The sequence below is a fragment of the Streptomyces sp. NRRL S-87 genome, from assembly GCF_000719335.1.
GTDB lineage: Bacteria > Actinomycetota > Actinomycetes > Streptomycetales > Streptomycetaceae > Streptomyces.
Genome location: NZ_JOGB01000014.1, coordinates 114,677 through 171,550, shown reverse-complemented (window position 1 = coordinate 171,550; position 56,874 = coordinate 114,677). Strand labels below are relative to the sequence as shown.

Here is a 56,874-nt window from a genome sequence, read left to right as displayed (position 1 = left end):
CGTCGATGATTTCCTGCGGGAACTTCGGGCTGTGCTGTTCGCCCATGGGGACGGCTCCGTTTCGTGGGACGCGTCGTGAACGACCGTTAACCGATGACGGTCCCTTCATATCACCCGACTGAGCGTCCGCTCAGCCGGGTGGACGGCATCGGAGGCCTTCCCCGCGTCAGCCGGCGGTCGCGGGCTCGAAGCGGATGACGACCGACTTGCTCGCCGGGGTGTTGCTGGTGTCGGCGGTGGAGTCGAGCGGCACGAGCACGTTGGTCTCCGGGTAGTACGCCGCCGCGCACCCGCGCGCGGTGGGGTAGTGCACGACGCGGAAGCCGGGCGCGCGCCGCTCGACGCCGTCCTTCCATTCCGAGACCAGGTCGGTGTACGCGCCGTCGGCGAGCCCGTGCGCGGCCGCGTCCTCGGGGTGGACGAGGACCACGCGGCGGCCGCCCTTGATGCCGCGGTAGCGGTCGTCGAGCCCGTAGATGGTGGTGTTGTACTGGTCGTGCGAGCGCAGGGTCTGCAGCAGCAGCCGGCCCTCGGGCACGCGCGGGTACTCCACGGGGGCGGCGGTGAAGTTCGCCTTGCCGGTCGTGGTGGGGAAGCGGCGCTCGTCGCGGGGGGCGTGCGGGAGGGTGAAGCCGCCGGGGCGGGCGGCGCGGGCGTTGTAGTCCTCGAAGCCGGGCACCACGCGGGAGATCCGGTCGCGGATGGTGCCGTAGTCCTTCTCGAACTCCTCCCACGGCGTGGTCGAGGCCTCGCCGAGCACGGCGCGGGCCATGCGGGCCACGATCGCGGGCTCGGAGAGCAGGTGGGGGCTCGCCGGCGTGAGGTTGCCGCGGGAGGCGTGGACCATGCCCATGGAGTCCTCGACCGTGACGAACTGCTTCCCGGCCGCCTGGACGTCCTTGTCGGTGCGGCCGAGGGTGGGCAGGATCAGGGCGCGCCGGCCGGTCACCGCGTGGGAGCGGTTGAGCTTGGTGGACACGTGCACCGTCAGTGCGGCCCTGCGCATGGCGGCCTCGGTGACGTCGGTGTCGGGGGTGGCGCCGACGAAGTTGCCGCCCATGCCGAAGAAGACCTTGGCCTCGCCGTCGCGCAGCGCCTCGATGGCGCGCACCACGTCGTAGCCGTGGTGGCGGGGCGAGGTGATGCCGAACTCCTTGTCGAGGGCGTCGAGGAAGGCGGGGGCGGGGCGCTCGAAGATGCCCATGGTGCGGTCGCCCTGCACGTTGGAGTGGCCGCGCACGGGGCACACGCCGGCGCCGGGACGGCCGATGTTGCCGCGCAGCAGCAGGAGGTTGACCACCTCGCGGATGGTGGCGACGGCGTGCTTGTGCTGGGTCAGGCCCATCGCCCAGCAGACGATGGTGCGCTCCGAGGCCAGGACCATGGCCAGGGCCTGCTCGATCTCGGCGCGGGTCAGGCCGGTGGCGGTGAGGGTCTCGGGCCAGTCGGCGTCCCCGGCCGCGGCGGCGAGCGCCTCGTAGCCGTGCGTGTGCTCGGCGACGAACTCCTCGTCGACGGCGCCGGCCTCGATGACCAGCTTGTTGAGGAGGCGGAAGAGGGCCTGGTCGCCGCCGATGCGGATCTGGAGGAAGAGGTCGGTGAGGGCGGCGCCCTTGATCATGCCGAGCGGGGTCTGCGGGTTCTTGAAGCGCTCCAGGCCGGCCTCGGGCAGCGGGTTCACCGAGATGATCTTCGCGCCGGAGGCCTTGGCCTGCTCCAGTGCGGAGAGCATGCGGGGGTGGTTGGTGCCCGGGTTCTGGCCGGCGACGATGATCAGGTCGGCCCGGTGGAGGTCTTCGAGGGAGACGCTGCCCTTGCCGATGCCGATCGTCTCGACCAGGGCCGAGCCGGAGGACTCGTGGCACATGTTCGAGCAGTCGGGCAGGTTGTTGGTGCCGAACTCCCGGGCGAAGAGCTGGTAGAGGAACGCGGCCTCGTTGCTGGTGCGGCCCGAGGTGTAGAACAGCGCCTCGTCGGGGGAGGACAGGGCGCGCAGCTCCTCCGCGATGATCGCGAAGGCCCGCTCCCAGGTGACGGCCTCGTAGCGGTCGGCGCCCTCGGGCAGGTACATGGGCTGGGTGATGCGGCCCTGCTGGCCGAGCCAGTAGCCCGAGCGCCTCTCCAGGTCGGCGAGCGGGTGGGCGGCGAAGAAGTCCGGGGTGACCCGCCGCAGCGTGGCCTCCTCGGCGACGGCCTTGGCGCCGTTCTCGCAGAACTCGGCGGTGTGCCGCTTCTCGCCCTCGGGCCAGGCGCAGCCGGGGCAGTCGAAGCCGTCCTTCTGGTTGACCTTGAGGAGGGTGCGGGTGGTGCGGACCAGCCCCATCTGCTCCTGGGCGATCTTCAGGGTGTGGCCGATGGCGGGCAGGCCGGCGGCGGCGTGCTTGGGGGGCGCGACCTGCGGCGCGTCCTGGACCGGATCACCTGCGGGCGGCTTGGTCGCCATGGCGCTCCCCTTTGAGCATGTGTTCGTGCGGTGGTCCCTCGATGGTGTCATGGCGGGCGCCGGCCGCGGACCGCCGGGCGCCGGCCGCGGACGGGCGGGCCGCGAGGACCGCCGCGGACGGGATTGTCGGTGGGGCCCACTAGGCTCGGGGGCGTGGCAGAGACAGCATCGAAGAAGACCGACCAGAAGACAGCGGAGAACCGTCCGCGCCTGATGCTCATGGACGGGCACTCCCTGGCGTACCGGGCGTTCTTCGCGCTGCCCGCGGAGAACTTCACGACCGCGACGGGCCAGCCGACCAACGCCATCTACGGCTTCGCGTCGATGCTGGCGAACACCCTGCGCGACGAGGCGCCCACGCACTTCGCGGTGGCCTTCGACGTGTCCCGCAAGACCTGGCGCTCGAAGGAGTTCCCCGAGTACAAGGCGAACCGCTCCTCGACGCCCGACGAGTTCAAGGGCCAGGTCGAGCTGATCGGCGAGCTGCTGGACGCGATGGCCGTGCCGCGGTTCGCGGTGGACGGCTTCGAGGCCGACGACGTGATCGCCACGCTGGCCACGCAGGCCGAGGCCGCGGGCTTCGACGTCCTGATCGTCACCGGTGACCGGGACTCGTTCCAGCTGGTCACCCCGCGGACCACCGTGCTGTACCCGACCAAGGGCGTCTCCGAGCTGACCCGTTTCACCCCGGAGAAGGTCGAGGAGAAGTACGGACTCACGCCGCAGCAGTACCCGGACTTCGCGGCGCTGCGCGGCGACCCGTCCGACAACCTGCCGGGCATCCCGGGCGTGGGCGAGAAGACGGCCGCGAAGTGGATCAACCAGTTCGGGTCCTTCGCCGAGCTCGTCGAGCGGGCCGAGGAGGTCAAGGGCAAGGCGGGGCAGAACTTCCGCGACCACCTGGAGTCCGTCAAGCTCAACCGCGTGCTGACCGAGATGGTCCGCGACGTGGCGCTCGACCGCGCCCCCGGGGACCTGGAGCGCCGCCCGTACGACCGCAAGGCCGTCACCGGCGTGCTCGACGTACTGGAGATCCGCAACGCCTCGCTGCGCGAGCGGCTGCTGGCCGTCGACCCGGGCGCGGACCAGGAGGAGGCTCCGGCCCCGGCCGCCGGCGTGGAGCTGGACGTCAGCGTGCTGGGCGCCGGCGAGCTCGCGCCGTGGCTGGCCGAGCACGCTCGGGGCCCGCTGGGCGTGGCCACCGTCGACGCGTGGGCGCTGGGCACCGGCAGCGTCTCCGAGATCGCGCTCGCCGCGGCCGGGGGCGCGGCCGCCTGGTTCGACCCGTCGGTCCTGGACGAGGGCGACGAGCAGGCGTTCGCCGTCTGGCTGGCCGACCCGGCCCGGCCGAAGGTCATGCACAACGCCAAGGGCGCGATGCGGGTCATGCCCGAGCACGGCTGGACCGTCGCGGGCGTCTCCATGGACACCGCGCTCGCCGCCTACCTCGTCAAGCCCGGCCGGCGCTCCTTCGCGCTGGACGTCCTGGCGGTCGAGTACCTGGGCCGCGAACTGCAGCCGCCGGCGGCGGACGGCCAGCTGGCCTTCGGCACCGACGAGGACGAGACGGCCGAGGCCGAGGCGCTGTGCGCGCAGGCCCGCGCGGTCCTCGACCTGGGCGACGCGTTCGCCGCCAAGCTCCAGGAGGTCGGCGCCGCCGAGCTGCTGCACGACGTGGAGCTGCCCACCTCCGAGCTGCTCGCCCGCATGGAGCGGCACGGCATCGCCGCCGACCGCGACCACCTGGAGGCGATGGAGCGGCAGTTCGCCGACGCCGTGCAGCAGGCCGTCAAGGAGGCCCACGCCACGGTCGGCCACGAGTTCAACCTCGGCTCGCCCAAGCAGCTCCAGGAGGTCTTCTTCGGCGAGCTGGGCCTGCCCAAGACGAAGAAGACCAAGACCGGCTACACCACGGACGCCGACGCCCTGGCCTGGCTCGCCCAGCAGACCGACCACGAACTCCCCGTGATCATGCTGCGGCACCGCGAGCAGGCGCGGCTGCGCTCCACCGTCGAGGGCCTGATCAAGACGGTCGCCGCCGACGGCCGGGTCCACACCACCTTCAGCCAGACCGTGGCCGCCACCGGTCGCCTGTCGTCGACCGACCCGAACCTGCAGAACGTGCCGGTGCGCACCGACGAGGGCCGGGCCATCCGCCGCGGCTTCGTCGTCGGCGAGGGCTTCGAGTCCCTGATGACGGCCGACTACAGCCAGATCGAACTGCGCGTCATGGCCCACCTGTCGGAGGACGAGGGCCTGATCGAGGCCTTCCTCTCCGGCGAGGACCTGCACACCACGGTCGCCTCCCAGGTGTTCGGCGTCGAGCGGTCCGCCGTGGACGCCGAGATGCGCCGCAAGATCAAGGCCATGTCGTACGGCCTGGCCTACGGCCTGTCCGCCTTCGGCCTCTCGCAGCAGCTGAACATCGACCCGGCCGAGGCGCGGGGTTTGATGGACACCTTCTTCGAGCGCTTCGGCGGGGTACGGGACTACCTCCAGCGGGTCGTCGACGAGGCCCGGGCCACCGGGTACACGGCGACCATGCTGGGCCGCCGCCGCTACCTGCCCGACCTCAACAGCGACAACCGCCAGCGTCGCGAGGCCGCCGAGCGGATGGCGCTCAACGCCCCGATCCAGGGCACCGCGGCCGACATCGTGAAGCTGGCGATGGTGCGGGTCGACCGGGCGCTGGCGGGGGCCGGGCTGACGTCCCGGATGCTGCTCCAGGTGCACGACGAAATCGTGCTGGAGATCGCCCCGGGCGAGGCGGCCGAGGTCGAGGCGATCGTCCGCCGCGAGATGGCCGCGGCGGTCGAGCTGCGGGCGCCGCTCGACGTCTCGGTGGGCGTGGGCCCGGACTGGGAGTCCGCCGCCCACTGACCCCGTCCCCGGCCGCGCCCCCTGCCGCCGTCCCCGGCCCCCGCCACCTCGGGGGCGCCGCCCCGCCTCCCCCGCGCCTCAAGCGCGGGCGGGGCGGGAATCGCCGGCACCGAGAAGGGCCGGCATATCCGGCCCGCGCCGCGCAGGAAGCGCTGCACGGTCGGCAGCGGCACGGCGGCCGCGAACCGTTTGAGCGCACCCGGTGCGCAGCGCCCGGGTTTCCCGGGCGGAGCCCGGGGGCGGCGTCCGTGGTCGCAAGCCCCGGTTGCGGGAAGGGGCGGGGAGGGGACACCGCCCCGCAGGGCCCACCGGCTCGCGGCCGGATGACGCCCGGGCGGCGGCGTCAGCGGCGCGACGGCACCGGCGCGACCGACGGGGCCCCCGCCGAGGCAGCCGCCCCGGGGCCGCGCCGGCGCCGCAGCCGGACGACGACGGCGTACAGGGGAAGCGCAACCCCCAGCCCGGCCCCCGCCCCGAAGCACACCGTCGGCACGAGGTCGAGCGGACTCCCGACCCCGTCGAAGAACGTGAAGTACCGCACCACCCGCTGCGCGACCCCGCCGGCCACCGCCGCCCCGAGCAGGGTGAGCGCCACCCCCCGCTCGCCGCGGGTCAGTACCGGCACCGCGGCCGGCGCCGGCCCACCCGGCAGCCGGCGCACCGCCCGTACCAGGAACCAGCCGAGGGCGAGCAGCGCCACCGCCGAGCTTCCGTACTGCAGCCACCACCACCCCGGCATACCGGCGACCGGCTCCAGCAGCGCCGGCACCGCGTCCGTGCCCCGCCGCCCGGGGTGTGTGAAGCCGTCCCACACCACGTGCGTCAGCGCGCCCAGCACCGCCGAGACCCAGAACCGGCAGGCCAGCGGCAGCCGAGCCGTCCCCCGCCAGTCCGCCCCGCGGGCCAGCGCGTACGCACGGCCCCGCCAGGCCCGCGGCAGCAGCGCCACCAGCGGCTCGCGCAGCAGCAGCCAGCAGGCCACCAGCCCCGCCGAGAGGAGCACGTCCACGCCGACCACCCCGACCACCGAGTGCGTGACGGCACCGAACTCCATGCCGCCGGGCACCACGCTCGCGGCGAAGTACGTCACGTCCGGTGCGAAGGACCCCGCGACCAGTGCCGACGCCAGCAGCGGCCCGCGTGCGGTCCCCGTGCGCCGGATCCCCGGCAGTACGGCCGCGGCATGGCTGAGCGTGAACGGCATGAGGGCCCCTCCCGGATGATCACCTTCGTCCAGTATGCGACGCCCCGGCCCGCCCCGCGGTTTCGCACCGGCCGCCCCCGACGCCGCAGCCCCGCGTACGGGTTCTCATCTGCCGCCCGCGTTGCTACGGTGCCCCAACCCTGACGGTGCATCAGATCCGGAGGCCCTGCCATGCGCGCACTCGCCGCCGCCGCGATCGGCCTGGCCGCCGCGCTGGCCCTGGCCTTCGGCGTGACCGCCGCCGGCCAGCCCGAGGGGCGGACCTCGCCCAAGCCGCTGCTCACCACCGCGCCCACGGCGCCCGGACAGGAGTAAGGGGAGGCGACCGCCGCCATGAGACGCCGAGCCAGCCTGGTGCTCCTCGCCCTCGCCGTGTTCTGTGCCGCCCTGGCCCCGCTCATGCGCTGGTACATGTACCCGCGGCTGGCGAAGATCCCGGCGAACCAGTACCAGGAGACCGTCCTGGAGGCGGCGCCCGCCACCCTCCTCGACTACGGCACGCTGCAGCCCAGGAAGGTCCCCAAGATCACCATCGTGCAGACGCTCAAGGGCAACGTGGAGCGCTCCCGCGAGATCGAGGCCAGCGCCGGCCGCGACGTCGTCGTCTGGGACTCCCTCGCGTACGTGATCGGCCCCGACGGGAAGATGGTCTCCCAGGTCCCCGAGCGGTACGTGTTCGACGCCCACACCCAGGACCCGGTGCACGCCACCGGCGAGTCGGTCGACGGCGACCCGGTCCGGCGCGAGGGGGTGGAGTTCAAGTTCCCCTTCTTCACCGAGCCCCGCGACTACCTCTACTTCGACGCCCAGACCCGGACCTCCGCGCCCATCCACTACGTCGGCCCCCGCACGTTCCACGGCCTGGACGTCTACTACTTCGAGCAGACCGTTCCGTGGACCAAGGTGCCGTTCCCCAAGAAGATGCCGATCGAGGGCATCGACCCGGCCACCATCGAGTCAGGCCTGGGCACCTCCCGCTGGTACACCACCAAGCGGATGTTCTGGGTCGAGCCCGTCACCGGCGCGCCCGTCAACGGCGAGGAGATCCACAGCGAGGAGCTGCGCGGCGGCCAGCTCGCCGCCAACGCCCCCGGCCAGCGCCTCGTCGTCTTCCAGGGCCACGTCAAGATGCGCGCGGACTACCTGGAGCACACCGTCGACCTGGTCGCGGCGAACCGCACCAAGGTCCTCGTCCTGCACACGTACGCCCCGATCGGCCTCGCGGTGTGGGGCGGGCTGCTGTGCGCACTGGCCCTGTGGCTGGAGGCGCGCACCCGGCGCGGCCGCACGGACGCGCCGCCCCGGGAACCGGTCGCGGTCGCCGCCTGACCGGGCGTCAGGAGCGCCTGAGGCGGGCGTTGGTGTGCCGGGTCGGCTCGGCCGTGGCCGGGTCCTCCGGCCAGGGGTGCTTGGGGTAGCGGCCGCGCAGCTCCGCCCGTACGGCCTTGTACCCCTCCCGCCAGAACGACGCCAGGTCGGCGGTGACCGCCGCCGGCCGCCCGGCCGGCGACAGCAGGTGCACGAGCACCGGTACGCCCGCCACCGTCGGCGTCTGCGCCAGCCCGAACAGCTCCTGCAGCTTCACGGCCAGCACGGGTTGGTCGGCCGAGTAGTCCACCGCGATCCGCGAGCCGCTCGGCACCTGGATGCGCTCGGGGGCCAGCGCATCGAGCCGGCCCGCCTCGCCGGAGGCCCACGGCAGCAGCCGCGCCAGCGCCGCACCGGCGTCGATCCGGGCCAGGTCGGCCCGCCGCCGCGCCCGCGACAGCTCCGGCTCCAGCCACTCCCCGGCCCGCTCCACCAGCGCCCCGTCCGACACGTCCGGCCAGGGCTCGCCCAGGGTCCGGTGCAGGAAACCCAGACGCTGGCGCAGTGCGGCCGCTTCCTTGGTCCAGCGCAGCAGGGCCCCCGGGCCCTCCGCCCGCAGCCCCTCCAGGAGCGCCCCGCGCACCAGCGCCGGGTCGGGTGCGCGCAGTGGTCGCACGGCCATCTCGATCGCCCCGAGCCGGGCCACCTCGCGGGCGACGACGTCCCCGTCGGCCCAGTGCACCTCCTCGCCCTCGGACCACAGGTGCTCCGCGGCCCGGCGCGCCGTCGCCCCGTCGAGTACGCCCGCCAGCCGGACCCGGGCGTCCGCGGAGGTCGCGGCCCGGTCGGCGACCGCCACCGCGAGCCACTCGCTGCCGCCCAGCCGCGACCCCTCGGCCAGCGCGGCCCGCGTGCCCGACGCCATCAGGTACCCCCGGTGGGCACTGCCCCGGGCCACCCGTTCGGGGAACGCCAGCGCCGCCACGAGCCCCGCGACGTGGTCGTCCGAGGGTGCCGCGGCCCCGGCCGGCGGGCCCGAACGGGGCGCCGCGGGGGCGTCCCGCCCGGCCGACGCCGCCGCGGCGGCCAGCCGTCCGGCCTCGGCCCGCCAGCGGGCCGCATACGCGTCGTTCCCGCCCCGGGCCGCCCGCCAGGCGCCCACCACGTCGTCCCCGTACTCCCGCGGCGGCTCCTCGCTCAGCAGTGCGACCACCTCGGCCACCCGCCGAGCCCCGCCCCCGGCGGCCGTGACCCCGTCGAGCAGCGCGCGCCCCAGGCGCGGGTGGAGGCCCAGCCGGGCCAGCGCCGTACCCCGCGGTGTCACGCGCCCGGCCGGGTCGATCGCCCCGACCGCGGACAGCACCGCGCGCGCCGCGGCCATGGCCCCGGCGGGCGGCGCGTCCAGCAGCGCGAGCCCCGTCGCGTCCGGATCGCCCCAGCAGGCGGCGTGCAGCGCGAACGGCGCCAGGTCCGCCAGCTTGATCTCCGGCGCCGGGAACAGCGGCAGCCGCCCGTGCTCCGCCTCCGCCCAGCACCGGTACACCGCGCCCGGCGCCTCGCGCCCCGCGCGTCCGGCCCGCTGCCGGGCGGCCGCCTGCGAGGCCCGTACGGTCGTCAGCGCGCCCAGCCCGCGCGAGTGGTCCATCCGCGGCTCGCGGGCCAGGCCCGCGTCCACCACGACCCGCACCCCCGGCACGGTGAGGGACGACTCCGCCACCGCGGTCGCGAGGATCACCCGCCGGCCGGCACCCGGGGACAGCACCGCGTCCTGGACCGCCGCCGGCGCCCGACCGTGCACCTGGAGCAGCTCCGCGTCCACCCCGCCCAGCAGCCCGGCCACCCGCGCGATCTCCCCGACGCCGGGCAGGAAGCACAGCACGTCCCCGGACCGTTCCGAGAGCGCCCGCCGCACCACGGACGCCACGTGCGCCAGCAGCGCCGGGTCGACCCGCATCCCGTGCGGCGGCCGCACCGGGCGGGCCGGCGGCGCCCACACCACCTCGACCGGGTACGAGACCCCGGCGGCCGCCACCACCGGCGCGTCGTCCAGCAGCCGCGCCCAGCCCGCCGCGTCCGTCGTGGCCGACGCGGCCACCAGCCGCAGCTCCGGCCGCAGGGCCGCCCGGACGTCCAGCAGGAACGCGGCGACGGTGTCGGCGTCCAGGTGGCGCTCGTGGCACTCGTCCAGGACGACGACGTCCACCCCGGACAGCTCCTGGTCGCGCTGGAGGCGTTGCAGCAGGACGCCGGTGGTGACCACCTCCACCACCGTCGACGGGCCGGCCACCCGCTCGCCGCGCACCGTGAAGCCCACCGATTCCCCGACCCGCTCGCCCAGCAGCCAGGCCATCCGCCGGGCGGCCGCGCGGGCCGCGATCCGGCGCGGCTCGGCGACGACCACGCGCCGCGCCGGGCCGCCGCCGACCAGACCGGCCAGCACCAGCGGGACCAGGGTGGTCTTTCCGGTGCCGGGCGGCGCGCACAGCACCGCCGTGCCGTGGTCGTCCAGGGCCCTGGTCAGGGCCGGCAGCGCCTCCCGGACCGGGAGCGCGTCCAGGGCCTGCGTACGCATGGGTCAGTCCTCACACCGCATCGGTCGGCCCGCGCGCCGCGTCCGCGGCGCGCGGGTGGTCGGTCGGTCCCGGGCGCTGCGGCCGCCGCCGACCGCCCGGTCCGGTCCCTCGTCGAGACCCGCTCCGGTCATCGTGGCGACCGGGTCCGGTCCCCGTTCAGTCCTCGCGCTCGCACACGAAGATCGCCGTGCCCGGGATCAGGTTCCCGCGCAGCGGGGACCAGCCGCCCCACTCCTGGGCGTTCCAGGCGGGCCACTCCGGCTCCACCAGGTCCACCAGCCGGAACCCGCCCGCGACGATCTCGCGCACCCGGTCCCCCAGGGTGCGGTGGTGCTCGACGTACACCGCGCGGCCCTGCTCGTCCTGCTCGACGTACGGCGTCCGGTCGAAGTAGGAGGCGGACACCGAGAGCCCCTCGGGGCCCGGCTCGTCGGGGAAGGCCCAGCGGATGGGGTGGGTGACCGAGAAGACCCAGCGTCCGCCCGGCCGCAGCACCCGCCGCACCTCGCGGAAGACCTTCACCGGGTCCGCGACGAACGGCACCGCCCCGTAGGCGGAGCAGGCCAGGTCGAAGGAGCCGTCCCGGAACGGCAGCGCGCCGGCGTCGGCCTCCACCAGGGGCACGGCCCCGCCGTCGATGCGCAGGGCGTGCTGGAGCTGGCGGTGCGAGAGGTCCAGGGCCACCGGGCGGGCACCCCGGGCGGCCAGCCATCGGGAGCACTGGGCCGCGCCGGCGCCGATCTCCAGGACGTCCAGGCCCTCCAGGGCTGCCGCCGGGCCCAGCAGGCCGGCGTCGGCCTCGTCCAGGCCCTCGGGACCCCAGACGAAGCGGTCGTCGCCGAGGAAGGCGCCGTGGTCGCTCTGGTACTCGTCCGCGTTGCGGTCCCACCAGCCGCGGCTGGCGCGGCTGCTCTCGGCCTCGCCCGCCTCGCGGCGGGTGGCCTCGGCGTCGTCCCCGTCCCCGTCCTCGTCCTGGCCCGCGGCGTCGTCCTCGTGGCCGAGGGCGTGGCCGTGGTCGTGACGGTGGTCGTGGCGGTGGCCGGCCGGGGGAGCGTCCTCGTGTCCGTCGCCGTACCCGCGGTACGCGGCCGCCGGGTCCTCGTTCACGCGCTCGGCGGCGTCATCCTCTTGGTTCATCGGGCCCGTCGTCGTAGTCTTCGCAGAGTCTTCGCGGCAGGTTCTGGGGCCTGCCCGCAGGGAAGTTGTGCCGGAAGTACGGTGATGCGCCCGCGGTGTCCGCCTTCGCGCATTGACCCTGTCCGGCCGTCCCCGTATGCTACAAGTTGCGCTGCGAGCCTGCGCTCCTCAGACCTAGCAGGCTGCGCTCGCATCTGTTGCAACCCCTCGGTTCTCGAGGCTCCTCCCCGTGACGAACGGTTCGGGGCCTCCTTGGCTGTCCGGCTTACGCAGACGCGACAAAGGCTCCCGGCGTAGCAGTACCTACGACTTCATGTCCGTACCGGAGCCCTTTCCCACATGACGAGCAGCACCGAGACCACCGCCACCACCCCGCAGGTTGCGGTCAACGACATCGGTAACGAGGAAGCCTTCCTCGCCGCGATCGACGAGACGATCAAGTACTTCAACGACGGCGACATCGTCGACGGCGTCATCGTGAAGGTCGACCGGGACGAGGTCCTGCTCGACATCGGTTACAAGACCGAAGGTGTCATCCCGAGCCGCGAGCTCTCGATCAAGCACGACGTCGACCCGAACGAGGTCGTCAAGGTCGGCGACGAGATCGAGGCCCTGGTTCTCCAGAAGGAGGACAAGGAAGGCCGCCTGATCCTCTCGAAGAAGCGCGCCCAGTACGAGCGTGCCTGGGGCACCATCGAGAAGATCAAGGAAGAGGACGGCATCGTCACCGGTACCGTCATCGAGGTCGTCAAGGGTGGTCTCATCCTCGACATCGGCCTCCGCGGCTTCCTCCCGGCCTCCCTGGTCGAGATGCGCCGTGTCCGCGACCTCCAGCCCTACGTGGGCAAGGAGCTCGAGGCGAAGATCATCGAGCTGGACAAGAACCGCAACAACGTGGTCCTGTCCCGCCGCGCCTGGCTCGAGCAGACCCAGTCCGAGGTTCGCCAGACGTTCCTCACCACCCTGCAGAAGGGTCAGGTCCGCTCCGGCGTCGTCTCCTCGATCGTCAACTTCGGTGCCTTCGTGGACCTGGGTGGCGTCGACGGTCTGGTCCACGTTTCCGAGCTGTCCTGGAAGCACATCGACCACCCGTCCGAGGTCGTCGAGGTCGGCCAGGAGGTCACCGTCGAGGTCCTCGACGTCGACATGGACCGCGAGCGCGTCTCCCTGTCGCTGAAGGCGACCCAGGAGGACCCGTGGCAGCAGTTCGCCCGTACCCACCAGATCGGCCAGGTCGTTCCGGGTAAGGTCACGAAGCTGGTTCCGTTCGGTGCGTTCGTCCGCGTGGACGAGGGCATCGAGGGCCTGGTCCACATCTCCGAGCTGGCCGAGCGCCACGTGGAGATCCCGGAGCAGGTCGTCCAGGTCAACGACGAGATCTTCGTCAAGGTCATCGACATCGACCTCGAGCGTCGCCGCATCTCGCTGTCGCTGAAGCAGGCCAACGAGTCCTTCGGCGCCGACCCGATGGCCGTCGAGTTCGACCCGACCCTGTACGGCATGGCCGCGTCGTACGACGACCAGGGCAACTACATCTACCCCGAGGGCTTCGACCCCGAGACCAACGACTGGCTCGAGGGCTACGAGAAGCAGCGCGAGACCTGGGAGACCCAGTACGCCGAGGCCCAGGCCCGCTTCGAGCAGCACCAGGCGCAGGTCGTCAAGAGCCGCGAGGCCGACGCCGCCGCCGCTGCCGAGGGTGGCGAGGCCCCGGCCGCCGCTGCCGGTGGCGTCTCCGGTGGTTCGTACTCCTCGGAGTCGGACGACACGGCCGGCGCCCTGGCGTCGGACGAGGCCCTGGCCGCGCTCCGCGAGAAGCTGGCCGGCGGCCAGAGCTGATCACGGAGCAGCGTCCCGGTCGACGGCCCCGGTCCCTGACCGCAGGTTGCTGACCGAAAGCTGAACGGCTGAAACGGTAAGGCCCGTCCCCTACGGGGGGCGGGCCTTACCGCGTTCTGGGGCTGCGGCGCGCCATCGCGTTTCGGCGGCCGGGCCGTTCGGGGAATGGCGCCGCCCCCGGGAACGTTCTTCCTAGCGAACGCACGAGGGAGGAGCGGGGATCGTGCTTGATCCGCAGGGTTTGTACGAGTGGGACGCCAAGGGGCTCGCCGTGGTCGACCTGGCACTGGCCCAGGACTCGGCCGGGCTGGTGATGCTCTACCACTTCGAGGGCTACATCGACGCCGGTGAGACCGGCGAGCAGATCGTGGAGCGGCTGCTCGACACGCTGCCGCACCAGGTCGTCGCCCGGTTCGACAGCGACCGCCTGGTCGACTATCGCGCGCGCCGTCCGCTGCTCACCTTCAAGCGAGACCACTGGACCGACTTCGACGCGCCCGCGCTCGAGGTCCGGCTCGTCCAGGACGCCACCGGTGCCCCCTTCCTGCTGCTCTCCGGCCCCGAGCCGGACGTCGAGTGGGAGCGGTTCGCCAAGGCCGTGCAGCAGATCGTGGAGCGGCTGGGCGTCCGGCTCTCCGTCAACTTCCACGGCATCCCCATGGGCGTGCCGCACACCCGCCCCGTGGGCCTGACCCCGCACGGCAACCGCACCGACCTCATGCCGGGCCACAGCAGCCCGTTCGACGAGGCCCAGGTGCCGGGCAGCGCCGAGTCCCTGGTCGAGTACCGACTCGCCCAGGCCGGGCACGACGTCCTCGGCGTGGCCGCGCACGTCCCGCACTACATCGCCCGCTCCCCGTACCCCGACGCCGCCCTCACCGCCCTGGAGGCGATCACGGCCGCGACCGGGCTGGTACTGCCGGGCGTCGCGCACGCACTGCGCACCGAGGCGCACCGCACCCAGACGGAGATCGACCGGCAGATCCGGGAGGGTGACGACGAGCTGGTCGCACTGGTCCAGGGCCTGGAGCACCAGTACGACGCCGTCGCCGGAGCCGAGAGCCGCGGCAACATGATCGCCGAGCCGGCCGAGATCCCGTCCGCGGAGGAGCTCGGGCGCGAGTTCGAGCGCTTCCTGGCCGAGCGCGAGGGTGACGCGTAGGGCGTAGGTGCGCGGGTGCGCGGGTGCGGGGGTGCGCGGGTGTGGTGTGCGGGTGTGCCGGTGCACAGGTGTACGGGGCCGGGGCGGGGCCGGGGCGGCAGGGCTTAAGCTGCGCTCCATGCTGAAAGTGGGCCTGACGGGCGGAATCGGTGCCGGCAAGAGCGAGGTCTCGCGGCTGCTGGCCGGGTACGGAGCGGTGGTCGTCGACGCGGACCGCATCGCGCGGGAGGTCGTCGAGCCCGGCACGCCCGGTCTGGCGGCCGTGGTGGCCGCCTTCGGGGAGTCCGTACTGGCCCCGGACGGGACGCTGGACCGGCCGAAGCTCGGCGCCATCGTCTTCGCCGACCAGGAGAAGCTGCGCACCCTGAACGGCATCGTGCACCCGCTGGTCGGGGCCCGCTCCGCCGAGCTGGAGGCCGCCGCGGGCCCGGACGCCATCGTCGTGCACGACGTACCGCTGCTGACCGAGAACGGACTGGCACCGCTGTACGACCTCGTCGTGGTGGTGGACGCGGCCCCCGAGACGCAGCTGGCCCGGCTGATCGCGCACCGGGGCATGGCCGAGGACGAAGCGAAGGCCCGCATGGCCGCGCAGGCCACGCGGGAGCAGCGGCTGGCCGTGGCCGACGTCGTCATCGACAACGACGGGCCGCTGGCGGCGCTGGAGCCCCGGGTCCGCGAGGTGTGGGCGGAGCTGACCGACCGGGCCGCCGCGGCCGCCGGGGGCTGAGCGGCCGGCTCGTTGCGCGTGCGCGGTTTCCCGGGGCCCGGGCCTTGGAATACGCCTGGGTGCCGGGACGTTGGACGGCTCGCAGACGGAAGGACTGGTGACTGACCGTGTCGGAGAACGCGCCGCGCAGCCCCGAGACCCACCTCATCGACTACCGCGCCGCGGAGCGCCTGCTGGAAGCGGGCGACCCCAGGGGAGCGGTGAAACTGCTCGACGCCGTCATCGACGCCCACCCGGAGACCACCGGCCCCCGGCTGCTGCGTGCCCGCGCCTTCTTCGCCGCGGCCCAACTGCGCCCCGCGGAGCTGGAGTTCGAGCTGGTGCTGGAACGGGAGCCGGACAACGCCTACGCGCACTTCGGGCTCGCCCGCACCTACGAGCGGGCCGGTCGCCCCGCCCGGGCCCGTCGGCACTTCCGACTGGCGGCCGCACTCGACCCCAAGCCGGAGTACCTGAGGGCGGCGCGCTTCGAGGAGTGAGCGGTGTAGCGGGGCGGCGGCTGCTGGGGAGTGGGATGGGTGCGGCGGCCGCTGGGGACTGGATGGGCTTGGGTTTGCTTCGGCTTGGGTTTGGGTCTCCGCTTGGGTTTGGGTCTCCGCTTGGCCTTGGGTGTGGGGGTGGGGGTGTGCGTTGGGTTCTGAGGGCTGAGGGCTGAGGGCTGAGGGCTGAGGGCTGAGGGCTGAGCTGAGGGCCGGGACCGGGCGTCAGGGCCTGTCCTGGGGCCTGTCCCGGGGGCGTCCGTCGCCGTGGTCGGGCTCGTAGGGCGGGACGTCCCGGCCGGGCTGCCAATGCGGGCCCTGACGCAGGTGGCGCACGATCATCGTCAGGTCCACCGCCACGATCAGCAGCAGCGCTCCGCAGGCCGCCGCCCAGCCGGGCCGGCCGACGACCACGAACGCGGCCGTCCCCAGCCCGGCCCAGACCAGCCCCCACACGCTCAGCCAGAACCGCATCCGCAGCGCGCTGCGGGCGTTGACCGGCTCGTTCCCGCTCCTCATCGCCATCGCCTCACCTCTGACGCTCCTACCCAGGAACGCCCGGGTCAAGGCGGTCAAGGCTCGTGGCGGTGACTGGGCCGTCAGGGGTTGAGTTTGTTGACGGCCGTCACGACGGTCTTCTTGAAGGCCTTCACCGGTGCCTGGGCCAGGGTTCCCATCTCGGCCCAGCGCACCACGGTGACCGTGCTGCCGTCGCGGCCGATCCCGAAGAGGTTGACGCCCGGCTCGGACTCGGGGATCGAGGTGTGGACGCCGTACACGTGCGCGCCCTCCTCGACGGCGACCTTGCCGTAGTCCTGCCAGCTCGCGGTACCGCCGGGCGTCTTGCGCAGCCAGTCGGCGGCGCAGGCGGCCACCTCCCGCTCCAGCGCGGCGGCGAGCCGGGCCGCGGACGTGCCGGAGGCCGCGCGGACCGAGACCTGTACGGCGCCCGTGTCGTACTCGGTGCCGAACGTGCGGTGCCAGACGCCGGTGGCCGGCAGTGCGCGGTCCAGGCAGAACGGCACCGGGTCCGGGATCCCGCGGGTGACCCGGCCCGTGTACCAGGGCGAGGATGGGTGGGGCGGGAGGTCGCGGCCGGTCAGGAACCCGGGTGCGGTGGTGGCGGCGGCGACGGTGGTGGTGGGAACGGTGGCGAGGGCGGCCGGTGCGGCCAGGCCCGCGCCGAGGGCGGTCGCGGTGGTCACCGCGGCGATGGCGATGGAGCGCTTGAGCACAGTGGTTCTCCCCGTTTTCAGGCTGTGTTGGTGTTCCGGGGACAGAGTTCCCACCATGCGGGGTGTCGGGCGAAGGAATTGGCCCCATCCGGGACACTGGAACGGCAGAACGTACTCCCACCTGGGGAAACATGCCTGGGGTGGAACGGTGTCGCGGGACGGGGGAGCCATGGGCGGGAGTGGGCGGGCGGCGGAGACGGCGGATTTCGCGCGCCTGATGCGGGAGTTGAAGGAGCGATCGGGGCTGAGCTACGGGGCGCTCGCCCGCACCCTGCACACCAGTACGTCGACCCTGCACCGGTACTGCAGCGGGGAGGCGGTGCCGTCCGAGTTCGCGGCCGTGGACCGCTTCGCGCGGGCTTGCCGGGTGTCCCAGGGCGAGGCGCTTGACCTGCACCGGGCCTGGCTGCTGGCGGACGCCCGCCGCCGGGCCGCCCAGCGGGAGGAGGGGGTGGCGGGGCGTGATGAGACTGGTGCTGGTGCTGGTGCTGGTGCTGGTGCTGGTGCTGGTGCTGGTGCTGGGGATGGGGATGGGGATGGGCGTGGCGGGGATGCTGGTTCTGGTTCTGGGGTGGGTGCCGCTTCTGGTTCCGGGGTGGGTGCCGCCGAAGGCGTCCCGGTCGGTGATGAGTCGCTGGTTCCGGTCGTCCTCGTGGGGGAGCCGGGGGGGCGGCCGGCCTGGTACCGCAGGCCCCGGACCGCTGCTCTGGTGGCCGCAGCCACTGCGGCAGGTGCCGCGGTGGTCGTGGCCCTGGCCGTGAGCGGGCCCGACGCCACCGGGCGTCTGGCGGGCAGTCCCGTGGCCCCGGCCGTCACCAGCCGCCCCGGCGGCCTTCCCGCGAGCCCCGGGGCCGGCGGACACGGGGCATCCCCCAGCCCGTCCGGCGCGAGCGTTCCGGCCGGCTCGGGCGACCCCACGGCACCCGGCACGAAGTCGGTGGCCCCACCGGCCGCGACGGGCTCGCCCACCGGGGCCCCGAGCCCCACGACCCCGGTCCGACCCGGGGCGGGGGAGCCGCTGGCGCTGTCCGTGCGCTCGCACGTCTGGCAGAACGCCTGCGACCACACGTACTTGAGCGAGCGCGGCCCGCAGGCCGTACCCGCGCCGCCGGTCGAGCAGGACGCCCCCGCCTGGGCGGCGGCGCAGCGCGCCGTGCACGCCCGGCAGCAGATCGTCGAGGTGACGGCGACCGGCAAGGGAGCGGGGCCGGTGGTGCTCCAGGCGGTGCAGGTCCGGGTGGTGGCCCGCCGGGCCCCGCTGAAGTGGAACGTGTACGCGATGTCCCCGGGGTGCGGTGGCGCCCTGACGCCCGCCACGTACGCGGTGAACCTGGACGCACCGCGCCCGCTGGCCCGCCCGGTGGAGGGCAGCGACGCGGGGGAGCCCGTACCGGCGCCGACGCTGCCGCTGCGGGTGTCGGCGCAGGAGCCGGCCGTGCTGCGGGTGGAGGCCACGACGACCGGGTGCGACTGCGACTGGTACCTGGAGCTGCGCTGGGCCGCGGGCGAGCGCTCGGGCACCGCTCGAATCGGTGCCGACGGCGGGCCCTTCCGCACGAGCGCGGCGGTGGGACGCCCCACCTACGGCTATGCGTACGAGCTGGGTCGCTGGTCGCGGGGCTGAGGGTCCGGCCGGCTGAAGGCCGGGAGCTGAAGCTGACCGGGCACCGCCAGGGATGTGTGGCCCGGGTCGGGTGGCTTTGGGGATCGGGGCGGTGAAGGGGCAGGTCAGGGGGAGTGTCAGGGGGCGCGCCTAGACTCGCTTGGAGATCGGAATGCTGGTTCGGTCGGGCCTGTCCGGCCCGGTGTGGAGGGAGGCGCCCCGTGAGCATCGACGTCCGTCGTGCGGCGGCGGTGTTCCTGCCTGCCGCCCTGCCCCGTGAGGGGCGCCTCGCCTTCTGGCATCCGGGGGACGGGGTGCCGAGCGGCTCGCCGGGGGAGTCCGGGGGTGGGGAGCTGCGCACCCTCACGGTCGTGGGACCGCACGGTGCGGGGGTGCGCAGTCGGTCGGTGGCCGCGCTGGTGCTGCCGGTGGTGGATGCGCTGCCGCTGCTCGTCCGGGCGCGGCAGGACCCTGTCGCCCATCCGGCGGCCCGTTGTTGGGGGGCGGCGGCGCTGCAGGCGTTGGGGCTGACCGCCCGGGGGCGGCTGCTGCCCGGTCTCACCGCCGAGGACCTCGATGCCTGGCGGGCGGGGCCCCTGGACGCCGATGACGTGGCGCACCTGCGGGCGGTGGCCGCCGCGATGCCGTACGAGGCGTACGCGACGCCGCTGCCGGGGAGGCGGCCGCTGCGGCTGCCCGAGCCGGAGGCGCTCGTGCGGGCGTTCCTCGATGCGGTGGCCGACGGTCTGCCCCGGACTCCCGCGGCCGCGCACGCGCTCGGTGCGCCCTTCGCGGCCCGGGAGCCGCAGCACGTGCCCGGGATGCGGGACTGGGCGGCGCAGGTGGCGGCGGGGGCCGATGCGGGGGTGGGGATCTCGCTGCGGCTCGATCTGCCGGCGCGCGGCATCTTCGACGGCTCGGACGAGGGGACCGCCGGCGCGGCGGACGGGGGGAGGGTGTCCAGGCGTGCGGGGGCGGCGGTGCTGCAGGTGCACAGTCTGGCCGATCCGACGCTGGTCACGGACGCGGGGGAGCTGTGGGCGGGGCGGGCGGCGGACGGTTTCGGGCCGCGGGCGCGGGTCGACGCGGTGTTGGCCGTGCGGCGGGCCGCGCGGGTGTGGGCGCCGCTGCTGCGGCTGCTGGAGCAGCCCGTGCCGGACGTGCTCGCCCTGTCGGACCCGGAGCTGGAGGACCTGCTCGGGTCGGCCGCGACCCGGCTGGCGGGGGCGGGCGTGGTCGTGCACTGGCCGCGCGAGCTGGCGCGGACGCTCGCGGCGACGGCCGTGGTCCGGCCGGCCCCCGGGTCCGCCGCGGACGGCACGTCCTTCTTCGACGCCGGGTCGCTCTTCTCGTTCGAATGGGAGATCGCCCTCGGCGGGGACCGGCTCACCCCGTCCGAGCTGGACGCCCTCGCGCAGGCGCACCGGCCGGTGGTGCGGCTGCGCGACCAGTGGGTGCGGGTGGACCCGGCGCTCGTACGCAAGGCCCGCAGGCGGCAGTTGGGGCTGCTCGACCCCGTCGACGCGCTGGCGACGGTGCTGAGTGGTACGGCGGAGGTGGACGGCGAGCCGGTCGAGGCGGTGCCGGTGGGTGCGCTGGCCGCGTTGCGGGGGAGGCTGACCGGTGAGCCGGAGCCGCTGCCGGAGCCCGCCGGGCTCGCGGCCACCCTGCGCGGGTACCAGCGGCGCGGGCTGGCCTGGCTGGACCTGATGACCTCGCTCGGGCTGGGCGGTTGTCTGGCCGACGACATGGGGCTGGGCAAGACCGTCACGCTCATCGCCCTCCACCTGCACCGGGCGCGCCCGGAACCGACGCTGGTGGTGTGCCCGGCCTCGCTGCTGGGCAACTGGCAGCGGGAGATCGAGCGGTTCGCGCCGGGCGTGCCCGTCATGCGCTACCACGGCAGCTCCCGGACCCTCGGCGCCCCGGTCTTCGAGCCGCTGCCCGAAGCCGGTGTGCCGGCCGCCCGTACCGGTGGCTTCGTGCTCACCACCTACGCCACGATGCGCGCGAGCGCGCATCTGCTGGCCGAGCGGGACTGGGGGCTGGTGGTGGCCGACGAGGCGCAGCACCTGAAGAACCCGCGCTCGGCCACCGCCCGGGCGCTGCGGACGATCCCCGCTCCGGCCCGGGTGGCACTGACCGGCACTCCGGTGGAGAACAACCTCTCCGAGCTGTGGGCACTGCTGGACTGGACCACCCCGGGGCTGCTCGGTCCCCTGACCGCCTTCCGCGCCCGGCATGCGCGGGCGGCCGAGCAGGAGGCCAATCCGGGATACGAGGAGGCCGTCGCGCGCCTGGCCCGGATGGTGCGCCCGTTCCTGCTGCGCCGCAAGAAGTCCGATCCCGGCATCGCGCCCGAGCTGCCGCCCAAGACCGAGACCGACCATCCGGTCGCCCTCACCCGCGAGCAGGTCGCGCTCTACCGGGCGGCGGTGGACGAGACGATGGCGCTCATCGAGGCGAGCGAGGGCATCGCCCGGCGCGGTCTGGTGATGAAGCTGCTGGCCTCGCTCAAGCAGATATGCAACCACCCCGCCCAGTACCTCAAGGAGGCGTCGCCCCGGACCGCGCACCGCTCGGGCAAGCTGGCCCTGCTGGACGAGCTGCTGGACACGATCCTCGCGGAGGGCGCCTCGGTGCTGGTCTTCACCCAGTACGTGTCGATGGCGCGGATCCTGGAACAGCACCTCGAAGCCCGTGGCGTGGCCTGCCAGTTGTTGCACGGGGGGACCCCGGTGGCCCGTCGCGAGGAGTTGGTGGACCGCTTCCAGTCGGGGGAGGTGCCGGTGTTCCTGCTGTCGCTGAAGGCCGCGGGGACGGGCCTGAACCTGACCCGGGCGGGCCATGTCGTCCACTACGACCGGTGGTGGAACCCGGCCGTCGAGGAGCAGGCCACCGACCGGGCGTACCGCATCGGGCAGACGCAGCCGGTGCAGGTGCACCGGCTCGTCGCCGAGGGCACCGTCGAGGACCGGATCGCCGAGCTCCTCGCCGCCAAGCGGGCCCTGGCCGACGCCGTACTGGGCTCCGGTGAGGCGGCGCTGACCGAGCTGACCGACGCCGAGCTGGCCGATCTCGTCTCCCTGCGCAGGCCGTCGTGATCACCGCGCGGGAGGACCGCCGTCGTACGTTCGACGCCCTGCCGCCCGGGGTGGCGCCCGAGAGCTGGTGGGGGCGGGCCTGGGTGCGGGTGCTGGAGGCGCGCTCGGACGGGGCGCGGCTGGCGCGCGGTCGGGCGTACGCCGAGGAGGGGCGGCTGGAGGCGGTCACGGTGACGCCCGGCCGGGCGGTGGCCTACGTGCGGGGCAGCCGGCCGCGCCCGTACCGGACGTCGGTCGCGCTCGGTACGTTCACGGACGAGGCCTGGGACGAACTGCTCGAGGCCGTGGCGGCGGATCCGGCCCAGCTGGCGGCGCTCCTGGAGCGGGAGGTGCCGCAGGCGCTGGCCGAGGCGCTGCTGCCGGGGCGCGGGGACCTGATCCCCACGTGCTCCTGCCCGGACTTCGGCCGGCCGCCGTGCAAGCACGCGGCCGCGCTCTGCTACCGGCTGGCGCGCCTGGTGGACCACGATCCGTTCGTGCTCCTGCTGCTGCGCGGCCGCGGGGAGCGGGAGCTGCTCGACGAGCTGTCCCGGCGCAGCGCCGCGCACGCGGCCCGTGAGCGGCCCGCAGCCGCGTCCGAGCTCCCCGGCGTCCTGGCGCGCGCGGCCCTGGCGCCGCGTTCCCTGCCGCCGCTGCCCGCCCCGCCGGCCCCGCCGGCGGCCCCCGGGCATCCGCCGGCCTGCCCCGACGATCCCGCCGCCCCCGATCCGCTGGCCCTGGACCAGCTGGCCACCGATGCGGCCGCGCGGGCGTACGGGCTGCTCACCACCGGGCAGGACCCGGTCGGCGGGCTGGGCCTGTGGCAGGACGCGGCCCGGCTGGCCTCCGCCCACCCCACGTCGGGGCTCACCGGCGCGGCCCGGGCCCTCTACCGGGACCTGGCCCGGGCGACGGGCCGCTCGACGACCGAGCTGGCGCGGGCCGCCGCGGCCTGGCGGCAGGGCGGTGCGCCCGCCCTGGAGGTCCTCGACGAGCCGTGGGACCCGCCCGCGGGCCCCTTCGACCGGGCCCGCCCGGCGCTGCGCGCCGCCGGCCTGGAGGGCTTCCGGCCGCACCGCAACCACCTCAGCGGGCCCATCCGTCAGCTGCGCTTCGGTCGCGACGGCAGGTGGTACCCCTACGAGTCCTCCGCCGCCGCCCCCGACGACTGGTGGCCGGCCGGGGCCCCGTCCACCGATCCCGTCGAGGCCCTCACGCGTCTCCGTCCGCCCGCAGCCGAAGGGCCCACCGGGACAGCGTGGTGAAGTCCGCGGGGCGCAGGCCGCGGCGGGGGTGGATGCGCAGGAGCAGGGCGGGTGCGTCGTGGTGCGCCCGGGCGTACGCGACGTCCTTCGGGCCGATCATGTCGTCGACCCAGGCGAAGGGGCGGCCGGCGGCCCACTCCAGGAGCGGTCGGGTCTTCCAGTAGAGCCCGTCGGGGTCGCGGGCGAACAGTTCCGGCCATTCGATGACGGGCAGGTCGTCCGGGAGGCCGATGTGCGGGGAGACGAGGGTGTTCGCCTGGTGCATCCAGGTGGTGGCCCAGGCGAGTTCGTACGGCAGTGCGGTCAGGCGGGCACCGTGGCCCGGGTGCAGCCGGACGCGCAGTCCGCGCCGGACGCGGCGCGAACCGGGCCGCTGGAAGGACAGCCAGACCTCCGGGCGCATCCGGTGGCTGGTGTATCCGCGCAGGCCGGCGAGGGGGTCGCGGTAGGGGTTGAGGGGGCCGTCCACGTCGAGGAGGAGGAGCGGGCGATCCGTCATGAAGTACGGACTACCCAGAACCCGATCGAGTGAAATGCCTACTGGCCATAACCCGAATGGCTCCATCGCGTTGATTCCGGTGCGGGTGCAGCACCCGCGGACCTCTCCCCGGAAGGTGGGACACAGATGCGGCAGGTTCGTCGAAGTGGCTTGATCGCGACGATCGTTGCGGGGGGTGCGGCGACCGTCGCCGGGATCACGGGCGCCGCGTACGCCGATGCGGGCGCCGCGGGCCACGGTGCCGGGTCGCCCGGTGTGGTATCGGGCAACCTGGTCCAACTGCCGGTGCACGTGCCGGTGAACGTGTGCGGCAACACCGTGAGCGTCGTCGGGCTGCTCAACCCGGCCGCGGGCAACGCGTGCGCGAACGACGCGCGCCCCGGAGCCGGGCACGGCTCCGCCGCGGCCGCCGGACAGGACGTCAAACCCGGCACCTCGCATACCGGCAGCGCGCGCACCGGTACCGCGACGAGCGGCGGCGGTGCGCACGCCCAGGGGAGCGGAAAGGATTCGCCCGGGCTGCTGTCCGGCAACGGCATCCAGCTGCCGGTGGACGTGCCGGTGAACATCAGCGGGAACTCCGTGAACGTCGTCGGCGTCGGCAACGCCGCCCACGGCAACACCTCCGTGAACGGCCCCGGCCCGCACAGCGGCCTCAAGCCGCCCCAGCCGACGGCCCCCGTGGTCCGGCCGCCCGCCCCCACGGCGCCGGCCCCCGTCGCCGTGGCCCGGCCGGCCGGACCCGGCCTCGCGCACACCGGCACCGACGCCCTCGGCTACCTCGCCCCGGCGGGCGCGGGCCTGCTCCTCGGCGGCGCCCTGCTCTACCGCAGGTTCCGGCCCACTTCCTGAGACCGGTCCTGGGACCGCCCTCGGGACCGGGCGGGGCGCCACGGACGGCGGCCGTCAGGCCGCCGGCGCGGCCGGCTCCCGCCAGGCGGTCAGTACGGCGTCGATCCGGGCCGCCAGCCGGGCCCGGGCCTCGAACCGCGGCACCCCCGCCATCAACAGCGCGTCGTAGTCGGTGTCGGTGTGCCGCACCGCGGCCCGGACGGCCACCGAGACGGCGACCGGGTCCAGTGCCCGACCGGCCGCACTGCGCCCCACCCGCCCGCTGCCCCGCACCGACGCGTGCGCGGCGATGGCCGCCGCCCGCTCGGGTGGGATGCCCGGGAACAGGCGTCGTATCTCCGCGGCGAACGCCGCGGTGAAGCGGGTGTCCTCGGCCGCGCGCCGCAGTCGGGCCCGGTCCCGGCGCCGGGCCCGCGCCTCGGCGTCGGCCAGGCAGCGCACCTCCGCCGCCGCCAGGGCGGCCTCCTCCACGAACACCCCCTGGCGCTCGTGCCGTTTGCGCCGCTTGTGGTAGCGGACCACCACCGCGTGAAGGGAACTGCCCTCCCGGGACCGGCGGGTGAGGGCCGCGTTGCCGCGCGGAAGGTACACCAGGTGGCCGAGGTCCGCGCAGTGCAGGCACCGCGGGACCCCCGACTCGCGCACCAGGTGCCGCAGCGGCCCGGTCCGGCAGTCGGCGCAGTGCACCGGCCGGAGTGCTTCGAAGACCACGAGGTTCATGCCTGGTAGATACCGCCGCACGGCCCGGCTCTCACCTCGGTCCGCCGGCCCGGCTCAGACGAGGCGGCGGATCTCGCCGCGGACGCGGTAGAACCCGCCCGAGGCCGGGTGCAGGGCCTCCACGACGTAGCGGGCGCCGGGTTCGCGGATGCCGCGCGGGAACTGGACGTTCCACGACGGCTCGTACCCCTGCGAGACCACGTGGACCCGCAGACGGCCGGCCTGCTGGACGCACTCGACCACGATGCCGCCCGCCGGCGCCGCCGCGACCGTCGCCACCTGTGCCACCGAGGCCGCCGGCGTGTACGTAGGCAGCGCGGCCGCCTGCTTCACGTCCACCGCCGCCGGGACCGAACCCTGCTGCGCGGCGGCGATCGCCGCGTCGCTCGCGTCCACGCACACCAGGGACCCGTCCGTGGTCACCAGGTACAGCTTGCCGTCCAGGTACTGCATCGACAGCGCCGAGCCGCTGCCCGTGGCCAGCTTCCACAGCCGCCGCCCGTCGGCGTCGAAGCAGTACACGGACGAGGAGCTGTCGCCGGCGAAGACGTGCCGGCCGTCCTCGGACGTGGCGCACGAGTAGACGGCCGTGTCGCACCGGTACGTCGCCTCCGTCGCGCCCGTCGCCTTCGACAGCCGCTGCACGACGTTCCGACCGGTGCCCGCGTACACCACCGTGTCCTCCTGCCAGCCGAACAGCACCCCGCCGTCCGTCGGCGTGTGCCACAACTCGCCGCCGCCGTCGGGCGCGTACGCCGTCACGCCCCGGTTGTGGCCGTGGTACACCGCGCGCTCGTCCGCGCGCACCATCCAACCGTGGCGCCCCGAGGACCGGCGCGACCACTGGAACTCGTCCTCGTGGTCGATGACGGTCAGGCCGCCGGAGGCGTCCGAGACGGTCAGCACGCCCTCGTGGATGTCCAGCCAGAAGATGTCCACGTCCTCCGCTATCGCGTAGGCCCCGAACGGCACCTTCGACGACAGGTCGTACACCGTGCCGTCGTCGCAGCCCGCGTAGATCCAGAAGTCGTCCGCAACCAGGCACTTGACGCCGTCCGGCAGCGAGTAGCGGGCCAGTACCTCGCCGCCGTGGCTGAGGGTGTACACGTCGCCCGCCTGGTTCCCCACCCAGCAGCGGTCCTGGTCCACGTGGATCCCGAAGGCCGCGGCGCCCGTGCGGAAGCGCCACAGGACCGGCGCCACGGCCCGCGCGGTCGACGGGGCCGACGTCACCTCGCGCCGGGTCACCGGCCGGGCCGCGCGCTGCCCCCGGACCGCCGGGGCGTACCCCTTGCGGACCTTCTCCCCGATCTTCTTCGCCGCCGCCGCCCGCGCCTTCTCGACGGTCGGGAACGAGGAGCCCTGCACCTGCCCCTCCGCCCCGATCCGCCCGTACCGCACCGAGACGGCCGTCCCCACAACGGTCACCTCGTAGAACTTGTGCGCCCCACCGCCGTCCTGCGACAGCTCCAGGTACGTGACGTCCTCGACCGGCGTGCCAGCAGACATGACAGACCCCTCCCCAGGCCGGAACCGGCGGCCGTTCGCCGCCGGAGATCCACTGGTGAAGACGCTAGGGGCGACCACTGACAACGCCCCGGGGCCGCCCCGCGAGGCGCGGACCGCCGTCCCGGCCCGGTCACCCCGGACAATGGGCGGGTGCGGATGCGGATGGAAGCGATCACCTGGCAGCGGCTGGCCGACACCCTGGCCGACCACCTCGACGGACTCCCGCGGACCCGGGACGGCGGGGCCTGGCCCCGGCTGGCCGTGGACGGCGCCCCTGCCGCCGACACCGGCGCGCTGGCCGCCCGCACCGCCGAAGCGCTGCGCGTCCGCGGTCGCACGGTGCTGGTCGTCCCCGCGGACGGGTTCCTGCGCCCGGCCTCGCTGCGCTACGAGTTCGGCCGCCGGGACGTCGACTCGTACCTCACCGGCTGGTACGACACCGCCGCGCTGTGGCGCGAGGTCTTCGGGCCGCTGGAGCCGGGCGGCACGGGCCGGGTACTGCCCGACCTGTGGGACCCGGTGACCGACCGCGCCACCCGCAGCCCGTACGTCGAACTCCCGCCGGGCGGGGTCGTGGTCGTGCACGGGCCGCTGCTGCTGGGGCAGTGGTTCCCGTTCGACCTGAGCGTGCACGTGCGCCTGTCGCCGGGCGCGCTGGCGCGGCGCACCCCGGAGGCGGAGCGGTGGACGGTGCCCGCGTTCGCGCGGTACGAGTCCGAGACGGATCCGGCGGCGGCCGCGGACGTGCTCGTACGGGCCGACGACCCGCGCCATCCGGCGTGGGGCGGGATCCGGGCGGAGTCGTAGCCGCGGCTGCCCCCGGCTACCTCGTCGGAGACCACGTGCCGTCGACGGGACGGGGCAGGGGGTCGCGGTGCGTCACCAGGAACTCCTCCGCGGAAAGGGCGTGCCGGACACCCGGGATCCGAGGGGGTGGACCGTGCAGGAGGGCCTCGCCACGGTGTCCGCACGGGGCGGGTGCCGGTCCGCCGGCCCCTCATCCCGGCCGGCCGCCGAAGCGCCCCACCGCCTCCGCGCCCGCCCGGCACCCCGCCGCCGCGGCCGCGGCCGGCTCCGCGCCCGCCAGGCGGGCGGCCAGGAAGGCGCCCGTGAAGGCGTCCCCCGCCCCCGTCGAGTCCACCGCCCGGGCGGGCCGCCCCGGGATCCGGGCCGTCACTTCGCCGTCCTCCGCCACCAGTGCCCCGGCCGCGCCCAGGGTCACCACCACCAGCGGCACGCGGCGGCTCAGCTCCGCCGCGGCCCGCCCCTCGTCGGCACCGGGCCCGAGGCCGGCCAGCAGCCGGGCCTCGTCGGCGTTCGGCAGCAGCACCCGGGTCCCCGAGACCGCATCGAGGAAACGTTCCGCCCCCAGTCCGGCGAGGAACCCCGCCGATGCCGGGTCCACGCTCACCGGCACCCCGCGCCCGCGCGCGGAGCGCAGCGCCAGCCGCGCCAGCTCCCGGCTCGTCCCGCCGAAGAACAGGTAGCCCGAGAGGTGCAGGTGCGCGCAGCCGTCCAGCAGCTCCGGCGCCCAGTCCGCGGGGGAGAGCCGCAGGGCGGCCCCGCTGTCGGTCAGGAACGTCCGTTCGGCCGCCCCGTCCACCAGGGACACCACGGTCGCCGTCGGCTCCGCCGGGTCCACCACCAGCCGGGCCCGTACGCCGGCGGCGGCCAGCGCCCGCTCGTGCCAGTCCGCCGACTCGGCACCCACCCGGGCCAGCAGCCCCACCTCCGCGAGCCCCTCGTGCGCCGCCCAGCAGGCCGCGTTGGCCCCCGCACCGCCGGGCAGGGTGCGGATCCGGGCCGCGGTGTCGGTCGCCGGAGCCAGCGGCTCCGGATGGACCGCCACCACGTCCGTCACCACGTCCCCGACGACCAGCAGGGCACCGCTCACCGCGTCGCGGCCCACGCCGCCGAGACCCGTGCGGCCAGCCGCACGTTCCCGCGCACCGCCGCCAGGTTCGCCTCCAGCGACGCGCCGCCGGTGGCCCGTACCAGCCGGTCGAGGAGGAAGGGGGTCACCGCCTGGCCCGTGACGCCCTCCGCCCGACCCAGCTCCAGGGCCTCGGCCAGCACCCGGTCGTGCAGGTCCGGGTCCAACTGCTCGGCCTCGGGCACCGGATTGGCCACCAGCAGCGCCGACTCGGGGCCGCCGAGCGCCTCCTGGGCCGCCATGACCGCCGCCACCTCGCGCGGGCTGTGCACCGTCCAGTCCACCGGCTCGCCCGAACTGCTCAGGTAGAACCCCGGGAAGCGGTCCGTCCCGTACCCGACGACCGCCACGCCCAGCGTCTCCAGCCGCTGCAGTGTCGCCGGCACGTCGAGGATCGACTTCACCCCCGCGCACACCACCGTGATGCGCGTCCGGGCCAGCAGCGCCAGGTCGGCCGACTCGTCCTGGGTGAGCGTCCAGTCCCGGTGCACGCCGCCCAGACCGCCCGTGGCGAACACGCGCAGCCCCGCCCGCGCCGCCAGGAACGCCGTCGCCGACACCGTCGTCGCGCCCGTGGCCCCGGCCGCGAGCGCGGGGGCCAGGTCCCGGTGGCCCAGCTTGCGGACGGCGGTGTCCCCGGCGATCCGCTCCAACTGCGCCTTGTCCAGGCCCACGTACGGCACCCCGTCGAGCACCGCGATGGTGGCGGGGACCCCACCCTCGGCGCGGACCAGGGCCTCCAGTTCCTCACCGACCTGGAGGTTGCGCGGCCGGGGCAGGCCGTGGGCGATGATCGTGGACTCCAGGGCGACGACGGGCAGCCGCCGGTCGAGCGCTTCGCGGACTTCCTCCGACAGGACCGGGATCGCTGTGTGCTGTGGCATGTCCCCATCCATGGCACGCGATCACCGCCGTCAAACGCGCAGCCTCCGGGCGCGGCCGGTTCCCGCCCTTGCGGGCCCTGCGGACACAGTGACGTGCGCGGCGGCCGGAAGGTGGACGGAATGGTCACCCTGGCGGCGGGTCCGTGCGGGCTAGGGTGACGCGCATGAGCACCGATGACCACGCCCCTGCCTCGTTCGCCGTGTCCGTGCCCGACGCCGAGCTGGAGCCCGAGCCCCTCGACCCCGGGCAGATCGTCTCCGGCGACCCGGTCGTGACGGGCAAGGTCCTGTGGGAGTCGGCCGACGGCACGCAGGTGCGGGGCATCTGGCAGATCACGCCGGGCGTGGTCACGGACACCGAGGCCGACGAACTGTTCGTGGTCCTCAGCGGGCGGGCGACGGTGGAGGTCGAGGGCGGCGCGACGCTCGAGGTCGGGCCGGGTTCGGCGGCGGTGCTGCGGGCCGGTGACCGGACGCGGTGGACGGTCCACGAGACGCTCCGCAAGGCGTACCACATCAACCTCTGACGGCCGCGCCCGTCGGGCGGCGACGCCGCCCCCACCGGTGCCGCCCTGCCCCCGCCGGTGCGCCCGGGCCGCTACGGTGCGCCCCGGCCGCTGCGGAGCGGCCGCTCAGGCGCCCGCGGCGGTCCCGCGGCGGGAGGTCGCGAGGGCCAGGCCCGCCATCGGCAGGAGCAGCGCCGCGCCGACGGCGGTGAGCCAGCCGTAGCCGGCCACCGAGACGATCACGCCCGCCGCCGCGCCGCCGAGGCCCGCGCACGCGCTCGACGTGAGGTCCGAGAGCCCCTGGACCGCCGCCCGGGCCGCCTGCGGCACCGAGTCGGTCAGGAGCGCCGACCCGGACACCAGCCCCGCCGACCAGCCCAGCCCCAGGAGGAACAGGCCGGCGGCGGTCTGGCCGTGGTGCGCACCGGCGGTGCCGGCGAGCAGTGCGGCGAGGGCGATCAGGCCCGCCGCCAGCCCGATCACCGACAGGCGCCCGATCCGGTCCGCCAGCCAGCCCCAGACGGGCGAGAAGGCGTACATCCCCGCGATGTGCCCGCTGATCACCAGGCCCACCAGTTCCAGGTCGGCCCCGTGGTGCCCGAGGTCCACCGGCGTCATCACCATGATCGACACCATCGCGGTGTGCGACACGGCGATCGTGACGAGCGCCAGCCGCGCCCTGGGGGAGGCGGCCACCGCCCGGAACCCCGCCCGCAGCGAGCGCTCGTCCGCCTGCTGCCCGGCCGACCCGGCCAGGGCGCGGGCCGTCAGCAGCGGGTCCGGCCGTAGCAGCACGGCCATCAGGACCGCCGCCACCAGGAAGATCGCGGAGGCCCACAGGAACGGACCCGCCTTCTCGGGTATGGAGGTGCCGGCGAAGGTACGGCTCGCCGGAGCCGACAGGTTGGGCCCCAGGACCGCCCCGATGGTCGTCGCCCACACCACCGTCGAGATCGCGCGGGCCCGCCGGTCCGGCTCCGCCAGGTCGGCGGCCGCGAAGCGGGCCTGGAGGTTGGCCGAGGAGGCCGCGCCGAAGCCGGCCATGCCGACCAGCATCAGCGGGAAGCTGCCGATCGCGGCGGCGAGGACCACCAGCGCCCCGCCGACCGCGCCGATGAGGTACGCCAGGACCAGCCCGGGCCGGCGCCCGCGGGCCGTCATGAGGGCGGCGAGCGGGAGGGACAGCAGGGCGGTGCCCGTGACCGACGCCGTCGGGGCCAGGCCGGACATGGCCTCGCTGCCGCTCACCTCGGTGGCCAGGACGGGTGCGAGCGTGATCCCGATCGGTACGCCGAGGCCGCCGAGGATCTGGCTCGTGACGAGCACGGCGGAGGTGCGGCGGCGCAGCGCGGGCAGGGCCTCGGGAGAGACGGCCGTGGCGGGCGCGGCGGGCGTGGTACAGGCGGGGTCGGTGGTCACCGCCGCAGTTTCCCACCCCGTGTGCACAGCTGGAAACAGGAAATATGACCGGAGCCGTCCCGGACCCGCCCGACTCCGCGCCGCGCTGTCGGTGGGGCGCCGTACGGTGGGACCGTGACCATCGAAGACCCCGGCCCGTCCCGCCCGGAGGACGACCGCCACCTGGAGTGGACCCTCGTCGACAGCGCCGTCGGCCCGCTGTTCCTCGCCGCCACGCGGACGGGACTCGTCCGCGTGGAGTTCCACGGCACGGAGCGCCGGATACGCCCGCTCGCCGAGCAGCTGGGCGCCGAGCCGGTGCGGCCGCCGGCCGGCCGCGAGGTCCTGCTCGCCGAGCCGGTCCGGCAGCTGGCCGCGTACTTCGCCGGGGACCTGCGGCGCTTCGAACTGCCGCTGGACTGGCGGCTGAGCGCGGGCTTCAACCGGGTCGTGCTGCGGGAGCTGGAGCGCTCGGTGCCGTACGGGTCGGTGGTCGGGTACGGGGAGCTGGCCGCCCGCGTCGGGCAGCCGGGCGGGGGCCAGGCCGTCGGCGCGGCGATGGGCTCCAACCCGCTGCCGGTGGTGGTGCCGTGCCACCGCGTCGTGGAGAGCGACGGCGGGATCGGCGGGTTCGGCGGCGGGCTGGAGGCCAAGCGGACGCTGCTCGCGCTGGAGGGCGTCCTTCCGCAGCCCCTCTTCTGATCTTCTGGGCGGCCCCGCGTCCGCGGACCGTCAGTACCCGGCCACGGCGTCCCTGACCAGGTCGGGCCGGTTGGAGATCAGCCCGTCGACGCCCATGTCGCGGACCTTCCGGGCGGCGGCCGCGGTGTCCACGGTCCAGGCGTCGACCTCCAGCGGGCGGCCGTGCGGGCCCTGGAGGTCGTGCACCGCGGCCACCCACTCGGCCGTGATGCCCCCGTACCAGGGGTTGATCCGGTCGGTGAAGGCGGCGTACCGGCCGAGGTCCGCGACGGCGGGCGTGCCCAGCAGGGCGGTGGTCAGGTCCGGCCGCAGCGCGTGGACGGTCCGGACGGAGTCGGCGCTGAAGCTCTGCACCACCAGCCGGCGGTCCACGTAGCCCGGCCGAAGCCAGCCCGCCCGGCCCAGCGTCCGCAGGACGTCCACCTCGATGCCCGGGTAGAGCTCGGGCAGCTTGATCTCCAGCAGGAGCCGCTGGCCGTTGCCCCGCAGCCGGTCCAGGAACTGGCGCAGGGTCGGCACGCGCGTGCCCGCGTAGGCGGCGGAGTACCAGCTGCCCGCGTCCAGCCCGGCGATCTCGGCGGCGGTGAAGTCCTTCACCCGCCAGGGTGAGCGGTCCGGGAACACCTCCTTGACGTTCGTGGTGCGTTCCAGCGTCTCGTCGTGCATGACCACGAGCTCGCCGTCCTTGGTGCGCTGGACGTCGTTCTCCACCCACTCGACGCCCAGCGCCGCGGCGCGGTCGACGGCGGCCAGGGTGTTCTCCGGCGCGTACGCCGAGGCCCCCCGGTGGGCGAACACGACGGGGGCGTCGAGGGCGTACGGCGCGGGGGCGGGGGTCTCGGCGACCGAGGCGGTGCCGCCGGTCAGGACGAGGGCGAGGCCGAGGAGGGGGGCCGCGGCCGCCCTCAGGGGTCGTACGTGCATGTGCGGGCTCCTCGCGCCGGGGTACGGCGGTTCGCGGGGCAGGAGGTCGGCGAGCGGAGTATGACAGGCCGTCAGCGAACGCCGGGCGGGACGCGGGCGGACACACGGAGAACGAAGCGAATCGAATGCGTCCGGATCGCCCGACGGCGTCGGGTGGCGGGAACTGCGTGGGGAGATTCTCGCGGGAAGCGGTGGCCCCGCCGCGGCGGCGGCCCTATTTTTGCCCTCGACCGGACCCCCGCCCGGGCGCGTCGGAGCCGGTCGCGGGCATCGGGCGCGGTGTCGTGCCGGGTCGGGCGGAGAGGCGGGCGGGCATGGGCGGTGCGGGCGCGGTGGCCGGCACGGTGGGAACGGTCGACGGGTTCAGCTATGGCCTGATCACGCCCCTCGCGGCGTTCCTGATGGCGTGTCTGGGCGGGGCGCTGGGGCTGCGGTGCACCACCCGGTCCCTCCTCGTCGAGCGCTCGTGGCGGCCCGGATGGCTGGCCCTGGGGGCCACCGCCATCGCTTCCGGCATCTGGACGATGCACTTCATCGCGATGATGGGCTTCACCGTCGCCGAGTCGCCACTGAACTACGACAAACGGACCACGTTCGCGAGTCTGGGCGTCGCGATCGTCATGGTCGGCATCGGGATCTTCATCGTGGGCTACCGCGGGACCACCCTGATGCCCCTGCTCACCGGGGGCACCATCACCGGCCTCGGCGTCGCCTCCATGCACTACCTGGGCATGGCCGGGATGCGGCTGCGCGGCCACCTCGAGTACGACACGTGGATCGTGGCGCTGTCGGTCGTGGTCGCGGTGGTCGCCGCCACAGCCGCCCTGTGGGCCGCCGTGACCATCCGCGGCCTGCTGCCCGCCGTCGGCGCCAGCCTGGTCATGGGCGTGGCCGTCAGCGGCATGCACTACACGGCCATGGGCGCCGTGCGGGTGCGGCTGCACGGCGGGTACGGGCACCTGGCCGGCACCGCCCCCGCCGGGCTGCTGGCCCCCATGCTCGTCGGGCCGGTGGTCTTCCTATTGATCGCCGGAGTGGTGGTGATGTTCGACCCGCTCCTGGTCATGGGCGTGGTCGACTGGCGCAAGCCCGGGGACCCGCCCGCCCCGGCGCCGCCCCGGCGGCCGGTCTATCCGGTGTGGCCGCCCTACGACACGTGAGTGTCGGTGCGGGGTCGTACGGTGGTTCCATGCGGCCCGTATCGAAGATCGAACGCACGGTGGCGCCTTTCGAGGTCGTCAGTCCCTACCAGCCCAGCGGTGACCAGCCCGCGGCCATCGACGAGCTGGAGCGGCGCATCCGCGCGGGTGAGAAGGACGTCGTCCTGCTCGGTGCCACCGGCACCGGCAAGTCCGCCACCACCGCGTGGATGATCGAGCGGCTCCAGCGCCCGACCCTGGTCATGGCGCCGAACAAGACCCTCGCCGCCCAGCTGGCGAACGAGTTCCGCGAGCTCCTGCCGAACAACGCGGTCGAATACTTCGTCTCGTACTACGACTACTACCAGCCCGAGGCGTACGTCCCGCAGTCGGACACCTACATCGAGAAGGACTCCTCGATCAACGAGGAGGTGGAGCGGCTGCGCCACTCCGCCACCAACTCGTTGCTCACCCGCCGGGACGTGGTCGTGGTCGCCTCCGTCTCGTGCATCTACGGCCTCGGCACCCCGCAGGAGTACGTGGACCGCATGGTCCCGCTCGCCGTCGGCGACGAGATCGACCGCGACGAGCTGCTGCGCCGCTTCGTCGACATCCAGTACACGCGCAACGACCTCGCCTTCCAGCGGGGCACCTTCCGCGTCCGCGGCGACACCATCGAGATCTTCCCGGTGTACGAGGAACTCGCCGTCCGCATCGAGATGTTCGGCGACGAGATCGAGGCGCTGTCCACCCTGCACCCGCTCACCGGCGAGGTCATCAGCGAGGACCGGTCGCTCTACGTCTTCCCCGCGAGCCACTACATCGCCGGCCCGGAGCGGATGCAGAACGCCATCCGGGGCATCGAGACCGAGCTCGCCGAGCGCCTGGCGGAGCTGGAGAAGCAGGGCAAGCTGCTGGAGGCCCAGCGGCTGCGCATGCGCACCACCTACGACCTGGAGATGATGCAGCAGATCGGCTCCTGCTCCGGCATCGAGAACTACTCCCTCCACATGGACGGCCGCGAGCGCGGCTCCGCGCCGAACACGCTGATCGACTACTTCCCCGAGGACTTCCTCCTCGTCATCGACGAGTCGCACGTGACCGTCCCCCAGATCGGCGCCATGTACGAGGGCGACGCCTCGCGGAAGCGGACCCTGGTCGACCACGGCTTCCGGCTGCCCTCGGCCCTCGACAACCGCCCGCTGAAGTGGGAGGAGTTCCTGGAGCGGATCGGCCAGACCGTCTACCTGTCCGCCACCCCCGGGAACTACGAGCTGTCCCGCGCCGACGGCTTCGTCGAACAGATCATCCGCCCCACCGGTCTGATCGACCCGGAGGTCGTGGTCAAGCCGACCGAGGGCCAGATCGACGACCTGGTGCACGAGATCCGCAAGCGCACCGAGAAGGACGAGCGGGTCCTGGTCACCACCCTGACCAAGAAGATGGCCGAGGACCTCACCGACTACTTCCTCGAACTCGGCATCCAGGTCCGCTACCTGCACAGCGACGTCGACACCCTGCGCCGCGTAGAGCTGCTGCGCGAGCTGCGCTCCGGCGAGTACGACGTCCTGGTCGGCATCAACCTGCTGCGCGAGGGCCTCGACCTGCCCGAGGTCTCCCTCGTGGCGATCCTCGACGCCGACAAGGAGGGCTTCCTGCGGTCCGGGACCTCCCTGATCCAGACCATCGGCCGCGCGGCGCGCAACGTCTCCGGCCAGGTCCACATGTACGCCGACAAGATGACCCCGGCGATGGAGAAGGCCATCGACGAGACGAACCGGCGCCGCGAGAAGCAGGTCGCGTACAACAAGGCCAACGGCATCGACCCGCAGCCGCTCCGCAAGAAGATCAACGACATCGTGGCGACCATCGCCCGCGAGGAGATCGACACCGAGGAGCTCCTCGGCAGCGGCTACCGGCAGGGCAAGGAGGGCAAGGGCGCCAAGACCCCGGTCCCGGCGCTCGGCGGGAAGGCGGCCGCGGGCGGCAAGGCGGCCAAGTCGGCCAAGGGGAAGAAGGGCGCGGTCGGCACCGAGGTGCTCACCGACCGCCCCGCCGCGCAACTGGCCGAGCAGATCGAGGAGCTGACCGACCGGATGCGCGCCGCGGCCGCGGAGCTCCAGTTCGAGATCGCTGCGCGGCTGCGCGACGAGGTCGGCGAACTGAAGAAGGAACTGCGGCAGATGCGCGAGGCGGGCCAGGCCTGACGCTGCGAACGCGCGACACGGGCCCGCCCGCCGCCGTCGCGGCGACCCGGGCCCGTGTCTCAGGACTGATACGGAATGAGCCGCGCCCGGGCCGGATGTCACCGCTCGTGCGTAGGGTTGGGGGAGCCGTGCGCATGCGCGGACGCGACGTGTGGAGAGGGGACCGACCGTGACGGTCAATTTGTCCAAGGGCCAGGCCATCAGCCTGCAGAAGGCCGACGGCGGCACCCTGACCGCGGTCCGGATGGGGCTCGGGTGGCAGGCCGCCAAGCGGCGCGGACTGTTCGGCTCGCGCACCCGGGAGATCGACCTCGACGCGTCCGCCGTGCTCTTCGCCGAACAGCAGCCGGTGGACGTGGTGTTCTTCCGGCACCTCGTCAGCGACGACGGCTCCGTCCGGCACACCGGTGACAACCTCGTCGGCGGCGTCGGCCAGGGCGGGGACGACGAGGCCATCCTGGTGGACCTCCAGCGCGTGCCGGTGCACGTCGACCAGATCGTGTTCACGGTCAACTCCTTCACCGGTCAGACCTTCCAGGAGGTCGAGAACGCGTTCTGCCGCCTCGTCGACGAGACCAACGGCCAGGAGCTGGCCCGCTACACGCTCACCGGCGGCGGCGCCTACACCGCCCAGATCATGGCCAAGGTGCACCGCGCGGGCGGCGGCTGGCAGATGACGGCCGTGGGCGCGCCCACCAGCGGCCGGACGTTCCAGGACCTGATGCCGGAGATCGCCCGCCACCTGTAAGGGGCGCGCGCCATCAGCTGCACGGGCCGGCCACGGCCCGCACGACCGAACCCTCGCGGGCCGGTACGGGTCCTCCCGTACCGGCCCGCGCGGGCAGGGAGCGACCCCGCGCACGCGGGAGCGAGAGGGAGGACGGCCATGACGGCCGAGCTGGTGCGGGGGCAGAACCACCCCCTGCCCGGGACCCGGGTGCAGGTCCGGATCACGGAGGCCGCCGACGTACTGGCCGCCGCCGTCCTGGTGGACGAGGCCGGCCGGCTCGCCGGGCCCGCGGCCCTCGCGCACCCCGGCGGCCCGGCACCCGCGGGGATCTCCTTCCCCGCCGGGAGCGGGGCGGGCGGGGACGGCGCCGACCTCCTGGTCGCCGTCGACCTCGGGGCGCTCCCCGCGACCGTGCACCGGGTGGAGGTGCTGCTGGCCCTGCGGCCGGCGGCGGCCCCGGTGCGCTTCGGCGCCCTCGCCGCACCGCGGGCCGCCGTGGGTGCTCCCGAGGAGCCCGCCGCGGCCGCCTACACGATCACCGGGCTGGACGCCGAGACGGCCGTCGTCGCCCTGGAGCTGTACCGGCGGCAGGACGCGTGGAAGGTGCGCGCCGTCGGCCAGGGCTACGTGGACGGCCTGGTGGCGCTGCTGGCCGACCACGGCCTCGCGCAGGCCGAGGCGGCCCCGCTGGCGGCCCGCCTCCACGAGGGTGCCGCGGCCGCCGACCCGGGGACCGGCGCGGCGCCGGCCGCCGCCGTGCCCGCCGACAGCGCCGGCACGCCGCCCAGTACGGCCCCCACCACACCGTCCACCACGGCCCCCAGCACCGCCTCGGCCGAGGGTCCCCGCATCCTCGGCCGGATCGACTACGCCCACCCGCGCCGCCCCTCCGTCACCCCGGCCGCCGGTACGCCGACCGGTCCGGGGGCGGGTCCCGGAACGGACCCGGCTCCGGCCGCGGCGACCGGGCCCGCCCCGGCACCGGGGGTGCCCGTCCCGCAGGACGGGCCCGCCCGGCCCGTGGCGGGGGACGCCGTCGGCTGGACCATGGAGGAGCGGCTCTGGAACCAGGTCTGGGGCATGTTCGAGGACCTGGCCCGGGCCGTCGCCGCGTACCGCAGCGCCGTCGAGTTCGCCGACTCCCGCCGCGACCGCGAACTCGACGAGGCCCTCTCCGACCCGCGCGCCCGCGTCGGCGGGGCCGCCGACGCCGCCCGCGACGACGTCCTGGTCCGCCGCGAGGCGCTCGTCGGGCAGGCCCGCGAAGCGCTCGACCGCGACCTGGCGCAGCTGGCGGCCGAGTCCGAAGTGGTCGAGCCCGCCCTGCCGGCGGCCCTGGCCCGCTGGGACGGCCCGCAGTGGCGCGCGTACGAGCCGCCCGCCGAGCCCCCGGACGCCGTCCGCCTGGGCGACCTCCACCTGCCCGAGGCGCCCGACCTGCGGATCCCGCTGCTGGTCCGGCTCCCCCTGGAGCGCGGGCTGTGGATCGACAACGGCCGCACCGGTTCCGAGGCCGCCATGGCCATGGACACCGACGACCTGCGCCGGCTCGCCCTGGACACCGCCGCGGCCCTGGCGCTGCGCCTGGTGGCCGCCCATCCGCGCGGCTCCTTCGGCGTGCACGCCATCGACCCTGCCGGCGCGGGCGCCGCCGCGCTCGCGCCCCTGGCCGGGCTGCTCGCCGAGCCGCCGGCCGCCGGCGCGGCCGGGGTGGCCGCGGTCCTCGCCGAGCTGACCCGGCGCGTGGACCTGCTGCAGATGGCCCGCCGCAGCGACGACTACGAGGTGCTGCCGCCCGGCCTCGACACGAGCCGCCGCCTGCTGGTCGTCCACGACTTCCCGCACGGCTTCGACGACCGCGCCGTCACGCAGCTGCGCTACCTGGCGGACGAGGGCCCGGCGGTCGGCGTGCACCTGCTCCTCGTGGCCGACCGGGACGAGGCCGCCGCGTACGGGCCGCTCCTCGACCCCCTCTGGCGCTCGCTGCTGCGGCTGAGCCCGGTCCCCGACGACCACCTCGGCGACCCGTGGGTGGGGCACGCGTGGACGTACGAGCCGCTGCGGATCGCCCCCTGGGACGCCCAGGACGTGCTCGCCCGGATCACGTCGGGAGGCTCCGCGCCGCGACCGCGGTAGCTCCCGCGGCCGTGCCGCCCGCTCCGCCGCCGCTCCGTCGCCCGTGCGCCCGCCGCTTCGGCCCGTGCGCCCGCCGCTCCGTCGCCCCCCGCTGACCCGCGGATGACCTGCCGATGACCCGGGACTGACCATTCCTTGGTGATCCCTTTACCTAAAGCGGGTTCGGCGGGTACTCTGGGCTCCGCGGAGGGGAGTACTCCCGCTGCGACGTTCCCGTCAGTACGGACCACCGGTCCCGGGGCGTCGGCCCGGGCGCGCGTGCGGCGCACCGGGTGGAAGAGACCTCCGGCAGCCATGACGCTGACCTTGTTGAGCCATCTGCCGGAGGCGTGAGCAATGGAAGTTTCGACGACCCTCTGGGTACTGACCATCCTCGGTCTGTGCCTCCTGATCGCCGCCGATTTCCTCATCGGCCGCAAACCGCACGACGTGTCGGTCAAGGAGGCCGGCACGTGGACCGTCGTCTGGATCGTCCTGGCGGTCCTGTTCGGCCTGGGCCTGCTGTTCTTCGGCAGCAGCCAGGCCTCCGGCGAGTTCTTCGCGGGCTTCATCACCGAGAAGTCGCTGAGCGTCGACAACCTCTTCGTCTTCGTCCTGATCATGGCGAAGTTCTCGGTGCCCTCGCACCTCCAGCAGCGCGTCCTGCTGGTCGGCGTCCTCATCGCGCTGGTACTCCGCGCGATCTTCATCGCCGCCGGCGCCGCGATCATCACCAGCTTCTCGTGGGTCTTCTACATCTTCGGCGCGTTCCTGATCTACACCGCCTGGAAGCTGATCCAGGAAGCCCGGTCCGACGACGGGGAGGAGGAGTTCGAGGAGAACCGCCTCCTGAAGACCATCGAGAAGAAGTTCGGCGTCGCCGACCGCTACCACGGCACCAAGCTCTTCATCCGCACCAACGGCAAGCGGGTGCTGACCCCGCTGATGGTCGTGATGCTGGCCATCGGCACCACGGACGTGCTGTTCGCCCTCGACTCCATCCCGGCGATCTTCGGCCTGACGCAGGACCCGTACATCGTCTTCACCGCCAACGCCTTCGCCCTGATGGGCCTGCGCCAGCTGTACTTCCTCATCGGCGGCCTGCTCAAGAAGCTGGTCCACCTCAGCTACGGCCTGTCCGTCATCCTCGGCTTCATCGGCGTGAAGCTGGTGCTGCACGCCCTGCACGAGTCCGGCGTGCACGTGCCCGAGATCTCCATCCCGTTCTCGCTGGCGGTCATCTGCGGTGTCCTGGTCGTCACCACGATCACCAGCCTGATCGCCTCCAAGAGGCAGGCGGAGCGGCAGGCGGCCGCCGGAGCGGCCGCCGCCGACACGGACAGGGAGAGCGTCGAGGCCTGAGCCCCGGGCCCGCGGGCCCGGGAGTCCGGGGACCTACGCGGGGGCGGCCGCTTCGGCCGCCCCCGCCGTGCGTACGGCCGCGGGACGGGTCTCCGGCAGCAGGGCCGAGCACGCGAGGCTGGCCAGGCAGATCGCCGTCAGGTACGCGGCCACGCCCCAGGGCGGCCCGTCGCCGTCCGCGACCGCCGTGGCCACCACCGGGGTGAGGGCCCCGCCGAGCACGCCTCCCAGGTTGTAGCCCACGGCCGCACCGGTGCAGCGCACCCGAGGCTCGTACAGCTCCGGCAGGTACGCCGCCACCACCGCGAACATCGTGGCCATGGAGAGCATCGCGCCGACGAAACCGGCGGTCATCAGCAGGGGGTTCCCGGTGCGCAGCAGCGCGACCAGCGGGAACATCCACAGCGCCGCACCCGCGCAGCCGGCCATGCACATGGACCGCCGTCCGAACCGGTCGCCGAGCACGGCCACGAAGGGGGTCACCGCTCCCTTCAGGGCCACCGCGGCCATCACGCAGGCCAGCATCGTCGTCCGGGACACGCCCAGGTGCTCGGTGCCGTAGGCAAGGGACCAGGTGGTCACCGCGTAGAAGACCGCGTACGCCATGGCCAGCGCGCCGCCGGTCAGCAGCACCAACCGCCAGTGCCCGCGGAACACCTCGGCCAGCGGCGCCTCCGCCCGCCCGCCGCCCTCGGCCAGCGCGCGGAACTCCGGCGTCTCCTCCAGCGTGGCCCGCAGCAGCAGCCCGGCGGCGGCCAGCAGGCCGGCGGCCCAGAACGGCACCCGCCAGCCCCAGGAGCGGAACTGCGCGTCGGTCAGGCCCGCCGACAGCCCCAGCACCACGCCGTTGGCCAGCAGGAACCCGACGGCCGGGCCCACCTGCGGGAAGCTCGTCCACAGCCCGCGCCGTTCGGCGGGGGCGTGCTCGGCGGTCAGCAGCACGGCCCCGCCCCACTCGCCGCCCACGCCGAAGCCCTGCAGGAAGCGGAGCGCGAGCAGGAGCAGCGGGGCGGCCGCGCCGATGGCGGCGTACGTGGGCAGGAAGCCGATGGCGACCGTGGCGGCGCCGGTCAGCAGCAGGGAGCCGAAGAGCACGGGGCGGCGGCCGTAGCGGTCGCCGACGTGGCCGAAGACCACGGAGCCGAGGGGGCGGGCCACGAAGCCGACGCCGAAGGTGGCGAAGGCGGCCACCGTCCCGGCGAGCGGGGAGAAGGCGGGGAAGAACAGCGGGCCCAGGACCAGGGCGGCCGCCGTGCCGTAGGCGAAGAAGTCGTAGAACTCGATCGCGGTGCCGGCCAGCGAGGCCAGTGCGAGCCGCAGCATGGGTGGTGCGTGGGGCGGGGCCCCGGGAGGCGAGTGTTCGGTGCGCATGGGGTCCACGTACCGCCTGCGCGGCGGGCCGGGCGGCAGACCCGGCGGGACTCACCGGAAGGTGTGTGCGGCGGGATCCGCGGTTGACGGCGCCCCGGGGCCGGGGCGCCGTCGTGGACCGGCGGTCAGGGGGTCACCAGCCGCGCTCGCGCCACTCCGCGAGGTGCGGGCGCTCGGCGCCCAGGGTGGTGTCGTTGCCGTGACCGGGGTAGACCCAGGTCTCGTCCGGGAGCCGGCCGAAGAGCTTCGTCTCGACCCCGTCGAGCAGGCTCTTGAAGGCGGCGGCGTCGCCCCAGGTGTTGCCGACGCCGCCCGGGAAGAGGCAGTCGCCGGTGAACAGGTGCGGGGCCCCGTGCGGGTCGTCGTACACGAGGGCGATCGAGCCCGGGGTGTGGCCGACCAGGTGGACGGCCTTCAGCGAGACGCGTCCGACGGTGATCGTGTCGCCGTCCTCGACCGGTACCTCGGTGGGCACCGGGATGCCCTCGGCGTCGTACCGGCCCGCGTACGTGCGGGCGCCGGTGGCGTCGACGACCTCGCGCAGCGCGCCCCAGTGGTCGCCGTGCTGGTGGGTGGTGACCACCGAGGCGATGCCGCCGTCGCCGATCAGGTTGAGGAGGGTCTGCGGTTCCGCGGCCGCGTCGATCAGCAGCTGCTCGTCGGTGGCCCGGCAGCGCAGGAGGTACGCGTTGTTGTTCATGTCGCCGACGGCGACCTTGGAAATCATCAGGTCCGTGAGTTCGTGCACGTCGGCCGGACCGCCGACCTTCACCGCTCCGCTGTAGGTCATGTTCCGAATCCTAGAGCGGGGGGAGGGTGGGGAGCGCGCCGTCGGTCGCGGTCAGGGCCGCGCCCTTGTCACCGCGGCCGGCCAGCCAGGCCAGCAGGTCGGCGGCGGGGCCGCTGACGGTCACCGGGGAGCCCTCGGTGCCGCCGGTGCGCCAGGTGCCGTCGCGGTCGGTGGCGGTCAGCGTTACCGGCGGGACGTCGGCGCGGCCGGACCAGCGGTCGGCCAGGAAGGCGATCTCGCGGTCGGTGAACTCGGCGGGCAGGTCCGCGAGCCCGTAGCCGGCGTTCAGGTCCACGTGGTGCAGGTCCACCTCGACCCAGCGGCGGAAGGGCACGTTGGACGCCAGGTCGGTGACGCCGTTGCGCAGCTCGACCGTCCGGGACCAGTCCTGGTCCGCGTCGGTGGCGGCCGTGAAGCGCGCGGCGGAATTCCGGAGGTCGGCCAGTTGTTCGTCCAAGGGACGGGCGGAGTCGCGCTCGATGTCCGCGTCGCGGGCCTCGGCGCTCTCGTACATGGGGCGGCCCTCGAGGACGTTGACGAGGGCGTCCGCGTTGCGGGAGAGGTGGGCGAGGACGTGCCCGCGGGTCCAGCCCGGAAGGTGCGACTCCTCGGCGAGGGCGGCGTCGTCCAGTTTCGCGACGGCGGTCAGCAGTCGGTCCGTGGCCTCGCGCAGTGCGCGCAGGTCGTGCGCATGATCACTCATGGTCCGACCCTAGCCCTCGCCACACGTTCGGGTGAAGCGTCCGCCCGAGGGCCGGAAATCGAATGCACGTGCTATACGCTCGTAAGGAGAACCAGACCCCGCTTCGTGGCGCCCCCCATACCCTGGGACGGGGGCCCGTTCCCCCGCTCTCTCAAGAAAGGTGCGGACCGGCGTGACCGACCGTCTCATCGTTCGTGGCGCTCGCGAGCACAACCTGAAGAACGTCTCGCTCGACCTGCCCCGCGATTCGCTCATCGTCTTCACCGGGCTCTCCGGGTCGGGCAAGTCCTCGCTCGCGTTCGACACGATCTTCGCCGAGGGTCAGCGCCGGTACGTCGAGTCCCTGTCCTCGTACGCCCGCCAGTTCCTCGGCCAGATGGACAAGCCCGACGTCGACTTCATCGAGGGCCTCTCCCCGGCCGTCTCGATCGACCAGAAGTCGACCTCGCGCAACCCGCGCTCCACGGTCGGCACGATCACCGAGGTCTACGACTACCTCCGCCTGCTCTTCGCGCGCATCGGCAAGCCGCACTGCCCCGAGTGCCGCCGCCCGATCTCCCGGCAGTCGCCCCAGGCCATCGTCGACAAGGTGCTCGCACTCCCCGAAGGCAGCCGCTTCCAGGTGCTCTCGCCGCTGGTGCGCGAGCGCAAGGGCGAGTTCGTCGACCTCTTCTCCGACCTCCAGACCAAGGGCTACAGCCGGGCCCGGGTGGACGGACAGACGATCCAGCTCAGCGAGCCGCCGACGCTGAAGAAGCAGGAGAAGCACACCATCGAGGTGGTCGTCGACCGCCTCACCGTCAAGGACAGCGCCAAGCGCCGGCTCACCGACTCGGTCGAGACCGCCCTCGGCCTGTCCGGCGGCATGGTCATCCTCGACTTCGTCGACCTCGCCGAGGACGACCCCGAGCGCGAGCGGATGTACTCGGAGCACCTGTACTGCCCGTACGACGACCTGTCCTTCGAGGAGCTGGAGCCGCGCTCCTTCTCCTTCAACTCGCCCTTCGGCGCCTGCCCCGAGTGCACCGGCATCGGCACCCGCATGGAGGTCGACCCCGAGCTGATCATCCCCGACCCGGAGAAGTCCCTCGACGAGGGCGCCATCTCACCGTGGTCGCTGGGCCACACCCGGGACTACTTCGACCGCCTGGTCGGCGCCCTCGCGGGCGAGCTGGGGTTCCGTACCGACATCCCCTGGGCCGGGCTGCCGCAGCGCGCCCGCAAGGCCCTGCTGTACGGGCACAAGACGCAGATCGAGGTCCGCTACCGCAACCGGTACGGCCGCGAGCGCGCGTACACCACCGCGTTCGAGGGCGCCGTGCCCTTCGTCAAGCGGCGGCACTCCGAGTCCGAGAGCGACGCCAGCCGCGAGCGCTTCGAGGGCTACATGCGCGAGGTGCCCTGCCCCACCTGCGAGGGCACCCGCCTCAAGCCGATCGTGCTCGCGGTGACCGTGATGGAGAAGTCCATCGCCGAGGTCTCCGCGATGTCGATCAGCGAGTGCGCGGAGTTCCTCGGCCGGATGCGCCTCGACGCCCGCGACAAGAAGATCGCCGAGCGCGTGCTCAAGGAGGTCAACGAGCGGCTGCGCTTCCTCGTCGACGTCGGCCTCGACTACCTCTCCCTCAACCGGGCCGCCGGCACCCTGTCCGGCGGCGAGGCCCAGCGCATCCGGCTCGCCACCCAGATCGGCTCGGGCCTGGTCGGCGTGCTGTACGTCCTCGACGAGCCGTCCATCGGCCTCCACCAGCGCGACAACCACCGGCTCATCGAGACCCTCGTGCGCCTGCGCGACATGGGCAACACGCTCATCGTCGTCGAGCACGACGAGGACACCATCAAGGTCGCCGACTGGGTCGTCGACATCGGCCCCGGCGCGGGCGAGCACGGCGGCAAGGTCGTGCACAGCGGTTCCCTCAAGGACCTGCTGAAGAACGCCCAGTCCATGACCGGGCAGTACCTGTCCGGGAAGAAGTCGATCGCGGTCCCGGACGTCCGCCGCCCCGTCAACGGCGAGCGGAAGCTGACCGTGCACGGCGCCAAGGAGAACAACCTCCGCGACATCGACGTCGCCTTCCCGCTCGGCGTGTTCACCGCGGTCACGGGCGTCTCCGGCTCGGGCAAGTCGACGCTGGTCAACGACATCCTGTACACGCACCTGGCCCGGGAGCTCAACGGCGCCCGCGCAGTGCCCGGCCGGCACACCCGCGTCGACGGCGACGACCAGGTCGACAAGGTCGTGCACGTCGACCAGTCGCCCATCGGTCGCACGCCCCGGTCCAACCCGGCCACGTACACGGGCGTCTTCGACAACATCCGCAAGCTCTTCGCGGAGACCATGGAGGCGAAGGTGCGCGGCTACCTGCCGGGCCGCTTCTCCTTCAACGTCAAGGGCGGTCGCTGCGAGAACTGCTCCGGCGACGGCACCATCAAGATCGAGATGAACTTCCTGCCGGACGTCTACGTCCCGTGCGAGGTCTGCCACGGCGCCCGGTACAACCGGGAGACCCTGGAGGTCCACTACAAGGGCAAGTCCATCGCCGAGGTGCTGGACATGCCGATCGAGGAGGCGCTGGACTTCTTCGAGGCCGTCCCGACGATCGCCCGCCACCTGCGCACGCTCACCGAGGTCGGCCTCGGGTACGTGCGCCTGGGCCAGTCCGCGCCGACGCTGTCCGGCGGCGAGGCGCAGCGCGTGAAGCTCGCCTCCGAGCTGCAGAAGCGCTCGACGGGCCGCACGGTGTACGTGCTGGACGAGCCGACCACCGGCCTGCACTTCGAGGACATCTCGAAGCTGATCAAGGTGCTCTCGGGCCTGGTCGACAAGGGCAACACCGTCATCGTCATCGAGCACAACCTCGACGTCATCAAGACCGCCGACTGGGTCATCGACATGGGTCCCGAGGGCGGTTACGGCGGCGGCATCGTGGTGGCCGAGGGCACGCCGGAGCAGGTCGCCTCGGTGGGGGCCAGCCACACCGGCAAGTTCCTGCGGGACATCCTGGGGGCGGACCGGGTCTCGGACGCCACCGTGCCGGCCGCGCGGACGGCGAAGAAGGCGGCCCCCCGCAAGACGGCGGCCAAGAAGGCCGCCGCCCCGCGGGCGAGGAAGGCCTGAGCCGAAGAAGGCCCGAGCCGAAGAAGACCTGAGCCGGGTCGCCGGGGCACCGCCCCCGGCGACCCGTGCGCCGTACCCGCCGGCGGGGCGGGACCGCCCCGCCGGCGTCCGGCCGCCGGCCCGTTAGGCGAAACGGCGGCTCGCGACGCGCGCCAGGAAGGGGACCACGGCCGCGGTGACCTCGGAGGGGCGGTCCAGCATCGGGTAGTGGCCGGCCGTGTCGATCAGCACCACCTCGCCGCGGGTCTGCTCGCCGATCCACTCCGCCTCGGTCAGCGGATCGGGCCCGAACAGGGCGTCCATGCCGCCCATCACGACCTGCACGGGCACCGTCAGGCCCGGCAGCGCCGCGGCCGCCGCCTCCGCACCCGCACCGATCATGGCCCGCAGCGCCGCCAGGTGCCCGGGCTCCTTCAGCGACGCGGTGAGCTCCTTCTTCCACTCGGGGAACTCGTCCGGCTTCTCCGCGGGGAACAGCCCCGCCCACTGCCGCGTCCACGACCGCACGAAGCGGCCCGCGCGCAGTCCGGCGCCCGCCCCCGCCCGCGCGAACGGGGCCACCAGCACCAGTCCGTCGAAGAGCTCCGCCTCCGCCGCGGCCGCGACCACCGCCGCGCCCGCCGCGTTGGAGTGCGCCACCACGAACGCCGGCCCCGCGTCGAGGTGGCGCACCAGCGCCCGCAGGTCACCGGCCAGCGCCGGCTGCCCGTACTCCCGCTCGCCCGCGCTCGATTCACCCGTACCCCGCAGGTCGCAGGTGACCACCCGGAACCCCGACTCGGCCAGGTCCGCCGCCAGGAACCGGTACGCGGTGCGGGTGTTGCCCAGGCCCGGCACGCACACGACGAGCGGGCCCTCGGCGCCGTTGTCGTCGTAGGCGATCCGGCCGCCGTCGTACTCCACGTAATCCGTCACTGTCGCGGTCTCTTTTCACTCTCGTGCCGTTGCGCGTTCATAGCCTCGCCGACGGGTGCCGGGTTCGTAAACCTCAGAATCTGTGGGGATATTGGCGGTGCGTCACAGTTCCGACGCATACGGCGGCTCGGCGCCGGCCCGGGTACAGGTCAGGGCGGCCGCCCGGGCGGCGTACCCGAGCACCTCCGGCCAGTCCGGTTCGCCGATCGGCGAAAGCCGGTGCAACAGCGCCGCGTTGACCGTGTCACCGGCACCGATCGTGTCCGCCACCGTCACCCGCGGCGCCGCGACCGAGTGCTCCGCCCCCGAGCGGGTGCGGACCGTCAGACCCGCCGCGCCCCGGGTCACGACCACCGCCCGCGGGCCGGCCGCCAGCCAGTCGTCCACCCGCCCGCCCAGCCACGCCGCGTCCTCCTCCGACAGCTTGAGCAGGGACACGTACGGCAGCCAGCCCAGGAACCGCTCGCGGTAGGCGTCCGCGTCGGCGATCAGCCCCGGACGGATGTTGGGGTCGAGCAGGGTGAACACCCCGCGTCCGGACTCCCGCCGCAGCAGCGCCTCGTACGCGCTCGCCCCCGGCTCCAGCGCCATCGAGCAGGTCCCCAGCGCCAGCGCCCGTACGCCCGGCGGCAGCACGGGAAGGGCGAAGAGGCGGTCGGCGGTGCCCTCGGTGTAGAAGCCGTAGGAGGCCGAACCGTCCGGGCCCAGCGCCGCCACCGCGAGCGAGGTGGGCTCCGGACCCCGCTGCACGAGCGAGCAGTCCACCCCGGCCGTGCGCAGCCCGGCCAGCAGCGCCTCGCCGAAGCCGTCGGTGGAGATCCGCGAGCAGAAGGCGACCTCCGCGCCGAGGCGGCCGAGGGCGATCGCGGTGTTGTACGGGCCCCCGCCCGGGCGGGGCAGCAGCGCCCCGGGCGGCCCGGCCGCGGGCACGAGGTCGATCAGTGCTTCTCCGCCGACGACGATCATGGAGGGAGCGTAGGGCAGCCGGGGCGCCGGGCACAGGGGGCGACGCGGGGCAGCCCCTGGCCCGCGCGGTGCCGTCCCCGGGCCCGGGCCGGGCCGTCCCCCGGCCGGCGCCTGCCCGCGGCGGGCGCCGGCGGGTTCCCGCCCTGTGCCGCCCCGCACAGGGGCCGCACAGGCACCGCGGGTATCGTCGGCAGGGTTTTGCACTGCCGAGCTGCCCACGGAGAAGCCATGTCCGGCCAGAACGCCGCCCGTCGAACCGTCCTCAAGGGCGCCGCCGCGCTCGCCGGCGCCGCCGGCGCCGGTGCCGCGCTGACCGCCTGCTCCGGCGGTGGGGACGGCGGCGCCTCCGCGGCCCTCAGCTCCCCGGTGGACCTGGGCGCGGCGGACGCCGTGCCGGTCGGCGGCGCGAAGCTGTACCGCGAGCAGAAGCTGATCGTCAGCTGCCCGGCGAAGGGCCAGTACAAGGCGTTCAGCGCCACCTGCACGCACGCCGGCTGCGTGCTCGACAAGGTCGAGGACGGCGAGGGCAGCTGCCCCTGCCACGGCAGCCGCTTCGACGCGGCCACCGGCAAGGTGGTCCAGGGCCCGGCCGCCGAGCCGCTGCCGGAGGTTCCGGTCAAGGCCGAGGGCGGGAAGCTGATCGCGGGCTGAGCCCGCACCTGAGCCTTGGGTTCGGGACCGCCGGGCCGTACACCAGCCGGCCGGCCCACGGCCGCGCCAACCTGCGGCCCCGCCGATCCGCCCACCCGCGGCCCTGCCAGCCCGAGGCCGCGCCAACCTGCCGCCCCGCAGCGCCGCCAACCCCGCGACGCCGCCGATCCCCGCCCCCACCCCCGCGCCCCCGCGCCCGCGGTCCCCGGGCCCGCCGCCCCACCGCCCCGCCCCTCAACCCCGTGTGGTGTGTGGGGGAGGCGCTTGAGCCGGTATGGCAGGCTGGTCCGGAGGCAGGCCCGGGCCGAGGGGGGCCGCAGGCCCGGGCGAAGCGCCGAAGCCCTCGGGGTGGGCCTGCCGCTGGGGGCACCTCCCAGCGGTAGCTGGGGGAGGCCTGCAGGCCATACCGGGTCAAGCGCCGAGGGGCCCCACACACCACAGGGTGGCGCCCCGACCCCGGGCCCGCCGCCCCCAGCCGCCCCCGCGGCCCGAGTGGCACCCCAACAGCCCCAGCGGCACCCCAGCCCCCACCTCACTCCCAGTCCCAAGCAATCCCCAAGATCCCGCGCCGCACCGCCGGTTCGACCAGGTGCACGGCCCGGTGCCGGCCGTTGGGGGTCAGGTCGGCGAGCTCGCCGCGCGGCGCGGTCGGCGAGGCCTGGCTGAACCGCCGGCAGCGCACCGGTAGGGCCGCGTCGTCGAAGCGGACCTGGAGCAGGTAGTGGCCGCCCGCGTAGCCGAAGCCGCGCAGGTACTCGCCGCAGGGCCCGCCGGTGCCGTCCTCGAAGCCGTACCCGAAGACGTACGTGTCGCCGGGGCGCAGCCGCGCGTCGAACAGCAGCTCCGCCACGACCACCCCGGTCCCGGGGTGCCGGCGCACCCGCCCGGTGCGGCAGTTCTCGTGCGCCCGCACCTCCACGAGCGCGGCGTCGCAGCCCGGGTCGCCGTGGTGGATGGCCAGGTAGCGGTCGACGCCGTCGCGGTGCGCCCGTACCACCTGCTGGGAGTCGCGGCCGCGCAGTTCGCGGCCCGCACCGATGTGCACCCGCTCGTGGTGCCCGACCGTGTGCAGCCCGCCGTCCGCCGGTGACTCCAGCTCGGCCAGCAGTTGTTCGACGGCCTCGCCCGCGGTCAGGAGCGTCCGGTACGGGCGGGCGGTCGGGCCGCCGCCGGGCTCGCCGCGCGCGACGGCCGGCAGCAGCAGCCGCGTGAGCGAGCCGGCGGGCAGCTCCAGTATCTGCTCGAGCGCTCCCACGGCCTTCAGGGACTCGGCGCGCTGGGGGCGCCGGGCGCCCTGCTGCCAGTAACTCAGGCTGGTCACACCGACCTTGATGCCGCGGGCCGCGAGCCGGTGCTGCACGCGTTGCAGCGGCAGTCCGCGGGCGGCGAGCGCGGTGCGCAGGGCGAGGTGGAAGGGACCTGCGTGCAGCAGCTGCGCGAGCTGGCTCTCGGCTGCTGCTGCTGCGGCGGCGGTACCGCCTCCCGGGGTGCGAGGCCGGGGCATGGCTACTCCTCGATGTGAACGTTCACGCGCGGTGGGGCGGGGGATCCCACCGGTGCCGCCCCGGAGCCCAGGTGACGGGGGGTAGGGCGTTCACACCGCAGTCTCACCGTTCACACTGCAATGTCACGCCGCATTGAAGCGTGTTGACCGAATCCCGACAACCTCCGATGCTCCTCCACAAGCGTCCGGACGCGCTCCTCCAATCCCCACACGATCCCCCTGGCCCCACAGGGGGATCCCTCCTCGGGAGGACCGCGATGCGCAACAAGAACGGGCGGCGTTCCCTCGCCGCCCTCGTCACCGCAGTGCTGCTCGCCCTGCCCACCGGCACCGCCTCCGCCACGGCGGCCACCGGTCCGCAGGGCGGGCACACCGCGGCGGCCGCCCCGTCGGCCGCCCCGTCGGCCGCGAACGCCCGGTCGGCGCAGGCGTTCGCCACCGCCAGGCGGCTGAACATCACCATGCAGGCCCAGCAGAAGGACAACTGGTGCTGGGCCGCCAGCGGCAACACCATCGCCACCTGGTTCGGCCGGAACTATTCGCAGAACCAGTTCTGCAACGCCGCCTTCAACCGGCAGCAGGGCTACGACTGCCCCAACTGGCAGGCGTCGCTCGGCAACGTGCAGAACGCCCTCTCCTGGGCCGGCATCAGGACCGGCTCGTACGTGGACGGCTGGCTGTACTACAGCACCGTGCAGACCGAGATCGACTACAACCGCCCGATCGAGACCCGCATCCAGTGGTCCAACGGCGGCGGCCACATGCAGGTCGTCTACGGCTACGACACCGACAACAGCTGGGTGTACTGGGGCGACCCGTGGCCCTCCAGCTACCGCTACAACTGGGCCTCGCACGCCTGGTACGTGAACAACTCCTCCTTCTCCTGGACCCACTCGCTCTACCGGATCGGGGCGTGAGCGCCATGACCCTCCGCCGCAACGCCACCGCCGTCGCAGGCGCCCTCACCGCCGCGCTCCTGGGCCTGGCCCCGCAGGCCGCGGCCGCCGGGCCCGGCACCCCGGCACGGCCCGCGCCGCAGTCGCAGTCGCAGTCCGGGGTGTCGGCCCCCGCCCCGCAGCAGCCGCAGCCGCCGGCCGTGACCGCCGGGAACCTCGCCGCCGCACACCGGGCGGCCGCTTCGGCCGAGACGCTCGACACCCTCTCCCGCTTCTTCGCCCGCGAGGGCAGGGTCTCCGCGGCCGCCGCCCGGCCGCGGGTCGAGGCCGACACCCTCGCCGTCCACTACCTCTCGCCCGACTTCGTGGCCGGGCGGGCCGGGGCGCCGGTGGCCCGGGTGGAGTTCATGGCCACCAAGGCCGTCTCCTCCGACGGGCAGTCCGCGTCGCTGTGGTCGGCTCCGCTGGGCGGGAGCTGGCAGGTGGTGAACATCGCCACCGGCGACGACGAGTTCCGGTACGCCGCGCAGGGCGCCCGCGCCCTGCCCGGCGGGACGGTCTTCCGGGAGCCGCAGATCGACGCGTGGTACGTGGTCAAGGGCACGAAGGTGCTGCCCCTCGACCACGACGCGGTACGGGCGATCGGGGCCGGCGGTACCTCGCTGGCCGGCTACCGGGCGCGGGTGCGGGCGGCGTACGGCGACAAGCTGCCGGGGTCCGCCTACGCGAAGTCCGGCATGGCGGGCGGCTACGCCCCCGGCGCCCCCCTCGGCGGCCCGGCACCCGCCGCGGCCGCGGGGCCCGCCGCGGGTGCGGGTCCGGCTGCCGCCGGCCCGGCTGCGGGTGGCGGTGCGCGCGCCGTGACCGCGGCCGGTTCGGGCCCGTCGAGTGCCGGCGCGGGCGGTCTCGCCGCCGGGGCGGGGCTCGCCGGCGTGGCGGGTGCCCTGGTGGCCGGCACGGTCCTGGTGGCCCGGCGCCGTACCTCAGGCACCGGCGCGCGCGTCCGGGCCTGACGGCCCGGGCGACCCATGGTCGGCACCGGCCCGCGGCTCACCGCCGCGGTGCCGGTGCCTGCGTCCGGGCCTGACCGCCCGGGCGTCCTTGCGGCCGGTACCGGCTACCGGTGCCGGTCGTGGGGGCGGGCCGTCCTGGTCCGGCCTCCTCCTCACGGCCCCGCACCGCCCCACCGGTGCGGGGCCGCCACTGTGCGGTCCGGTGGGCCCTGAGGGGCGGTGCCCCCTCCCCGCCCCGGGGCTCCGCCCCGGCCCCCGCGCCTCGAACGCCGGCGGGGCTCGCACCGCTCCGCCCGGGGGTGATCGGAGGGGGGTCCGTGCGGGCCGTGTGAAGGGGTGCGGGCGCGGCGCGGCAGGGGTGGGCAACGGGGTCCGTTGTCGGTGCCCGCCAGTAGGGTGGAGGGCATGGCCGACCCCTCCAGCTACCGCCCCGCGCCGGGAGAGATCCCCGACTCCCCGGGCGTCTACCGGTTCCGCGACGAGCACCGCCGGGTGATCTACGTCGGGAAGGCCAAGAGCCTGCGCCAGCGGCTGGCCAACTACTTCCAGGACGTGGCCGGCCTGCACCCCCGGACCGCCACCATGGTGACCACCGCCGCCTCCGTCGAGTGGACCGTGGTCGCGACCGAGGTGGAGGCGCTCCAGCTCGAGTACTCCTGGATCAAGGAGTACGACCCCCGCTTCAACGTCAAGTACCGGGACGACAAGAGCTACCCGTCCCTGGCCGTGACCATGAACGAGCAGTACCCCCGCGTCCAGGTCATGCGCGGGCCCAAGAGGAAGGGCGTGCGCTACTTCGGCCCGTACGCGCACGCCTGGGCCATCCGCGAGACCGTCGACCTGATGCTCCGCGTGTTCCCCGTACGGACCTGCTCCGCGGGCGTGTTCAAGCGGTCCGCCCAGATCGGGCGGCCCTGCCTGCTCGGCTACATCGGCAAGTGCTCGGCCCCGTGCGTCGGCCGCGTCAGCCCCGAGGAGCACCGGGAACTCGCCGAGGAGTTCTGCGACTTCATGGCCGGCCGGACCGGCGCGTACCTCTCCCGCCTGGAGAAGGAGATGCACGCGGCGGCCGAGGAGATGGAGTACGAGCGGGCCGCCCGGCTGCGCGACGACATAGGGGCGCTGCGGCGCGCCATGGAGAAGAACGCCGTCGTGCTCGCCGACGCCACCGACGCGGACCTGATCGCCGTGGCCGAGGACGAGCTGGAGGCGGCCGTGCAGATCTTCCACGTGCGCGGCGGACGCGTGCGCGGCCAGCGCGGCTGGGTCACCGACAAGGTCGAGGCCGTCGACACCGCCGGCCTCGTCGAGCACGCGATCCAGCAGCTGTACGGGGAGGAGAGCGGGGAGAGCGTTCCCAAGGAGGTGCTGGTCCCGGCGCTGCCCGAGGACCCCGCCGCCGTCGCCCAGTGGCTGGGCGAGCACCGCGGTTCCCAGGTCTCCCTGCGCATCCCGCAGCGCGGCGACAAGAAGGACCTGATGGAGACGGTCCGACGGAACGCCCAGCAGGCCCTCGCCCTGCACAAGACCAAGCGGGCCAGCGACCTGACCACCCGCTCCCGCGCCCTGGAGGAGATCGCCGAGGCGCTCGGCCTCGACAGCGCCCCGCTGCGCATCGAGTGCTTCGACGTCTCCCACCTGCAGGGCCAGGACGTGGTGGCCTCCATGGTCGTCTTCGAGGACGGGCTGCCCCGCAAGGGCGAGTACCGGCGCTTCCAGGTCAAGGGCCGGGTCGGGGACACGCAGGTCTGGCACGGCGAGGGCCAGGACGACGTCCGGTCCATGCACGAGGTGGTCTCGCGCCGCTTCCGCCGCTACCTCCAGGAGAAGATGAAGACCGGCGAGTGGACGGCCGAGGAGGCCGAGGACGGCGACGAGCCGCTGCCGGCCGACGACGGGCGGCCCAGGCGCTTCGCGTACCCGCCCCAGCTGGTCGTGGTCGACGGCGGGCAGCCGCAGGTCGCGGCCGCCCAGCGGGCCCTGGCCGAGCTCGGCGTGGACGACGTGGCCGTGTGCGGCCTGGCCAAGCGGCTGGAGGAGGTCTGGCTGCCCGGCGAGGACGACCCGGTCGTGCTGCCCCGGACCAGCGAGGGGCTCTACCTCCTCCAGCGGGTACGTGACGAAGCCCACCGGTTCGCCATCCAGTACCAGCGCTCCAAGCGCGGCAAGCGCCTGAAGTCGGGCCCGCTGGACGCCGTGCCCGGCCTGGGCGAGACCCGCAAGCAGGCGTTGGTCAGACACTTCGGTTCGGTGAAGCGGCTCCGGCAGGCGACAATCGACCAGATCTGCGAGGTCCCCGGCATAGGCCGCAAGACGGCCGAGACGGTGGCCGCGGCCCTCGCCCAGGCGGCCCCCGCCGGTCCTGCCGTGAACACCGCGACAGGAGAGATCATTGAGGACGAGACCCCCGCGCCCGCGGGGACCTCGACCGACCTTCGGGGGACAGAGCAATGACCGAGCACGACCGAGACGGAGCACAGGTGAGTACGGGCACGAGCGTGGAGGCCGGCGAGGCCGCCGAGGCGGCCATCCCCGAGCTGGTGATCATCTCCGGCATGTCCGGCGCGGGCCGCAGCACGGCCGCGAAGTGCCTGGAGGACCTCGGCTGGTTCGTCGTGGACAACCTGCCGCCCGCCCTGATCCCCACCATGGTGGAGCTGGGCGCCCGCTCGCAGGGCAACGTCGCGCGGATCGCCGTCGTCGTCGACGTCCGGGGCCGCCGCTTCTTCGACAACCTGCGCGAATCCCTCGCCGACCTCGACGGCCGGGGCGTGACCCACCGGGTCGTCTTCCTGGAGTCCTCCGACGATGCGCTGGTCCGCCGCTTCGAGTCGGTGCGCCGCCCGCACCCGCTCCAGGGCGACGGCCGCATCGTCGACGGCATCGCCGCCGAGCGCGACCTGCTGCGCGAGCTGCGCGGCGACGCCGACCTGGTGATCGACACCTCCAGCCTGAACGTGCACGAGCTGCGCGCGAAGATGGACGCCCAGTTCGCGGGCGACGACGAGCCCGAGCTGCGGGCCACCGTGATGTCCTTCGGCTACAAGTACGGCCTCCCCGTCGACGCCGACCTGGTGGTCGACTGCCGCTTCCTGCCCAACCCGCACTGGGTGCCCGAGCTGCGCCCCTTCACGGGCCTGAACGAGGAGGTGTCGGGCTACGTCTTCAACCAGCCCGGCGCCAAGGAGTTCCTCGACCGGTACGCCGAGCTGCTCCAGCTCATCGCCACCGGCTACCGCCGCGAGGGCAAGCGGTACGTGACCATCGCCGTGGGCTGCACGGGCGGCAAGCACCGCAGCGTGGCCATGTCGGAGAAGCTCGCCGCCCGCCTCTCCTCCGAGGGAGTCGAGACCGTCGTCGTCCACCGGGACATGGGGCGCGAGTGACCGGCCGCACCCTCCGGCTCCGCCGCCTGGGCGGGCTGGGGCCGGTCCGCGGCGAGTCCGCGGTCTCCGGCCCGGCCCGCCGCCGCAGGCGCGGGGCCCAGCCCAAGGTCGTCGCGCTGGGCGGCGGCATGGGCCTGTCCGCCTCGCTGGCGGCGCTGCGCCGGATCACCGGCGACCTGACCGCGGTGGTCACCGTCGCCGACGACGGCGGCTCCAGCGGCCGGCTCCGGGAGGAGCTGGGCGTCCTGCCGCCCGGTGACCTGCGCAAGGCGCTGGCCGCGCTGTGCGGTGACGACGACTGGGGCCAGACCTGGGCCCGGGTGATCCAGCACCGGTTCTCCAGCCAGGGCGAGATGCACGGGCACGCGGTCGGGAACCTGTTGATCGTGGCCCTGTGGGAGCAGCTCGGCGACCACGTCAGCGCCCTCGACCTGGTCGGCCGGCTGCTCGGCGCCCAGGGCCGGGTGCTGCCCATGTCGGCGGTGCCGCTGGAGCTCCAGGCGCTGGTCAAGGGCCACGACCCGGCCCGGCCGCACGACGTGGACACCGTGCGGGGCCAGGCGACCGTGGCCCTGACCCCCGGCGAGGTGCAGGAGGTGCACCTGGTCCCGTCCGACCCGCCGGCCGTGCCGGAGGCGGTCGAGGCGGTGCTCGACGCCGACTGGGTGGTGCTGGGCCCCGGCTCGTGGTTCTCTTCGGTCATTCCGCACCTGCTGGTGCCGGAACTGCTGGACGCCCTGACCGAGACCAAGGCCCGGCGGGTGCTGTCGCTGAACCTCGCCCCGCAGCCCGGGGAAACGGATGGGTTCTCTCCGCAGCGTCATTTGGAGGTTTTGGCCCGACACGCCCCTAAACTCGCCCTGGACGTGGTGCTGGCCGACCAGGCCGCCGTGCCCGACCGCGAGTCCCTCGTCGACGCCGCCAAACGGTTCGGGGCCTCGGTCGAGCTGGCGCCGGTGGCCAGGACCGACGGCTCTCCGAAGCACGACCCGGAGCGGCTGGCGGCCGCGTACGACCGTATTTTCCGGATGCATGGAAGGATCGGCCCATGGCGATGACGCCGGCGGTGAAGGACGAGATCTCCCGTCTCCCCGTCACCCGCACCTGCTGCAGGAAGGCGGAGGTCTCGGCCATTCTCCG

Annotated in this window: 47 protein-coding genes and 1 pseudogene (2 of these 48 only partly in view); 28 read left to right on the top strand and 20 right to left on the bottom strand. The window is 74.3% G+C overall.

Going from position 1 to position 56,874, the window contains the following annotated elements; translation table 11 throughout:
• Window positions 1-46: the beginning of a PaaI family thioesterase gene (locus IF43_RS0111595; RefSeq protein WP_030197916.1), read on the bottom strand. It extends 425 nt beyond the left edge of the window; only the first 46 of its 471 coding nucleotides appear in the window; it begins with the start codon at window positions 44-46; the stop codon falls past the left edge of the window.
• Window positions 47-166: 120 nt separating this feature from the next.
• Complete coding sequence (locus tag IF43_RS0111590) at window positions 167-2,443, bottom strand: FdhF/YdeP family oxidoreductase (protein WP_030197915.1); 2,277 nt, start codon at window positions 2,441-2,443, stop codon at window positions 167-169.
• A gap of 153 nt (window positions 2,444-2,596) precedes the next feature.
• Between IF43_RS0111590 and polA the strand changes: the two genes are divergently transcribed.
• Entirely contained in the window at window positions 2,597-5,323 is a 2,727-nt protein-coding gene (gene polA / locus IF43_RS0111585) for a DNA polymerase I (protein ID WP_030197912.1), read from the top strand.
• Between the two features lie 343 nt (window positions 5,324-5,666).
• On the opposite strand, the gene IF43_RS0111580 is transcribed toward polA, so the two are convergent.
• Window positions 5,667-6,527, bottom strand: a complete 861-nt coding sequence (locus tag IF43_RS0111580; protein ID WP_030197908.1) for a DUF4184 family protein — start codon at window positions 6,525-6,527, stop codon at window positions 5,667-5,669.
• A 171-nt stretch (window positions 6,528-6,698) separates the two neighbouring features.
• On the opposite strand from IF43_RS0111580, the gene IF43_RS40605 reads away from it, so the two are divergent.
• Window positions 6,699-6,842: an SPW_0924 family protein gene (locus tag IF43_RS40605; RefSeq protein ID WP_107048461.1), complete on the top strand. Its 144-nt coding sequence runs from the start codon at window positions 6,699-6,701 to the stop codon at window positions 6,840-6,842.
• Between the two features lie 18 nt (window positions 6,843-6,860).
• Window positions 6,861-7,856, top strand: coding sequence for a DUF3068 domain-containing protein (locus IF43_RS0111570; protein WP_030197888.1), 996 nt, complete (start codon window positions 6,861-6,863; stop codon window positions 7,854-7,856).
• 7 nt (window positions 7,857-7,863) lie between these two features.
• Here IF43_RS0111570 and hrpB read toward each other — a convergent pair whose 3' ends face one another.
• Together hrpB and IF43_RS0111560 are read right to left on the bottom strand one after the other, a co-directional pair.
• Entirely contained in the window at window positions 7,864-10,407 is a 2,544-nt protein-coding gene (gene hrpB, locus IF43_RS0111565) for an ATP-dependent helicase HrpB (protein ID WP_030197885.1), read from the bottom strand.
• Window positions 10,408-10,564: 157 nt separating this feature from the next.
• Window positions 10,565-11,545, bottom strand: coding sequence for a class I SAM-dependent methyltransferase (locus IF43_RS0111560; protein ID WP_078910080.1), 981 nt, complete (start codon window positions 11,543-11,545; stop codon window positions 10,565-10,567).
• A 339-nt stretch (window positions 11,546-11,884) separates the two neighbouring features.
• Here IF43_RS0111560 and rpsA point away from each other — a divergent pair, with 339 nt between their 5' ends.
• From rpsA to IF43_RS0111540, 4 genes are all read left to right on the top strand, one after another.
• Window positions 11,885-13,384: a 30S ribosomal protein S1 gene (gene rpsA, locus IF43_RS0111555; RefSeq protein WP_030197880.1), complete on the top strand. Its 1,500-nt coding sequence runs from the start codon at window positions 11,885-11,887 to the stop codon at window positions 13,382-13,384.
• A gap of 223 nt (window positions 13,385-13,607) precedes the next feature.
• Window positions 13,608-14,546: a PAC2 family protein gene (locus IF43_RS0111550; RefSeq protein WP_030197876.1), complete on the top strand. Its 939-nt coding sequence runs from the start codon at window positions 13,608-13,610 to the stop codon at window positions 14,544-14,546.
• A 118-nt stretch (window positions 14,547-14,664) separates the two neighbouring features.
• Window positions 14,665-15,276 carry a dephospho-CoA kinase gene (coaE, locus tag IF43_RS0111545; protein WP_030197873.1) on the top strand — a complete coding sequence of 204 codons (612 nt, stop codon included), beginning with the start codon at window positions 14,665-14,667 and terminating at the stop codon, window positions 15,274-15,276.
• A gap of 107 nt (window positions 15,277-15,383) precedes the next feature.
• Window positions 15,384-15,755: a tetratricopeptide repeat protein gene (locus IF43_RS0111540; protein ID WP_199922715.1), complete on the top strand. Its 372-nt coding sequence runs from the start codon at window positions 15,384-15,386 to the stop codon at window positions 15,753-15,755.
• A gap of 225 nt (window positions 15,756-15,980) precedes the next feature.
• On the opposite strand, the gene IF43_RS0111535 is transcribed toward IF43_RS0111540, so the two are convergent.
• The gene (locus tag IF43_RS0111535; RefSeq protein ID WP_037888127.1) at window positions 15,981-16,280 is read right to left on the bottom strand and encodes a DUF6343 family protein; all 300 of its coding nucleotides are present in this window, start codon (window positions 16,278-16,280) and stop codon (window positions 15,981-15,983) included.
• A 74-nt stretch (window positions 16,281-16,354) separates the two neighbouring features.
• Window positions 16,355-16,990: a hypothetical protein gene (locus IF43_RS0111530; protein ID WP_234332103.1), complete on the bottom strand. Its 636-nt coding sequence runs from the start codon at window positions 16,988-16,990 to the stop codon at window positions 16,355-16,357.
• Between IF43_RS0111530 and IF43_RS43870 the strand changes: the two are divergent.
• The 4 genes and pseudogenes from IF43_RS43870 to IF43_RS0111515 all read left to right on the top strand — a co-directional run.
• Window positions 16,968-17,363 (top strand): annotated as a pseudogene (locus tag IF43_RS43870) (helix-turn-helix domain-containing protein); the annotation flags it as partial. The gene IF43_RS0111530 and the pseudogene IF43_RS43870 sit on opposite strands and share 23 nt — an antisense overlap.
• A gap of 336 nt (window positions 17,364-17,699) precedes the next feature.
• Window positions 17,700-18,614, top strand: a complete 915-nt coding sequence (locus IF43_RS41570; protein ID WP_234332101.1) for a hypothetical protein — start codon at window positions 17,700-17,702, stop codon at window positions 18,612-18,614.
• Window positions 18,615-18,814: 200 nt separating this feature from the next.
• A complete protein-coding gene (locus IF43_RS0111520) occupies window positions 18,815-21,697 on the top strand; it encodes a DEAD/DEAH box helicase (protein WP_030197856.1) in 2,883 nt (960 codons plus the stop codon).
• Entirely contained in the window at window positions 21,694-22,941 is a 1,248-nt protein-coding gene (locus IF43_RS0111515; protein WP_051795125.1) for an SWIM zinc finger family protein, read from the top strand. The genes IF43_RS0111520 and IF43_RS0111515 overlap by 4 nt, the downstream gene beginning before the upstream one ends.
• Here IF43_RS0111515 and IF43_RS0111510 read toward each other — a convergent pair.
• Window positions 22,889-23,440 carry a hypothetical protein gene (locus tag IF43_RS0111510; protein ID WP_030197851.1) on the bottom strand — a complete coding sequence of 184 codons (552 nt, stop codon included), beginning with the start codon at window positions 23,438-23,440 and terminating at the stop codon, window positions 22,889-22,891. The two genes, IF43_RS0111515 and IF43_RS0111510, sit on opposite strands and share 53 nt — an antisense overlap.
• 126 nt (window positions 23,441-23,566) lie before the next feature.
• Here IF43_RS0111510 and IF43_RS43685 point away from each other — a divergent pair, with 126 nt between their 5' ends.
• Window positions 23,567-24,292, top strand: coding sequence for a chaplin (locus IF43_RS43685; RefSeq protein ID WP_030197848.1), 726 nt, complete (start codon window positions 23,567-23,569; stop codon window positions 24,290-24,292).
• 54 nt (window positions 24,293-24,346) lie between these two features.
• Here IF43_RS43685 and IF43_RS0111500 read toward each other — a convergent pair whose 3' ends face one another.
• Window positions 24,347-25,012, bottom strand: a complete 666-nt coding sequence (locus IF43_RS0111500; protein ID WP_030197845.1) for a DUF2293 domain-containing protein — start codon at window positions 25,010-25,012, stop codon at window positions 24,347-24,349.
• Window positions 25,013-25,066: 54 nt separating this feature from the next.
• A complete protein-coding gene (locus IF43_RS0111495; protein ID WP_030197841.1) occupies window positions 25,067-26,521 on the bottom strand; it encodes a PQQ-binding-like beta-propeller repeat protein in 1,455 nt (484 codons plus the stop codon).
• Window positions 26,522-26,677: 156 nt separating this feature from the next.
• On the opposite strand from IF43_RS0111495, the gene IF43_RS0111490 reads away from it, so the two are divergent.
• Complete coding sequence (locus IF43_RS0111490; protein ID WP_030197838.1) at window positions 26,678-27,328, top strand: uridine kinase; 651 nt, start codon at window positions 26,678-26,680, stop codon at window positions 27,326-27,328.
• A 190-nt stretch (window positions 27,329-27,518) separates the two neighbouring features.
• On the opposite strand, the gene IF43_RS0111485 is transcribed toward IF43_RS0111490, so the two are convergent.
• Together IF43_RS0111485 and IF43_RS0111480 are read right to left on the bottom strand one after the other, a co-directional pair.
• Window positions 27,519-28,430, bottom strand: coding sequence for a carbohydrate kinase family protein (locus IF43_RS0111485; protein WP_030197835.1), 912 nt, complete (start codon window positions 28,428-28,430; stop codon window positions 27,519-27,521).
• Window positions 28,412-29,338, bottom strand: coding sequence for a pseudouridine-5'-phosphate glycosidase (locus tag IF43_RS0111480; RefSeq protein ID WP_030197832.1), 927 nt, complete (start codon window positions 29,336-29,338; stop codon window positions 28,412-28,414). Before IF43_RS0111480 ends, IF43_RS0111485 begins: the two co-directional genes overlap by 19 nt.
• Window positions 29,339-29,502: 164 nt before the next feature.
• Between IF43_RS0111480 and IF43_RS0111475 the strand changes: the two genes are divergently transcribed.
• Window positions 29,503-29,865, top strand: a complete 363-nt coding sequence (locus tag IF43_RS0111475; protein WP_030197828.1) for a cupin domain-containing protein — start codon at window positions 29,503-29,505, stop codon at window positions 29,863-29,865.
• 105 nt (window positions 29,866-29,970) lie between these two features.
• Here the strand turns inward: IF43_RS0111475 and IF43_RS0111470 are convergent, their stop codons facing one another.
• Complete coding sequence (locus tag IF43_RS0111470) at window positions 29,971-31,200, bottom strand: MFS transporter (protein ID WP_234332113.1); 1,230 nt, start codon at window positions 31,198-31,200, stop codon at window positions 29,971-29,973.
• Between the two features lie 177 nt (window positions 31,201-31,377).
• On the opposite strand from IF43_RS0111470, the gene IF43_RS0111465 reads away from it, so the two are divergent.
• A complete protein-coding gene (locus IF43_RS0111465) occupies window positions 31,378-31,944 on the top strand; it encodes a methylated-DNA--[protein]-cysteine S-methyltransferase (protein ID WP_078910078.1) in 567 nt (188 codons plus the stop codon).
• 30 nt (window positions 31,945-31,974) lie between these two features.
• Here IF43_RS0111465 and IF43_RS0111460 read toward each other — a convergent pair whose 3' ends face one another.
• Complete coding sequence (locus IF43_RS0111460) at window positions 31,975-32,868, bottom strand: glycerophosphodiester phosphodiesterase family protein (RefSeq protein ID WP_030197818.1); 894 nt, start codon at window positions 32,866-32,868, stop codon at window positions 31,975-31,977.
• A gap of 314 nt (window positions 32,869-33,182) precedes the next feature.
• Here IF43_RS0111460 and IF43_RS0111455 point away from each other — a divergent pair, with 314 nt between their 5' ends.
• The 5 genes from IF43_RS0111455 (at window position 33,183) to IF43_RS0111435 (ending at window position 40,421) form a co-directional block, all read left to right on the top strand.
• Window positions 33,183-34,028: an MHYT domain-containing protein gene (locus IF43_RS0111455; protein ID WP_037888119.1), complete on the top strand. Its 846-nt coding sequence runs from the start codon at window positions 33,183-33,185 to the stop codon at window positions 34,026-34,028.
• Window positions 34,029-34,057: 29 nt separating this feature from the next.
• Window positions 34,058-36,214 carry an excinuclease ABC subunit UvrB gene (gene uvrB, locus IF43_RS0111450; RefSeq protein ID WP_030197813.1) on the top strand — a complete coding sequence of 719 codons (2,157 nt, stop codon included), beginning with the start codon at window positions 34,058-34,060 and terminating at the stop codon, window positions 36,212-36,214.
• A 169-nt stretch (window positions 36,215-36,383) separates the two neighbouring features.
• A complete protein-coding gene (locus IF43_RS0111445; protein ID WP_030197808.1) occupies window positions 36,384-36,962 on the top strand; it encodes a TerD family protein in 579 nt (192 codons plus the stop codon).
• A 138-nt stretch (window positions 36,963-37,100) separates the two neighbouring features.
• Complete coding sequence (locus tag IF43_RS0111440) at window positions 37,101-39,080, top strand: TerD family protein (RefSeq protein ID WP_030197805.1); 1,980 nt, start codon at window positions 37,101-37,103, stop codon at window positions 39,078-39,080.
• Window positions 39,081-39,416: 336 nt separating this feature from the next.
• On the top strand, window positions 39,417-40,421 hold the full coding sequence (locus IF43_RS0111435; RefSeq protein ID WP_030197802.1) for a TerC family protein: 1,005 nt from the start codon (window positions 39,417-39,419) through the stop codon (window positions 40,419-40,421).
• Window positions 40,422-40,454: 33 nt separating this feature from the next.
• Here IF43_RS0111435 and IF43_RS0111430 read toward each other — a convergent pair whose 3' ends face one another.
• The 3 genes from IF43_RS0111430 to IF43_RS0111420 all read right to left on the bottom strand — a co-directional run bounded on the left by IF43_RS0111430 (window position 40,455) and on the right by IF43_RS0111420 (window position 43,285).
• Complete coding sequence (locus IF43_RS0111430; RefSeq protein WP_030197799.1) at window positions 40,455-41,744, bottom strand: MFS transporter; 1,290 nt, start codon at window positions 41,742-41,744, stop codon at window positions 40,455-40,457.
• 181 nt (window positions 41,745-41,925) lie between these two features.
• Window positions 41,926-42,582: an MBL fold metallo-hydrolase gene (locus IF43_RS0111425; RefSeq protein WP_030197796.1), complete on the bottom strand. Its 657-nt coding sequence runs from the start codon at window positions 42,580-42,582 to the stop codon at window positions 41,926-41,928.
• Window positions 42,583-42,592: 10 nt separating this feature from the next.
• A complete protein-coding gene (locus IF43_RS0111420) occupies window positions 42,593-43,285 on the bottom strand; it encodes a maleylpyruvate isomerase family mycothiol-dependent enzyme (protein ID WP_030197793.1) in 693 nt (230 codons plus the stop codon).
• Window positions 43,286-43,457: 172 nt separating this feature from the next.
• On the opposite strand from IF43_RS0111420, the gene uvrA reads away from it, so the two are divergent.
• A complete protein-coding gene (gene uvrA, locus IF43_RS0111415) occupies window positions 43,458-46,403 on the top strand; it encodes an excinuclease ABC subunit UvrA (RefSeq protein WP_030197791.1) in 2,946 nt (981 codons plus the stop codon).
• A gap of 123 nt (window positions 46,404-46,526) precedes the next feature.
• On the opposite strand, the gene IF43_RS0111410 is transcribed toward uvrA, so the two are convergent.
• Together IF43_RS0111410 and IF43_RS0111405 are read right to left on the bottom strand one after the other, a co-directional pair.
• Window positions 46,527-47,318, bottom strand: a complete 792-nt coding sequence (locus tag IF43_RS0111410; RefSeq protein WP_030197789.1) for an alpha/beta fold hydrolase — start codon at window positions 47,316-47,318, stop codon at window positions 46,527-46,529.
• A gap of 102 nt (window positions 47,319-47,420) precedes the next feature.
• Window positions 47,421-48,284: a carbohydrate kinase gene (locus IF43_RS0111405; RefSeq protein WP_030197779.1), complete on the bottom strand. Its 864-nt coding sequence runs from the start codon at window positions 48,282-48,284 to the stop codon at window positions 47,421-47,423.
• Between the two features lie 228 nt (window positions 48,285-48,512).
• Here IF43_RS0111405 and IF43_RS0111400 point away from each other — a divergent pair, with 228 nt between their 5' ends.
• Complete coding sequence (locus tag IF43_RS0111400; protein ID WP_030197776.1) at window positions 48,513-48,935, top strand: Rieske (2Fe-2S) protein; 423 nt, start codon at window positions 48,513-48,515, stop codon at window positions 48,933-48,935.
• A 532-nt stretch (window positions 48,936-49,467) separates the two neighbouring features.
• Here the strand turns inward: IF43_RS0111400 and IF43_RS0111395 are convergent.
• Window positions 49,468-50,439 carry a hypothetical protein gene (locus tag IF43_RS0111395; RefSeq protein ID WP_051795121.1) on the bottom strand — a complete coding sequence of 324 codons (972 nt, stop codon included), beginning with the start codon at window positions 50,437-50,439 and terminating at the stop codon, window positions 49,468-49,470.
• 257 nt (window positions 50,440-50,696) lie between these two features.
• Between IF43_RS0111395 and IF43_RS0111390 the strand changes: the two genes are divergently transcribed.
• The 6 genes from IF43_RS0111390 to whiA all read left to right on the top strand — a co-directional run.
• Complete coding sequence (locus tag IF43_RS0111390) at window positions 50,697-51,356, top strand: papain-like cysteine protease family protein (RefSeq protein ID WP_030197771.1); 660 nt, start codon at window positions 50,697-50,699, stop codon at window positions 51,354-51,356.
• Window positions 51,357-51,361: 5 nt separating this feature from the next.
• Complete coding sequence (locus tag IF43_RS0111385; protein WP_234332112.1) at window positions 51,362-52,348, top strand: hypothetical protein; 987 nt, start codon at window positions 51,362-51,364, stop codon at window positions 52,346-52,348.
• Window positions 52,349-52,753: 405 nt separating this feature from the next.
• Window positions 52,754-54,802 (top strand): excinuclease ABC subunit UvrC, encoded by a 2,049-nt coding sequence (gene uvrC, locus IF43_RS0111380; protein WP_037888117.1) that lies wholly within the window; start codon window positions 52,754-52,756, stop codon window positions 54,800-54,802.
• The gene (gene rapZ, locus IF43_RS0111375; protein ID WP_051795118.1) at window positions 54,799-55,734 is read left to right on the top strand and encodes an RNase adapter RapZ; all 936 of its coding nucleotides are present in this window, start codon (window positions 54,799-54,801) and stop codon (window positions 55,732-55,734) included. Before uvrC ends, rapZ begins: the two co-directional genes overlap by 4 nt.
• Before the next feature lie 26 nt (window positions 55,735-55,760).
• Window positions 55,761-56,792: a uridine diphosphate-N-acetylglucosamine-binding protein YvcK gene (gene yvcK, locus IF43_RS0111370; protein ID WP_234332111.1), complete on the top strand. Its 1,032-nt coding sequence runs from the start codon at window positions 55,761-55,763 to the stop codon at window positions 56,790-56,792.
• Window positions 56,783-56,874, top strand: partial view of a DNA-binding protein WhiA gene (gene whiA, locus IF43_RS0111365; protein WP_030197759.1) — the 5' portion only. It continues 898 nt past the right edge of the window; only the first 92 of its 990 coding nucleotides appear in the window; its start codon is at window positions 56,783-56,785; the stop codon falls past the right edge of the window. The genes yvcK and whiA overlap by 10 nt, the downstream gene beginning before the upstream one ends.

What these genes read in the sequence shown, in the direction of transcription:
- IF43_RS0111510 (WP_030197851.1), bottom strand. Translation starts at nt 23,440, where the DNA reads ATGACGGATCGCCCGCTCCTCCTCCTCGACGTGGACGGCCCCCTCAAC.
- IF43_RS0111430 (WP_030197799.1), bottom strand. Translation starts at nt 41,744, where the DNA reads ATGCTGCGGCTCGCACTGGCCTCGCTGGCCGGCACCGCGATCGAGTTC.
- IF43_RS0111475 (WP_030197828.1), top strand. Translation starts at nt 29,503, where the DNA reads ATGAGCACCGATGACCACGCCCCTGCCTCGTTCGCCGTGTCCGTGCCC.
- IF43_RS0111560 (WP_078910080.1), bottom strand. Translation starts at nt 11,545, where the DNA reads ATGAACCAAGAGGATGACGCCGCCGAGCGCGTGAACGAGGACCCGGCG.
- IF43_RS0111570 (WP_030197888.1), top strand. Translation starts at nt 6,861, where the DNA reads ATGAGACGCCGAGCCAGCCTGGTGCTCCTCGCCCTCGCCGTGTTCTGT.
- IF43_RS0111480 (WP_030197832.1), bottom strand. Translation starts at nt 29,338, where the DNA reads ATGCCACAGCACACAGCGATCCCGGTCCTGTCGGAGGAAGTCCGCGAA.
- IF43_RS0111420 (WP_030197793.1), bottom strand. Translation starts at nt 43,285, where the DNA reads ATGAGTGATCATGCGCACGACCTGCGCGCACTGCGCGAGGCCACGGAC.
- IF43_RS0111535 (WP_037888127.1), bottom strand. Translation starts at nt 16,280, where the DNA reads ATGGCGATGAGGAGCGGGAACGAGCCGGTCAACGCCCGCAGCGCGCTG.
- uvrC (WP_037888117.1), top strand. Translation starts at nt 52,754, where the DNA reads ATGGCCGACCCCTCCAGCTACCGCCCCGCGCCGGGAGAGATCCCCGAC.
- IF43_RS0111590 (WP_030197915.1), bottom strand. Translation starts at nt 2,443, where the DNA reads ATGGCGACCAAGCCGCCCGCAGGTGATCCGGTCCAGGACGCGCCGCAG.
- IF43_RS0111490 (WP_030197838.1), top strand. Translation starts at nt 26,678, where the DNA reads ATGCGGATGGAAGCGATCACCTGGCAGCGGCTGGCCGACACCCTGGCC.
- IF43_RS0111405 (WP_030197779.1), bottom strand. Translation starts at nt 48,284, where the DNA reads ATGATCGTCGTCGGCGGAGAAGCACTGATCGACCTCGTGCCCGCGGCC.
- IF43_RS43685 (WP_030197848.1), top strand. Translation starts at nt 23,567, where the DNA reads ATGCGGCAGGTTCGTCGAAGTGGCTTGATCGCGACGATCGTTGCGGGG.
- IF43_RS0111425 (WP_030197796.1), bottom strand. Translation starts at nt 42,582, where the DNA reads ATGACCTACAGCGGAGCGGTGAAGGTCGGCGGTCCGGCCGACGTGCAC.
- IF43_RS0111400 (WP_030197776.1), top strand. Translation starts at nt 48,513, where the DNA reads ATGTCCGGCCAGAACGCCGCCCGTCGAACCGTCCTCAAGGGCGCCGCC.
- IF43_RS0111390 (WP_030197771.1), top strand. Translation starts at nt 50,697, where the DNA reads ATGCGCAACAAGAACGGGCGGCGTTCCCTCGCCGCCCTCGTCACCGCA.
- coaE (WP_030197873.1), top strand. Translation starts at nt 14,665, where the DNA reads ATGCTGAAAGTGGGCCTGACGGGCGGAATCGGTGCCGGCAAGAGCGAG.
- hrpB (WP_030197885.1), bottom strand. Translation starts at nt 10,407, where the DNA reads ATGCGTACGCAGGCCCTGGACGCGCTCCCGGTCCGGGAGGCGCTGCCG.
- IF43_RS0111460 (WP_030197818.1), bottom strand. Translation starts at nt 32,868, where the DNA reads ATGCACGTACGACCCCTGAGGGCGGCCGCGGCCCCCCTCCTCGGCCTC.
- IF43_RS0111395 (WP_051795121.1), bottom strand. Translation starts at nt 50,439, where the DNA reads ATGCCCCGGCCTCGCACCCCGGGAGGCGGTACCGCCGCCGCAGCAGCA.
- IF43_RS0111495 (WP_030197841.1), bottom strand. Translation starts at nt 26,521, where the DNA reads ATGTCTGCTGGCACGCCGGTCGAGGACGTCACGTACCTGGAGCTGTCG.
- uvrB (WP_030197813.1), top strand. Translation starts at nt 34,058, where the DNA reads ATGCGGCCCGTATCGAAGATCGAACGCACGGTGGCGCCTTTCGAGGTC.
- IF43_RS0111440 (WP_030197805.1), top strand. Translation starts at nt 37,101, where the DNA reads ATGACGGCCGAGCTGGTGCGGGGGCAGAACCACCCCCTGCCCGGGACC.
- IF43_RS0111435 (WP_030197802.1), top strand. Translation starts at nt 39,417, where the DNA reads ATGGAAGTTTCGACGACCCTCTGGGTACTGACCATCCTCGGTCTGTGC.
- IF43_RS0111500 (WP_030197845.1), bottom strand. Translation starts at nt 25,012, where the DNA reads ATGAACCTCGTGGTCTTCGAAGCACTCCGGCCGGTGCACTGCGCCGAC.
- rpsA (WP_030197880.1), top strand. Translation starts at nt 11,885, where the DNA reads ATGACGAGCAGCACCGAGACCACCGCCACCACCCCGCAGGTTGCGGTC.
- IF43_RS0111455 (WP_037888119.1), top strand. Translation starts at nt 33,183, where the DNA reads ATGGGCGGTGCGGGCGCGGTGGCCGGCACGGTGGGAACGGTCGACGGG.
- IF43_RS40605 (WP_107048461.1), top strand. Translation starts at nt 6,699, where the DNA reads ATGCGCGCACTCGCCGCCGCCGCGATCGGCCTGGCCGCCGCGCTGGCC.
- rapZ (WP_051795118.1), top strand. Translation starts at nt 54,799, where the DNA reads ATGACCGAGCACGACCGAGACGGAGCACAGGTGAGTACGGGCACGAGC.
- IF43_RS0111580 (WP_030197908.1), bottom strand. Translation starts at nt 6,527, where the DNA reads ATGCCGTTCACGCTCAGCCATGCCGCGGCCGTACTGCCGGGGATCCGG.
- IF43_RS0111385 (WP_234332112.1), top strand. Translation starts at nt 51,362, where the DNA reads ATGACCCTCCGCCGCAACGCCACCGCCGTCGCAGGCGCCCTCACCGCC.